This is a genomic window from Microbacterium oleivorans, assembly GCF_013389665.1.
Lineage (GTDB): Bacteria > Actinomycetota > Actinomycetes > Actinomycetales > Microbacteriaceae > Microbacterium > Microbacterium oleivorans_C.
Genome location: NZ_CP058316.1, coordinates 906,145 through 961,779, shown reverse-complemented (window position 1 = coordinate 961,779; position 55,635 = coordinate 906,145). Strand labels below are relative to the sequence as shown.

Below are 55,635 nucleotides of genomic sequence, written 5' to 3'. Positions count from 1 at the left end.
ACGCGCGGGCGTCCGCGCGTCGTCCGCAGTTCCTTCTCGGCGACGATGAAACCGTCCGAGATCAGGCGCCCGAGGTGCTCGCGGATCGTGTTCGGGTGCAGGTCCGTCGCCTCCTGCAGCTCGAGGATCGTCCGGCGCGGCTGCTCCTGGATCAGGTGCAGGATCTCCACGCGGGAATAGCTCGAGATGGCGCTGTATCCGACGGTCGCGGTGCTCATGGAACCCATTAAACACGGAAATCCCGCTGTGGTCATACCACACGGGATATTTTGTGGGATCGGCCCTGCGCGGGGCCTCGGAGCACGCTCGGAATCGGAGGAAGCGACGAACCTCGGAGCCGGCGGCCGCCGGCTCCGAGGTTCGCGTCATCGTCCGAGAACGGGCTGAGGGGAACGGATGCCGCGGCGCCCGACCCCCTCGCCTCATCTCACCGTCACGACGAGCGGCTTGCTGGTGGTCACCCCCGCCGCGTTGCGGAACTCCACGACGTAGCGGTACTGCCCGGGCTCCTTGCCCGTCACCGGCACGCCGACGGCCTGCGCTGCGGGGCTGGATGCGACGAGGTCGCCCGCGGCGATCTCGGCATCGTTCTCGAGCATCCGGTACGACGTCGCGTTCGTGCCCCACCACAGGTCGGCACGCACCGTGAACGAGCCGTCGCCGTCCCCGTTGTCGTGAGAGAGCATGGGCGCCGCGGGAGCGGCATCCGTCACCCGCACGGTGAGGGGCTGGGTCTCGGTCGTGCCCCGAGCGTTGACGAGCTCGCCGGTGAAACGGTACGTGCCGTCGGGCAGGCCCGAGACATCGACCACCGCCTTCTGGGCGCCGGGCCCCGCGGCCACCGTCAGCGGAACCGACCCGACCAGCTCACCGTCTCGGAAGAGCTTGAACAGCGAGCCGGTCTGCCCCCACCACAGGTTCATGGTCACGCGGAACGTGCCGTCCTTCAGGCCGGTGTCCCACCCGTCGTCCGAGCTGAGCACTCCCACACCGGGAACGGTGCGCGAGCCGTCCTCGGGCACCTCCGGCAGTCGGAGCTGCGCCACGGCGCGCTCGCCCTCGCGGCCGAGGCCGGCGGCCCGGACCGACACCTCGTACTCTCCGCCGGCGGTGAGGCCGACGAGCTCGCACGACGTGACGTCCGAGGCGACCGTGCACGCCGGTTCGGCGGCATCGCCCATGAACACCTCGAACGCGTCGTACCGCGTTCCTGCGCCGCTCGGAGCCGTCCACGTCGCCGTGGCCGACGTCGTCGAGGCCGCCTCGACCGAGAACGACCCGGGCGCCGCGGGGGAGGTGACGTCGGCGACGGCGATCCAGCTGAGGACGGGGTCGGCCGAGCCGGCGCCCCGCGCCGCGCGGAACTCCACGACCGTCTCGCGATCGAGCGAGACCCCGATCGTCGAGGTGCCCTGTGGTGACGAGCTCGACAGGTTCACCGGGTCGCCCGTGGTGAGCTCGCCGTCGATCTCGACGCTGGGCGAGACCTGCCGGGTGACGCCCCACCACTCCTGGTATCCGCTGGTGAGCTCGTAGTCTCCCGCGGGGAGGGTGAACGCGTAGTCCACCGAGCCGCCGGAGCTCGCCCACCATCCGGTCGTGCGGGACTTGTCGTAGCCCCCGGCGCCGCGCGCCCGCACGCCGACGTAGCCGTCGCCCGAGCCGATCGGATTGCGCAGACCCCAGCCGGTCTCGTCGCCGAACGCCCCGTCGGGGGTGTCGTTGCGCAGGAGATCGCCGCGGAGCGTGTCGACAGCGTCGAAGGTCGGCGACAGTCCCGCCGCCGCCGGATCCGCGGAGCCCTGCGTCGCAGCCGCATCGACGAAGTACACGATCCCCGTCGGGACCACCTCGAGCTGCAGCGTGACCGGGGTCTGACCCGCGCGACCGGTCACCGACGCGGTCGCGTACGGGGTGTCCGTCGCCGGGGCGGCCTGCCACTGAACGGCGACGTCCTCGGTCGCGCCGCTCCGCGTGGCGAGCCGCACCGTGTCAGGCAGCTCGAGCTCCTCGCCCGCGACGACCGCGACGCGATAGTCGGGCAGTGCGAGGTAGGCGACCTCGACGAGCGCGTCCAGCGCGGCCCGCAGGGCGGCGGATGCGGCATCCACCCGCTCCTGCGACGCGGTCGGGTCATCGTGCACGGCCTTCGCCGCGAGACCCTCCTCGCGCAGCGCCTGCCACGTCTCGGGCGTGTAGGCCTGACGCGGTGCCGTCGTGGCGTCGGCCAGGAGGGCCGCGAGCTCGGCGCGGTCGGCGGTCTCGGCGTGGTCGGCGATGCCGATCCAGCTGAGGGCGGGCGCCTCGGTACCACCGGTCCCGGCGATGCGCACCGTGACCTCGGTCGTCGCGTCGAGGGCGAACCCGCCGCGGAGCACCGCGGAGGTCCCGATGCTGCCGTTGGCGAAGGTGTGGGAGCCGATCGCGACCCGTCGCGCCTCGCCGCCCGCGGTGAACTCGACCGTCCCGGTGACGTTCCTGCTCCGGCCGGTGCCCGGGTTCCACCACTCGGTGTGGCCGGTGGCGATGTCGTACTCGCCGGCATCCAGCGTGAAGCGGTAGACGAGCGGAGTCGCGGCGTTCGCGCTGTACCAGCCGGTCTCGCGTGTCTTGTCGTACGGGGACTGGTTCAGCCGTCCCTTCGCCGTCGCCGTCCCGACGCGGCCCCAGCCCGCAGCCGCGGAGTAGGCGGCATCCGGTGTCGGGTTGCGCAGCGTGTCGCCGGAAGCGGCGATCGCGGGGTGCACCGGCGCGCCGGTGGGAGCGTTGGCGTCGACGAAGTAGCGGATGCCGCGGGGCACCACCTCGACGTAGGCGCTCACCGGCAGCGAGGGGTTGTCGCGGAACACCCCGTCGACCTTCACCATCGCGTAGGCGGTGGCGAACTGCGCCGGCGTCGTCGTCCACGACACCGGCGCATCGATCTCGCCGCCGGCTTCGCTGCGTGCCCGAACCGTCGCGGGGAGCTCCGGCGACGAGGCCGGTGCCGTGGTCAGCCGGGGCAGCGTGTCGAGCACCTCGACCGGTCTGACCTCGGGGTCCGCCGTGCCGCCGCTCGACCCGCCCACGAGCAGGTCGACGCTGTCGAGGCTGAAGGTTCCCGAGACGACTTGCACCCGGACGGCGTGCGGTGCGTCCTCGAGGCCGCGGATCCAGGCCGAGGTCTGACGGTTGCCGACCGCGGCGACGTTCACCGTGCGCGCGGGCTGATCGTCGACGGTGATGGAGAGGACCGCGGTTCCGGTGGCGCCGTTGAGGTTGAACCCGGTGCCGTCGAGGTCGAAGGCGAAGGAGCGCCCCGCAGCGACGACGTGCTGGGTCCGGTTGAAGTGGGCGTACCCGGCCTGGGTGAACGAGAAGCCCTGCGGGTAGGAGATGCGCGCATCGGCGTCGTCGACCTTCACGGCGTGCCACGACAGATCGTCGATGGGAGTGACCGCCAGATCGTCGAACTGCGTGTTGTAGTACCCGCTGACGATCGAGACGCGCCCCGCCATCGTCGGATTAGCCGTCGTGTCGGCGTAGGCGCCGAGCTGCTGCCCGTCCAGCCGCACCGCGATGACGTTCTCGCGTGCCTCGACCTCGAGGGTGTGCCACGCGTCGGCATCGAACATGAAGACCGTCCCCGAGGCGACGCTCTGACCGAGCTTGCGGAGTTCCCACGTGCCGTCGTCGTGCACGCGGGCGGTGTAGGTGGCGAGGTCTGCTCCCGTCCCCTCGGTCGTCGTCTGACGCACGCCGAGCCCGGCGAAGTTCTCGAGCGCGCCGTCGCGGACGACACCGTCGAGGCGGAAGTCGACCTTCGCGGTGTAGTTCGTCCAGGTGTGGTCGCCGAGCACGGTGGCCGGCGTCGAGGTCGACGGGTTCTTCTGCGACCCGTCGCCCCAGACGTTCCAGGTGTAGCCGCGGTTGTCGGCGTGGATGGCCTGGTGCATGACGTTGCCGTCGTCGGTGGCGATCACCTCGAACGCGCCGTTCTGGTCGGCGGTGTACCGGGGCGAGCCGCCGCGGCGGGTGACGTAGTCCATGGACACGCCGTTGATCTCCTGCGCCGCGTAGTCGGCGTACTCGAAGTCGTCGGTGTAGGGCAGGGGCAGCACGTCGTCGGTCGCCGTGGCGGCGTACTGGCCGCTCTCGTAGTCGGTGGCGGCGTCGTGGATGCCGTGGTGCTGCGTCGACAGCGTCAGGATCGAGTAGGGCTGCACCTGCACCCGGTAGACGTCGTACTCGACGCCGTCCTTCGTCTCGGTGCGGACGGGGACGACCTTGCCGGTGTTCTGGAACCAGTCGGCATCGAACGCGTCGCCGGCATCCGGTCCGGTCGTCTCCCACACGTACAGCGGGGTGTCGTCGTCGGTGTCGAGGTTCGCCACCTTCACCTCGAAGTTGCGCACCGTGCGCGTGTTGTTGGCGTGGACCTGGCTGAACTCCAGCTCCTCGCCGGCGGCGACATCCGCCGCCGGGGTGCGGAGGGTGAGCGCGGTGCGGGTGGAGGTGTCGACGACGGTTCCGCCGTCGCCCTTCTGGCCGTCGCCGCCCGAGGCGCCTTCGACGTACTCCCAGCCCTCGTCGATGAACTGGGTGAAGTGGCGGACGAGCGCGATGCCCACACCGCCCTCGTAGTAGCCCGACCAGGGGTCGGACGCGCGGACCAGGTGCTTGGGCGAGTACTGCGCACCTTCGTACAGCGCGCTGACGGCGGGTTGGAAGAGGAAGGTCGTCATGTGACCCGGGTCGGCGTTCGAGCCGCTCCAGCGGTAGGCGTTGATGAACCGGTCGGCGATGTCGACCGCTCCCACCGTTCCGCCGATGCCGCCTCGGGCGGGGTCGGCCTGCACGCGATACTCCGGGTCGATCATCGGGGCGACGCCCTCGGAGTACAGCACCTCCATGCCGAACTCCTTGTTCAGACGCGTGAGGGCGGGGTCCCCGGCGATGTCGTAGTGGTAGCCGACCGCATCCACCTGCTCGAGCGCGGCGGGGCTGGCGAGGATCGCCCGCGAGACCTGACCGACGTTGCGGTAGGAGTCCAGCGCCACGATCTTGATCTTCGAGTAGTCGTAGCGCGCGTCGCCGGACTGCGCGTCGGCCTCGAGCCGTTCGGCGAAGTCGACGGTCCACGCGAGCTCGGCGTTGATGTAGTTCGCGTGCACCTCGTTCTGCGAGGGGCTGAGGTAGTCGAACTCGACGCCGTAGGTGTCGTAGGCCGCGTCGATCGTCTCCTTGTACCACTGGTAGCGCAGGTCGGGCTGGGCCTGCGTCCACGACGGCTCGCCCCAGCGGAGCGCCTCGACCTCGATGTCCGGGTTGATGGACTTCGCGTCGGCGATGAAATGGAAGCCGGCCCCGCGCAGCACGTTGGCGGGCTCGTCGGCCGAGCGCTTGGTCGCGGGCTCGGTGCCCGACGAGGTGTTGTTGTCGGCGCCGAGCTCGACCTTGATGTGCTTCAGACCCGCGCCCTCCACCGGGTCGAACAGCATGCGGAGGATGCGCCAGTAGACCTCGGGATGCTCCTCCTTGTAGTCCAGCAGCAGGTTCGAGGTGTTGTTGCACGAGACCGAGCCGAACCCGCCGAAGGTGTTGAAGGGTGAGCCGTCGGCGGCCCGCTCGACGTCCTCGCCGTCGACGAGCAGCTCGGCCCATCCGGCCACATCGTCGTAGGTGAGGGTGGGCAGCTCGTCGGACGCGGACGCCGCCGCGGCAGCGGGGGCGAGCGGGGACGCGGCGTTCGCCGCGGTTGCCGGGACGACCAGGCCGGTGGTCGCGATCAGGGCGGCGGCGACGGGCGCGAACGCCCGGGCCCATGACATCTTTGCCATTCGGTGGATTCCTCGTCGGTGAAGGTCCAGTAGGGGGTGCTCCGAGGGAACCACTGAGCCGGCTGCGGAGCGAGGTATCCGAACGCGATCGAACACACTCGAACACCACCGATCAGTACTCTGACAGGGTGGATGAGCCAACGACGGCCGGATTCGCGGTGTCGCGCCGCGAACGCATCCTCGACGAGCTGCGCCACGCGGGCTCGGTGCGGGTGGCCGATCTGGCGCGCCGCCTCGGGGTGGCCGAGCTCACCATCCGCCGCGACATCGGCTATCTCGCCGACCGCGGACTGCTCACGCGCGTCCACGGCGGCGCGACCCTGCGCAGCCGACTCGACACCTCCGTGCCGCTCGGCGTCGGCGGCATCCGGCCACCGCTCTTCCGCGTCGGAATGGTGGTCCCGTCGCTGACCTATTACTGGCCGCAGATCGTGATCGGGGCCCGCGCGGCGGCGACGGACGGCGGCGTCCAGCTGGTGCTCCGCGGGGCGAGCTACTCGGTCGAGGACCAGCGCCGCCAGATCTCCTCGCTGCTGGACGCGGGCAATCTGCACGGTCTCATCGTCGCGCCCGAGACGCTCGGGGCCGACGGATCGGCGCTCCTGCACTGGCTCGACGGGCTCCCGCTGCCGGTCGTGCTGGCTGAGCGCAGCGCGCCGTCGCACCTCACGCTGACACGGCTCGAGTGGGTCACGACGGACCACGTCTTCGGCGGCTCGCTCGCCGCGGCGCACCTGTCGGCACGCGGGCACGTGCGCGTCGGCTTCGTCACCTCCGCGGGGTCGCCGACCTCGCCGCAGCTGCGGCAGGGGTGGCGGCGCGCGGTCGAGGACGACGGTCTGGTGGCCACGATCGACCGCGACATCTCACTCGACGAGCTCGACGCCGAAGCCCGCGAACGCGCCGTGGCCGACCTGCTGGGGGAGTGTCGCGCCACCGGCACCACCGCGCTGCTCGTCCACTCCGACCCGCAGGCCGTGCTCGTGCAGCAGCAGGCGCGCGATCTCGGGTGGTCCATCCCCGACGACCTCGCGATCATCGCCTATGACGACGAGGTGGCTGCCAGCGCCGAGCCGGCGATCACGGCCCTGCGTCCGCCGAAGCAGCACATCGGCCGGCTCGCGGTCGAGGCTCTCATCGCGCGCCTCGTCGACGGCCCGAAGCGCCCGGTGCAGCGAACGCACGTGCTGCCGTCGCTGCACGCACGCGAGTCGACGGCCTTCGACCTCCGCCGCTGACGGACGGCGCGGCATCCGGCATGCGAGATCCGGGATCGGAGAATCGCGCGTGGCTCGGACGAGAACCGCGGAATCGTCCGAGCCACGCGCGGCGATCCGACGTCGCGGCTCAGGCCTCCGGTGACCAGGTCGAGACGCGGGTGAGCTCGGCCACCTCGTCGGCCGTGAGCTCGACGCGGCCGCCGTCGAGCAGACCCTGCACCTGCTCGAGGCGCGAGGCGCTCGCGATCGGCGCGACGACGGTCGGCTGCGCACGCAGCCAGGCCAGCGCGGTCGACGCGATCGAGACGTCGTGCGCGGCGCCGATGCGCTCGAGGGTGCCGATGATCTGCAAGCCCTGCGGGGTCGCGTAGACGGCCGCTCCCTCGGCCCGGGGCGAGTCGTGACCGGTGGCGTCCGTCGAGCGGTACTTGCCGGTGAGGAACCCCTTGGCCAGGGCGAAGTAGGGGACGAGGCTCAGGTTCTCGCGCTCGGCGAGCGGCACGATCGTCTCTTCGACCTCGTTGCGGTGCACGAGGTTGTAGTGCGGCTGGATGGCGACGGGACGGGCGACGCCGGTCTCGTCGGCGATGCGAAGCCACTCGGCGACGCGATCGGCGGTGTAGTTCGACACCGCGACGTGACGCACGAGGCCATCGGAGACGAGCTGCCCGAAGGCCGAGACGGTCTCTTCGAGCGGGGTCGCCTCATCGTCGAAGTGCGCGTAGTAGAGGTCGATGGTCTCGACGCCCAGTCGCCCCAGCGACGCCTCGGCGGCCGCGCGGACATTGGCGGCCGACAGGCCCGGGAAGTCGGGATGCTGGCTGACCTTCGTGGCCACGACGACCTCGGGACGGCTGCGTGCGGCGAGCCACTCGCCGATGATCGTCTCGCTCTCGCCGCCGCTGTGGCCGGGAACCCAGGCGCTGTAGGCGTCGGCGGTGTCGACGAAGTTGCCGCCGCCTTCGACGAACGCGTCGAGGATCGCGAACGACGCGTCGCGGTCGGCGGTCCAGCCGAACACGTTGCCGCCGAGGGCGAGGGGGAAGACGGACAGGTCGCTGTTTCCGATCGTGCTCATGTTCGGTCCAAGGCACGGTCGGCCGTGGGTATTCCGGTCGTTCACGGGTAGGAGAGGTAGCCGGTCTCGGGATCGATGCCCGAGAGGAAGTCGCGGATGGCGGTCTCGTGCTCGTGCGGGCGCACGGGTCCCGGGCCGCGGAACGCGCTGAAGCCGTAGCCCGGGTTCGGACCCGACGTCCAGGCGTAGTGGATGGACCCGTCGCCGTCGCGCCTGCGGGCGGTGAAGGTCTCACCGTCGACGGCGATGGGCCCGAGATCGGTATAGCTGTCGGGGTCGGGGAGCGCCGCGCTCGGCACGTAGACCCAGCCCTCGCCGGTGGGGTCGCGGTCGCTGGACATGGACATGGGCAGGAGCCTACTGACGACTCCGCGGTGGAGCCTCGCGCCGCCGCGGAGTCGACTCGGTCTCAGCTCCTGCGCGCGGAGCCGCGGCGCGAGACCGCCACGTAGATGCCGAGGACGATGATGGCGCCGATGATCGAGCCGATGATGCCGGCGGGCTGGAGGAATCCGCCTTCCGGGCTGCTGTTGAAGATCAGGAAGCCGAGGAAGCCGCCGACGAACGAGCCGACGATGCCGAGCAGGATGGTCATGAGGATGCTCATGCTCTGCTTTCCGGGGATGACGGCGCGGGCGATGAAGCCGGCGATGAGGCCGACGAGGATGAGGCCGAGGATCGTCCACAGCATGGTGCTTCTCTTCTCTGTATGAAACAGCGCGGTGCGGCGCCGGGTGAGGTACCGAGCCGAGAGTAGGTGAGCCGGCGTCGGTGTTTCGACGACCTTGAGCGCGCCGCGGCTGGCCTGTACTGTTCTGGCGTCCGATCAGCGGGGATCGTCGGTGGATGCCGCGTCGAGCGCACTGCGCAGAACGTCGACCCAGGCGTCGAAGGCGTCGAGGTGGGCGTCGTGGCTCCCGCCGAGGATGTCGCGGCGGGAGGTGCCCGGGCGGCGCGCGGTGAGTTCGTCCTGCTGTTCGGCCGTGAACATCCCGTGCTCGGCGAACACGACCGTCGTCGGCACCGGCAGCGTCTCCCATTCGTGCCACCGCGACTCGTGCACTGCGACGATCACCTGCTCCATGACGTCGGCTTCGAACCGGGGCCGCAGGCCCGACGCCGTCGCCGCCAGATCGGCGACCCAGGCCTCGGTGAGCGGTGAGTCGCCGAAGAAGGAACGAGCCTGCGCCACGTCGGCGAACGGGACGGGCCACGACGCGAAGAATGCGCCGAGCTCCCGTGCGTCCGCGGCGCGGTCGCTGCCCGCGACGTGTCCCTCGAGCATCACGAGCCGGTCGACGAGGTCGGGTCGCCGGGCGGCCGTGAGGAACGCCGTATGGGCGCCCATCGACTGCCCCACGAGCGAGACGCGCTCGCCGGGAGCGCAGCGCTCGATCACCGCGACGACGTCGTCGACGAACGCATCGCGCGACAGATCGTCGGGACGGCGGGTGCTGTGCCCGTGACCGCGCTGATCGAGCAGCAGCACGTGGAAGCGGTCGGTGAGTGCGCCGGCCGTCGGCAGCAGTTTGCGCGAGCTGCCGGCGAGCCCGTGGAGCAGCAGCACCGTGGGGCCGGAACCCCCGGCGTCGGTCACGGCCAGGACGACACCCTCGCGCTCCACCGTCGTGCGCCGCTCAACCGCCATGACGTCATTCTCGCGGGCATCGACCCTCAGAACGCGAGAACGAGCTACGACCAGCGCAGCGGAGTGACCTCGCCCGTCTCCCAGTCGCGGCGCAGGATGCTGTACGCCACCGACCCCAGCGGCTCACCGGCGGCGACGGGCCAGCCCTCGCGGTAGTAGGCCTCCTGCACCCAGCCGCTCGTCTCGAATACCCGACGCATCGCGCGGTTGTCCTCACGGGTCTGCCCCTCGAACCGCTGAACCTCCGGCATCGTCGAGAAGACGCGATCGGCGGCGGCGCGCACGACCTCCCTCGCGAGACCGCGACCGCGCCAGGCCGATGCCAGTCGGAGATCGAAGAGGGGAGCGCCGTCGCTGAGGTCCTCGAGGCGGAAGAAGCCGATGCGACCGTGCTCACTGTGGTCGATCCAGAACGAGTCGTTGTCCTCGTCTCGGTACCGCCCGGCGGCGATGCCCTCCTCGACGTGCTCGCGCGTGGGCCGAGCGCCGACGTGAAAAGGGAACACCTCGCCGGTCATGAACGCGATCAGTTGCTCGCGGTCGGCTCCCGTCGGGTCGAGGCGGACGAGCTGGATGGAGCCCCTTCGACGGGCGGTCCCGGATGCCGCAGGGCTGGGTTCGTCTTCGTCGTGCACCCGGTCCACGCTAACGGAACGGGGCTTGACCGCTCGCAGTCAGAGGATCTGCTGTTCCGCTCGCAGGAGCCAGTCGCGGACGAGCGGTGCCACGGCGTCCGGGCGTTCCAGATGCACGTTGTGCCCGGCCCCGTCGAGGACGACGAATGTGCCGCGGACGTAGTGGTCGGCGGTGCCGAGCCCGTCCTCGAAACCGACGACATTGTCCTGCCGCCCGAAGACGTGCAGGCTCGGCGCGGTGAACGCGGCCTCCGTGTGCTCAGGCGCGTATCCGGCGGAGTACGACGAGCTGATCCGGTCGAGGACATCCGCGTCAGCGCCCCGGAGCCCCGGCAACACGAACTCCTCGAATGCGGCGAGAGCGTCGGCGGTCTGCACCACGGCCATCTCGGCGAAGTCGTCGCGGAAGGACCCGGCCCGATCGAGCACGGACTGGTCCGTCACGACGACCTCGCGAGGCGGCAGTCGCCGCTTGTCGTGGTCGAGCTCGAACACACCGGCGAGGGTCGCCAGCCCCCGGCATCGAGGCCGGAGCGCATGCGCCACATGGCGTGCGACCATCGCGCCGAACGAGTTGCCGATGATGGCGAAGGGCCCGCCCGCGGTGATCGTCTCGACCTCTTCGCGGACAGCGTCGGCGACCTCCCGGGGTGTGCCGAGGCCCCGGTCGATCGCGCGCTCCGCCCAGGGGAGGTCGAGATACACGCGCCGCCACGGCCGATCGGCCACCCAGTCCTCCAGGGGAAGGAGGATGCGATGGTCGACGCCGAACCCGTGTATGGCGATCAGCGGGACGCCGGAGCCGTGCTCCGCCGCTATCATCGCGGCTGCAGCGCTTCGCTCTCCCAGCCGAGCGAGGGGGCTACATACTTCGCGAACGACTCGACGATGCGCAGGTTGAACTCGACGCCCAGCTGGCTGGGGATGGTCAGCATCAGGGTGTCGGCGGTCTGTACCGCGGCATCCTGCAGCAGCTGCTCGACGAGCACGTCGGGCGCCGCGGCGTAGGTCTTGCCGAAGGTCGAGCGCATCCCGTCGATGTAGCCGATGCCGTCCTGCTCGTTGCCGCCGCCGAAGTACAGCTCGTCCTCGGCGGTCGTGATCGGGAAGATCGAGCGGCTGACGGAGGTGCGGGGCTCGCCGGCGTGACCGGCCTCGCGCCACGCCGTGCGGAACGCGTCGATCTGCTGGGCCTGCAGGATGTCGAAGGGGGTGCCGTCCGCCTGGGTGAGCAGCGTCGACGACATCAGGTTGACACCCATCCGGCCCGCCCACTCGGCGGAGTCGCTGTTGCCGGCGCCCCACCAGATGCGCGAGCGCAGTCCCGGGGAGTGCGGCTCGATGCGCTGCATCCCGCTCCCGCCGCCGAACGGGCTGTTCGGGTCGCGCTCGGCGATTCCCTCGCCCTCGATGGCGCGGAGGAACGTGTCGAAGTGCTCGCGTGCGAGGTCAGCCCCGCGAGGGTCCTGCGAACCGGTGTACCCGAAGGCCTCGTAGCCGCGCACGACGGTCTCGGGTGAACCACGGCTGACGCCGAGCGCGAGACGGCCGTCCGAGATCAGGTCGACGGCGGCGGCCTCCTCGGCCAGGTACAGGGGGTTCTCGTACCGCATGTCGATGACGCCGGTGCCGATCTCGACGTTCTTCGTCGTCGCGGCGATCGCCGCGAGCAGCGGCATGGGCGAGGCCTGCTGGCGGGCGAAGTGGTGGACGCGGAAGTAGACGCCGACGGCTCCGAGGTCGTCCATGCCCTGCGCGAGGTCGATCGCCTGGCGCATCGAATCGCCGGCGGTGAGTTCGCGACCGCCGCCGAGCGGACCGTAGTGACCGAACGAGAGAGTGCCGAAACGCTGCATGTCAAGCGGCAACGACGACGGCCCCTCCCGCATTCCCCCGTGCGTAGGCTGGGCGAAACCGACCCGGGAGGTGTCATGGTCCAGGTCCGCGTTCTCGGGGTCGCCCTCGATCCCGCCCAGCGCACGTGATCCTCCTCAAGCCCGTCGACGCGCTGTCGGACCGCGTGCTTCCGGTCTGGATCGGTGCGCAGGAGGCGACGTCGATCCTCGTCGCCGTCGAGGGTGTGGCTCCTCCCCGCCCGCTCGCGCACGACCTGATGATCCGCCTGCTCGACGCGACCGATGCGCGCGTGGACCGGGTCGAGGTCACCCGCATCGACGACGGCACCTTCTATGCCGAGGTCACGGTCGCGGCGCTCACCGGGTCGCGTGTCATCGACGCACGGCCGTCCGACGCGATCGCGCTGGCCTCCCGTGCCGGCGCGCCGATCTTTGTCGCCGACGACGTGCTCGCCGAGGCCGGCATCCCCGACACCGTCAGCGAGGCGCCCGAGGGCGCCGAGACGCCCGAGGCCGCAGAGCAGCGGGTCGCGGAGTTCCGCGAGTTCCTCGACGACATCGACCCCGACGACTTCCGCGGCTGAGCCTCAGCCGCTTTCCCTCCCCCCCGAAGAAAGGAACCCCCATGTCCCGCATCCTGATCATCGGAGGCCACGGCAAGGTCGCACTGCGGCTCGAGCCCCTCCTCGCCGAGCGGGGGGACGACGTCACCGCCGTCATCCGCAACCCCGAGCACGAGTCCGAGGTCTCCGCGACCGGGGCCACGCCGCTGGTCGCCGACCTGGAGTCGTTCGACCTCGAGCAGCTGACCGACCTGCTCAGCGGCAACGACGCGGTGGTGTGGTCCGCGGGCGCCGGCGGGGGAGACGCCGCCCGCACCTGGGCTGTCGACCGCGACGCCGCCATCCGTTCGATCGACGCCGCCCGCGCCGCCGGCGTCGGTCGGTACGTGATGGTCTCGTACTTCGGAGCAGGCCCCGATCACGGAGTGCCCGAGGACGACTCGTTCTACGCGTACGCCGAGGCGAAGGCCGAAGCCGACGCGCATCTGCGCGAGAGCGGGCTGGACTGGACGATCGTGGCTCCCAGCGGCCTCACCCTCGATGAGCCGACCGGCAAGATCACGGTCGGCGGCTCGGGCGAGGCCAGCGTCTCGCGCGGCGATGTCGCGGCCGTCATCGCGGCCGTCCTCGCCGAACCCGCGACGATCGGACGCACACTCGAGTTCACCGGCGGCGACACTCCGATCGCGGAGGCGATCACGACCGTCTGAGAGATCTTGTTAGGGTTGCCTTGCCTCAATCGCGGTCAGCCGCGAGATCGACCCCGGGAAGGCCCCTCATGATCACTCGTCTTCTTCGGCGCGCCCTCGGCGCCGCCGCAGTCTCGACCGTCGCCGTGCTGGTCGTCGCCGGATGCGCCGCAGAGCCCACCTCCGCGGATGCGGCGCCGCAGGCCAGCGCGGCGCCGCGGTCGGTCGAACACGCCCGCGGCAGCACCGAGATCCCCGACGACCCGCAGCGCATCGTCACGCTCGAGCCGCTCGAGCTCGACACGGCCGTGGCCGTAGGGATCACCCCCGTGGGGGCGGCGGTCGCGAGCAACGTCGCGGGTATCCCGGCCTACCTGGACGCGGAGGGTGTCGCGCCGGTCGGGACGGTGCCCGAGCCCGACCTCGAAGCGATCGCAGCACTGCGGCCCGACCTGATCCTCGGAACCGAGGCCCGCCACTCGAAGCTCTACGAGCAGCTGTCGGCGATCGCCCCCACGGTCTTCATCGCGTCGCAGGCCGACCCCTGGCGCGAGAACGCCGAGCTCATCGGCGAGGCGCTCGGTCGCCAGGACGAGGTGGCCGCGAAGATCGCGTCCGTCGACGATCGCTGCGCCGAGATCGCCGCGGAGTACGACCTCGCCGGTCAGACGGCGCAGGTCATCCGACCGCGCGACGAGACCACCCTCAGCCTCTACGGGCCGGTGTCGTTCGCGGGCAGCCTCCTCGAATGCGTCGGCTTCACGACGCCCGAGCACGACTGGGCCGACGGCCTGCAGGCCGACATCTCGCCCGAGAACATCCTCGACGCCCGTGCCGATGCCGTCTTCGTCACCGCCTCGGACGTGACGGATGCCGCGGCCGTGCCGGCCGCGATCGCGCAGAACGCGGATGCCTTCCCCGCGGTGACCCTCGTCGACACCAGCACGTGGGTGGCCGGTGTCGGACCCCATGGCGCGCAGAGCGTGCTGGACGACATCGAGCGGTATCTCGCGCAGCGGTGACCCGCACCTTCCGGCGCACCGGCGCCGCACTCGCGGTGGCCGGCGCGCTCCTCACCGTCGTCGCGCTCTCACTGGCGATCGGCGCGAACCCGGTCCCGCTCGGGACCGTCGCGGCGGTGTTCCGCGGCGAGGGCTCGACCGAGGCGAGCTTCGTGGTGTGGGAGCTGCGCGTTCCTCGCACGGCGGTCGGTCTGCTCGCGGGAGTCGCCCTGGGCGTCGCGGGCGCTCTCATGCAGGCCTTCACGCGCAACCCGCTCGCCGATCCCGGCATCCTCGGGGTCAACGCCGGAGCGGCCCTCGCGGTCGCCCTCGGCGTGACGGTGCTCGGGATCCGTGCGGTGTCGGGCGCCGTCTGGTTCGCGTTCGCCGGAGCCCTCGTGGTCACGGTGGCGGTGTACCTCATCGGCTCCGGCGGCCGCGGCGCGACGGGGCCGATCCGACTCACGCTGGCCGGGGTGGCCCTGGGGGCGGTGCTCTCGGGCATCACGACCGGCATCGTGCTGAGCGACCCGGATGCCTTCGACGCGATGCGCAGTTGGAACGCGGGATCGTTGCTCGGGCGCGGGTGGGACGTGATCGCCCCGGTCGCCCCCTTCGTCGCGGCCGGTCTCGTGCTGGCCGCCGTGGTCGCGCCCGGCCTGAACTCCGTCGCGCTCGGCGACGACGTCGCGCGGGCGCAGGGAGCGAACCTGGGCGGCATCCGGATCGGGGTGATCGCCGCGGTGACGCTGCTCGCCGGTGCGGCGACGGCCCTCGCCGGACCGATCTCGTTCGTGGGACTGATGGTGCCCCACATCGCACGGTGGATCTTCGGCGCCGATCAGCGGGTCATCCTGCTGGTCAGCGGCGTCGTGGCCCCGGTGGTCGTCCTCGCCGCCGACGTGATGGGGCGTGTCCTCATCGCTCCGGCCGAGGTGCCGGTCGGGATCGTCACCGCGTTCGTCGGCGCGCCCGTCCTCATCGCGCTCGCGCGCCGACGTCGGGCGAGCGCGCTGTGAGGGGCGCACCGACGGCGCTGCGTCTGAGGCTGGGGCCGCTGCGCGCACAGGTGCGCCGTCGGAGCCTCGCGGTGGGAGGCCTGGCTGCGGGGGCGTCGGCCGTCCTGCTCGTCGTCGCCCTCGGCTCGGGCACCTTCCCGGTCGCGCCGGCGGAGGTCGTCGGCGTGCTCGCCGGGTGGAACGACGACCCGCTGCTGCAGACCGTCGTGCGGGAATGGCGGCTGCCGCGCGCTCTCGGGGCGCTGGGGGTCGGGGCTCTCCTCGGCATCGCCGGCGCGCTGTTCCAGACCGTCACCCGCAACCCGCTCGCGAGCCCCGACATCCTCGGCCTGTCCAGCGGAGCGTTCACGGGCATGCTCGCATCCCTCGTGCTGTTCTCGGCCAGCTGGCCGGCGCTGGTCGCCGGTTCGCTGCTCGGCGCGTCGGCGACGGCTGCCGCCATCTGGCTGTTGGCCTGGCAGGACGGGCTGCAGGGCTTCCGTCTCATCGTCGTGGGGATCGGTGTGTCGGCGATGCTGTCGTCGCTGAACACCTGGATGCTGCTGCAGATCGAACTCGAGACGGCGATGTTCGCCTCGGCGTGGGGCGCGGGCAGCTTGAACGGCGTCACCGCCGAGGCGGTCGCGGGGGCCCTCGTATGCGCGGTGCCGTTCGCGGCCGTCGCCTTCTCGCTCGCGCCCCGGCTGCGACAGCTCGAGCTGGGCGACGACCTCGCCGCCGCGACCGGGGCTCGACCGCACCTCGTGCGCAGTCTCGCCCTTCTGGTGGGCGTCGTGCTGGTCGCCGCCGCGACGACCGTCGGCGGTCCCATCGCGTTCGTCGCCCTCGCCGCCCCCCAGATCGGGCGGCTGCTCGCGCGGACGCCGCACCTCTCTCTCGGGGTCTCGGCGCTCGTGGGCGCGACGGTGCTGGTGGCCTCCGACCTGATCGCCCAGCATCTGCTGCCCGCCCCGCTCCCCGTCGGCGTCGTGACCGTGTCGGTCGGCGGCGCCTATCTCGTCCTCATGATCGTGCTGGAGGTCCGTCGCCGTGTCTGATGTCCCCACCGCCGCGGCCACCCTCGCTGCCGAATCCGTGACCCTCGCGTACGACGGGGTCGACATCGTCCGCGATCTCTCGGTTCGGATCGAGCCCGGCTCGTTCACCGTCATCATCGGTCCCAACGCCTGCGGAAAGTCGACCCTGCTGCGGGGTCTGTCGCGGCTGCTGGCGCCCGCTCGGGGCCGTGTCGTGCTCGACGGGCGAGCCATCGCGGGGATGCCCGCCAAAGAGGTCGCGCGTCGCCTCGGGCTGCTCCCGCAGACGGCGGTCGCCCCCGAGGGGATCACGGTGCGCGAGCTCGTCTCGCGCGGTCGCTACCCGCACCAGAACCTGTTGCGACAGTGGTCGGCCGCCGACGACGAGGCCGTCGCCGACGCTCTCGCGGCGACCGGCACGACCGCGCTCGCGACGCGGGCCGTCGACGCGCTCTCGGGTGGCCAGCGCCAGCGGGTCTGGGTCGCGATGGTGCTGGCACAGCAGACCGATCTGCTGTTGCTCGACGAGCCGACGACGTTCCTGGACGTCGCCCACCAGGTCGAGCTGATGGAGCTCTTCGCCGAGCTCAACGAGCGCGGTCGCACCGTCGTGGCGGTGCTGCACGATCTGAACCACGCGGCCCGGTACGCCTCCCGGATCGTGGCGATGCGAGAGGGGCGCGTGCTCGCGGAGGGCCCACCCGCCGAGGTGATCACCCGAGAACGCGTGCTCGAGGTCTTCGGGCTCGCGAACGTCGTGATCGAGGACCCGGTCACCGGTGGGCCGCTCGTGGTTCCGCTGCGGGCGCCGCGTTCCGGGGGCGACCGCATCGATACGCTGGGCGGGTGACTCCCCGCGACCTTCCCGGCGGCGCCGTGCTGCGCGCCGCCCGCCCCGGTGACGAGCCGGGCATCCTCGCCTGCATCCGCGCCCTGGCGATCTACGAGCGCGAGCCCGACGCGGTGGTCAATACGACGGAGGCGATCGGCGAGACCCTCTTCGGGGGTGAACCCCGCGCGTTCTGCCACGTCGTGGAGCGCGACGGCGCGATCGTCGGCATCGCCATCTGGTTCCTGACCTATTCGACCTGGACCGGGCGACACGGCATCTGGCTCGAGGACCTCTACGTCGACGAGGCCCAGCGCGGTCGCGGCTACGGAAAGCAGTTGATCGCATCGCTCGCGTCGGTCTGCGTCGAGCGCGGCTACTCCCGACTGGAGTGGACGGTGCTCGACTGGAACGCCCCCTCGATCGCGTTCTACCGTTCGATCGGTGCGACGCCGATGGACGAGTGGACCACTCAGCGCCTCACCGGTGAGGCGCTGGAAGCCCTCGCCGGCTGAGGCGCCGTCACCCTCGCAGCGTGCGGCGTCAAGCCCGAGGCGTCCACGGGTGAGCGCTCGTAGGCTGGACGCATGGCAGATCAGATCCACGTCCCGTCCGTCACGCTCAACTCCGGCTTCGAGATCCCGCAGCTCGGGTACGGGGTGTTCAAGGTCGACCCCGCCGAGACCGAGCGGCTCGTCTCCGAGGCGTTCGAGGCCGGCTACCGCCACATCGACACCGCCGCGATCTACGGCAACGAAGAGGGCGTCGGTCGCGCCATCGCCGCCAGCGGCATCCCCCGCGACGAGCTGTTCATCACGACCAAGCTGTGGAACGACCGCCAGGGCGGCGACGAGCCCCGCAAGGCCCTGTCGGAGAGCCTCGAGAAGCTCGGCCTCGACTACGTCGACCTCTACCTCGTGCACTGGCCGGCCCCCGCCAACGGCAACCACGTCAACGCGTGGCAGAAGCTCGTCGAGCTGCGCGACGCCGGCCACGCCCGCTCCATCGGCGTCTCGAACCACCTCGTCGAGCACCTCGAGCAGATCCACGCTGAAACCGGTGTGCTCCCCGCCGTCAACCAGATCGAGCTGCACCCGGCCTACCAGCAGAAGGAGGTCGTCGACTGGGCGACCGACAAGGGTGTGCGCATCGAGTCGTGGGGCCCGCTCGGCCAGGGCAAGTACGACCTGTTCGGCGCAGAGCCGGTCGCCGAAGCCGCCGCCGCACACGGCAAGAGCCCGGCTCAGGTCGTGCTGCGCTGGCACCTGCAGCGCGGGTTCATCGTCTTCCCCAAGACCGTCAGCCGCGAGCGCATGGTCGAGAACGCGTCGCTGTTCGACTTCGAGCTCACCACGGCTCAGGTCGAGGCGATCTCGGCCCTCGACCCGGGCGACGGCTCGGGCCGCGTGAGCGCGCACCCCTCCGAGGTCAACTGACCTCGCGCCAGGTCGTACACGGCTCGCGCCCCTTCCTGTTCCGGGTGGGGGCGCGAGCCGTTCCCGCGGATGCCGACGGGTCGATGCGACGCGCCCGTTTCGTAGGCTGGAGGGGTGGCATCCGTTCTCAACGTCTCGGCGTACCTCTTCACGCACATCGCCGAACCTGTGCTGCTGCGCGACGCCCTGCGCGAGCGGGCCGAGGCCGCCGGGCTGCGAGGCACGATCCTCCTCGCGGAGGAGGGCATCAACCTCTTCGTCGCCGGGGCCGCTCCGGTCGTGCGTGCGTTCGTGGACGGCATCCGTGCCGATGAGCGGTTCGCCGAGCTGACCACGAAGGAGAGCTGGTCGGACGAACAGCCGTTCGGACGCATGCGGGTCAAGGTCAAGCGCGAGATCATCCGCATGGACCGCCCTGCCATCCGCCCCGCATCGGGCCGCGCGCCGGCGGTGACCCCCGGCCAGCTGCGCCGCTGGCTCGACCGCGGTCACGATGACGCGGGCCGCGAGGTCGTGCTGCTCGACACCCGGAACGCGTTCGAGGTCGACTACGGCACCTTCGCGGGGGCCGTGGACTGGCGCATCGAGCGCTTCACGCAGTTTCCCGCCGCAGCCGCTGCGAACCGCTCCGAGCTCGAGGGCAAGACCGTCGTGAGCTTCTGCACCGGTGGCATCCGCTGCGAGAAGGCGGCGATCGTGCTGCGGGACGAAGGGGTCGACGCCTACCAGCTCGAGGGAGGCATCCTCGGCTACTTCGAGCAGGAGGGCGGGGCGCACTGGAACGGCGACTGCTTCGTCTTCGACGGGCGCGAAGCCCTCGCGCCCGATCTCACCGCCCGCCCGTGACACCGATGCGCATCGTCGTCCTGACCGGCGCGGGCATCTCCGCCGAGTCCGGCATCCGCACCTTCCGCGCCGCCGACGGGCTGTGGGAGGACCACCGGATCGAGGATGTCGCCACCCCGGAGGGCTTCGCGGCCGACCCGGCCCTGGTGCACGCCTTCTACGATGAGCGCCGACGCGTCGCCCGCGCGGCCGAGCCGAACGCGGCCCACCTCGCGCTCGCGGCGCTCGAGGCGCGGCATCCGGGCGGCGTCGTGGTGGTGACGCAGAACATCGACGCCCTGCACGAGCGCGCGGGCTCGTCGCGCGTCGTCCACATCCACGGCGAGCTCGATCTCGCGCGATGCGAGGTCTGCGACGAGCGGACGCGGTGGGCCGGCGACCTCGCGGGCGAGCCGTCGTGTCCGGCCTGCGGTGCGCGGGCGCTGCGCCCCGACGTCGTGTGGTTCGGCGAACCGGTCTATCGGCTCGATGAGATCGTCGACGCCGTCTCGCGCTGCGAGGAGTTCTGCGTCGTCGGCACCTCGGGAGCGGTGACCCCGGCGGCATCGCTGGTCACCCTGGCGGCGGAGGCGGGCGCTCGCACCACGCTGCTCAACCTCGATGCCCACGAGGACACGAGCTCGTTCGACGAGGTCGTGCTCGGACGTGCGACCGAGACGGTGCCCGCCTGGGCGGCGCGGTTCTGACGCATCGTGCCGCGGGCGGTCGCCCCGGAGCGCTCACGAGCGCCAGGCGGATCTCAGCCGTGGGGGTGTTCGGCGTCGCCGTGCTCGTCTTCCCAGAGCATCCCGACCGATGTCGCGCAGGCGTCGCCGCGCCAGGCCTCGACTCCCTCGCGGAGCGCGAAGGCGGCGATGACGAGCCCGGCGACCGCGTCGGCCCACCACCAGCCGAAGAGGCTGTTGACGACCAGACCGATGAGCACCGCCGCCGAGAGGTACGTGCAGATCAGGGTCTGCCGCGAGTCGGCGACGGCGGTCGCCGAGCCGAGCTCGCGCCCGGCCCGGCGCTCGGCGAACGAGAGGAACGGCATGACGGCCACGCTGACGGCGGTGATCACGATGCCCAGGGGGGAGTTGTCGACCTCGACCCGGGCGACGAGGGCCAGCACCGACGACACCGCGACGTAGGCGGCCAGGGCGAAGAAGGCCACCGCGATCACCCGCAGGGTGCCCTTCTCCCAGCGCTCCGGGTCGCGTCGGGTGAACTGCCACGCCACAGCCGCTGCCGACAGGACCTCGATGGTGGAATCCAGCCCGAACCCGATGAGCGCGGCGGATGACGCGAGGGCGCCAGCGGTGATCGCGACGACGGCTTCGATCAGGTTGTAGGCGATGGTGGCGGCGACGATCCAGCGGATGCGCCGCTGGAGCACCTGCTTCCGGTCGGCTTGCGAGCGGGCGGATGCGGTCGTCATGCGCAGGTGCAGTCCGGGCCGGTGCAGCAGTCGGGCTCGACGCGCAGCACGACCTGCAGCAGATGGTCGAGGGCCGGAGTCAGGTGCGCATCAGCCAGTCGGTACCAGGTGCGGCGGCCGTCGGGGACGGCCTCGACGAGCCCACACCCGCGGAGGCACGCGAGCTGGTTCGACATCACCTGGCGGGAGACGCCCAGGGCGTCGGCGAGGTCGGAGGGGCGGGCCGGCGCCTCGCGCAGCGCGAGGAGGATGCCGGCGCGTGTTGCGTCCGACAAGGCGTGACCGAGACGCGCGAGTGCGGCGGTGTGCGTGGCGGTCGCGGTGGCTGTGACGGTCGGCATGGGTCGACGGTACAGCAGATCATGAATAAAGCAAAGCGTGTACCGAGTGTTCTCGACCGGTGTCGAAGGCGGGGGATAGCGTCGTGGCATGGAACCGCACCGGCTCACGCGCGAGCAGGCCCGCCGCATCATCGTGCGTGCGCAGCTGCTCGAGGCCGATCGCCCCGGCGACGTCGTGGAGGTGGCCGAGCAGATCGGCACCATCAAAATCGACCCCACCGCGGTCATCGTGCCCAGCGAGCAGACGATCCCGTGGACCCGCATCGGGTGGGGCTACGAACCGGGCCAACTCACGAAGGCGGTCGAGAACGACCGGCAGCTGTTCGAGTACGCCGGTGGCTTCTATCCGGCGAGCATGCTGTCGTTGATGCGCGTGCGCATGCGTGAGCGGCCCGTCCGCGAGAGCACCGCCGCGTGGCTCGAGGCTAATGCGGCCTTCCGGAGCGACCTCCTCGCCCGGCTCCGGGCGGACGGCCCGCTGTTGGCGGCCGACATCCCCGACACGGCGGCTGTGCCGGCGGGCAACGACAGCGGCTGGTACAGCGACAATCAGGTGCCACGCATGCTCGACCTGCTCGAGCGGCTCGGCGAGGTCGCCGTCGTCGGCCGGGCCGGCCGGCTGCGGCGGTGGGACATCGCCGAACGGGCGCGCGGCCCCGAGCCGAAGGGGCCGGGCTACGACGAGGCCGGTTCCCTGCTCGACGAGCGGCGGCTCCAGGGCGCGGGCCTGGCCCGTCAGAAGTCGTCGTGGTCAGGCGTGGGCATGGCGGGGGAGCCGGCTGTCGTCGAGGGCAGCGCCTGGAAGTGGCGCGTCGACCCGCGTGCGTTGGAGACGCTCGACGACGATCCGGGAGGCCGCGTGGCGATCCTGAGTCCCTACGACGGGATGCTCGTCGACCGGCCCCGCCTCGTCGAGGCGTTCGACTTCACCTACAAGCTCGAGCAGTTCGTCCCCAAGCCACAGCGTGTGTACGGGTACTTCGCGCACCCGATCCTCTGCGGCGACCGCTTCATCGGACTGCTCGACGCCGCGCTCGACAAGCCGAAGGAACACCTCGTCGTGACCGCGGTGCACGAGCTCGTGCCGTGGGAGGCCGAGGAACACGAGATGGTCGCGGCCGAGATCCGCGACCTCGGCGAGTGGCTCGGGGCGACCGTGCGCGGGCTCGACTGATCCGGCGGTCTATCAGCCGCGAGGTGCGGGTGCAAGGCGGTCGCCGAGGTGCGGAACTCGGCGAAGCATGGGATCAGCCCCGAAATCGAAACGAAAGGAGCCGCCCATGGCTCGCATCATCGAGACCATCGACGTCGACGTGCCCGTGTCGGTCGCGTACAACCAGTGGACGCAGTTCGAGTCGTTCCCGCACTTCCTGAGCTTCGTCGAGTCGGTCACGCAGCAGGCGGACGATCTCACGCACTGGAAGGTGAAGATCGGCGGGGCCGAACGCGAGTTCACCGCCAAGATCACCGAGCAGCACCCCGACGAGCGTGTCGCCTGGAACAGCGTCAGCGGCAAGGACGAGCACGCCGGCGTCGTGACGTTCCACAAGCTCGGTGACACCGAGACCCGCGTCACCGTCCAGCTCGACTGGACCCCCGAGGGCTTCGTCGAGTCGGTCGGCGCCGCGATCGGCATCGACGACCACGCGGTGAAGAAGGACCTCACCCGCTTCAAGGAGTTCATCGAGTCGCGCGGTCACGAGACCGGTGAGTGGCGCGGCGACATCGAGAACTGACCTCGAACCGAACCACCACGACGGGCCCCTCCGATGATCGGAGGGGCCCGTCGTGGTGGCCGGGGGATCAGCTCGCGAGCTTGCGCAGCGCCGATCCCTTGTGCGCCGCCCGGCTGCCGCTCTTCTCCGATTCGACGATGAAAGCCGGGTCGTCCGAGGACGCAGTGAACTTCTGACCGTCGAACTGGAAGTCCTTCTCCTTCTTCTCGACGATCGTGCCCTGCGTGCGTCCCTGCGAGGTGCCCCAGCTGACGCGGTCGCCCTTCGACAGTTCCTGAGCCATGGCGGCTCCTTCCGTTGTCTGGTGGATGTCGCGATCCTGACGCCCGGTGCCGATCGGGAAGAAGCCGTTGACACAGACGCCCGCGATGCGCCAGTGCTCCCGTCCACGGTCCGGCGCCTGCGAGACTGCGAACATGCGCACGATCGTCATCACGGGAGCCAGCGACGGAATCGGGGCGGCCGCAGCGCGTCGTCTCACCAGCGAGGGGAACCGGGTCGTGCTCGTCGGCCGATCACCGGAGAAGACCCGTGCGCTTGCGCGCGAGCTCGAGGCACCGTTCCACGTCGCCGACTACGCCGAGTTCGCCCAGGTGCGGCGCCTGGCGGACGAGCTGCGCGAGGCCTACCCCCGCATCGACGTGCTCGCCAACAACGCCGGTGGTATCTTCGGCGCACGCAAGCTCACCGTCGACGGCTTCGAGCAGACCTTCCAGGTCAATCACCTCGCGGGATTCCTGCTGACGAACCTGCTCCGCGACCGTCTCGCCGACAGCGGCGCCTCGGTCGTCCAGACCGCGAGTGCCGCGGCGCGGATCTTCTCCCGTTTCGACATCGCCGACCTCAATGCGGCGGGGCGGTACTCGGGGCGGGTGGCGTACGGCAACGCGAAGCTCGCGAACATCCTCTTCACCCGCGAGCTGCAGAACCGGTTCGGGGACCGCGGCATCTCCGCCGTCGCCTTCCACCCGGGCGTCGTCGCAACGCAGTTCGCTGCGAACGTCCCCGGCCCGTTCCGGTGGATGTATCACAACCCGCTCTCGAAGCGGCTGCTCACGACGACCGACGAGGGCGGAGCCCGCCTGGTGTTCCTCGCCGACGGCGAGCCGAACACGGACTGGGTCCCCGGCGGGTATTACGAGAACGATCGCCTCACACGCTCCCACCGTGACTCCACCGACGCGGGCCTGGCCCGCGAACTGTGGGATCGCAGCGCCGAGATGGTCGCTCTCGCCGACGCGGCCTGACGCAGACCGGCGGGGATGCCGGTACCGCATCCGTCGGCGGCTAGACCGCCCCGGCACCCGGCGCAAGCGGGTCGGCTGTTCCGGTACCCGCGCCTAGCGTGAAGACCATGGCTAAGGCAGACGCGGGCTCGCGCCCGGAGCGGGACGATCCGCAGGCGGCACATCACCGGGTGATCGTGATCGGCGGTGGCAACGGCGGGATATCGGCGGCGGCGCGGCTGGTGCGCAAGGGTGTCACCGACATCGCGCTCATCGAGCCTCGAGACACCCACGAGTACAAGCCGCTCTTCTCGTACGTGGCCGGAGGAACGGCCCGCATCAGCGAGACCCTCCGCCCCCAGCGCTCGGTGATCCCCGACGGGGTGACCTGGATCCGGGATGCCGTGACGATCGTGGACCCCGAGCGATCCGTCGTGCACCTCGCAGGCGGCGGTGAGATCGGCTACGACCAGATCGTCCTCAGCCCGGGCATGCAGAAGGATTGGGCCAGTGTGCCGGGCTTGGCCGAATCGATCGGCACGGGCGACGTGAGCACGCACTACGAGGGCGACCTCGCCGCTCGGACGTCGTTGCGTCTGCGAGACCTGCGCGGCGGCACCGTCGTGTTCACGCAGCCCGCGGGGCCGTCCTCGTGCGCCGGTGCGGCGCAGAAGCCGATGTATCAGGCATGCGACTACTGGCAGCGGATCGGCGTTCTCGACGACATCCGGGTCGTGCTCGTGGTGCCCGAGCGCACGGTCTTCGGCATCCCCGCCTTCGACGATGAGATCCAGCGCGCGGTCGACCGCTACGGCATCGAACTGCACACCGACAGCGCCCTGATCGAGATCGATGTCGCGGCATCCGAGGCCGTCATCGCCTCGCCCGCAGGGATCGAACGCATCCCGTTCGACCTGATCAACGTCGTTCCCCCGCAGTCGGCGCCGGAATGGATCCGCGCGTCGGGGCTGGCCGCGGCCGGCGACGCCGACGGGTTCGTCGAGGTCGATCCCGAGACGCTTCGGCACCGACGGTTCGCGAACGTGTGGGCGATCGGCGACGCCGCCGCGACGGAGAACTCCAAGAGCGGGGGAGCGCTGCGCAAGCAGACCGCCGTGCTCGCCGAGAACCTCACCGCGGTGCTCTCCGGTTCCGCGGCGACGGCGCGCTACGACGGCTACGGTGTCTGCCCGATGACGGTGTCGCGTTCGAGCGTGGTGTTCGCGGAGTTCGGACCGTCGGGCGAGCTCATGCCGACGATCCCGTTCCTCCGGCGCATGTACCGCGAGAGCCGCCTGGCATGGTTCTTCGACCGTCGCGTGCTGCCCTGGGTCTACTGGAACCTCATCCTCACCGGACGCGCGTGAGTCCCACGCGCTCCGGTGTCGCGGAGGCCGCGTCGAGGGCGGTCAGTCGCACGCGTGCGACGACCAGGCCGGCGACCACGGCACCCAGACCGCCCACGACCATGTCGCCGATCGTGTCGTCGTAGGTGACGTAGACGGTGTCGACGAAGGCCTTGCCGACCCACTCGACCATCTCCCACACCGCGCTGAACGCCAGCCCCAGCATCGTCGTCACCACGACGGCGGTGCGGCGGCGGAACGACTCCGCCTCCGGGAGGGGGACGACATCCAGCCGCGCGGCCGCGATGTAGCCCAGTGCGGCGAGCACCGCGGTGCAGACGAGGTGCATGGGGATGTCCCAGGCGGGCAAGCCCCGGTACAGGTCGACGACGTTGCTCCACGCGGCGATGAGCACGGTGAGCCCGCAGACGATGTCGAACGCGGGACGCACACCCACGAATCGCGGGACGACGAGCGCGGGGAGCGCGAGAGCGAGGATGCCGGCGTCGGTGAGGTCGAACCAGACCGCCGCGACCACCACGCTCAGCAGGCCCGCGACGCGCACAGCGTCCGCGGCGACGGCGCTCGGCGAGCGGGCCGGGCGTAGGAAGTTCTCGACCATCGCGGGGCGGCGGCTCATGATGTCTCCTCGTCGAGGGCGAGCAGCACGTGCAGCCCGAGGTGGTCCGAGGGGGCGGCGCCGCCGACCGTGCGCGCGTCGACGGCCGCGCGCCGCACCCGCACGTCACGCGTGACGGCGAGCCAGTCGATCGGGCCTCGGCGGACCCGCGGCTCGTGGTATCCGGCGTATGTGTCCCACAGCGGCGTGGTGCGCTCGTCGGCGGCCTGCCACGCATCGACGAGATCGCCGCTCAGCAGTGCCGCCAGCGGAGCCGACCCCGGGCCCGCGTTCATATCGCCCATCACGACCACCGGCCCGCTCGCCTCGGCGACCAGATCGTGGATCAGCCAGGCGGATCGCAGCCGCGACCGCGCGGAGAACACGTCCAGGTGCGTGTTGAACACCGTCAACGATGCCCCGGTGACCCGGTCGCGGAACTCCGCCCGCACCACGATCCTCGGCACCGGGTTGCCCCACGAGGTCGAGCCGGGCACCGCGGGCGTCTCCGAGAGCGCCAGCTGGGCGTGCCCGGTAAGCCGCAGCCGTGCGGCGTCGAAGAAGATCGGGCAGCCCTCGCCCCGTCCGTCCGCGTTGCGCCCGTGCCCGGCGAAACGGTAGGAGTCGCCGAGCGCCCGGCGCACGAGGTCCGCCTGGTCGGGCATGGCCTCCTGCGTGCCGAGGATGGCCGGCGGGTCCGCCCGCAGCACGGCCGCCACGCGGGGTGCCCGAACTCTCCACCGGTCGTTCGGCGGCCAGGTCGGACCATCGATGCGGCGACGGATGTTCCAGCTCGCCACGTGCAGATCGGTCGCGGTCGTCGCGGTCGACGTGGACGCCGGGAAGAGCGGCCGGACCGCGGCATCCGGGTCCATCGTGGCGGATCGCGCGCTCATGCTTCGTCTCCCGTCCTCGTCGACGCGCGTCGTCGCCGCCGCGCGTGCCGCAGCCATCGTCGCACGAGCCGGATCGGCGGCAGGTCGACGGGCCAGTGAGACACGACGCTGCGGAATCCGCCCGCGACGCGGCGGATGAACGCGCGGGGGTCGTCGAACGGCCGCATCGACATCCCCATCGGCGCGGCCGTGTGTCTGATGACGTCGTACTCGCCGAGATGGAAGGCCAGGTCGAAGTCGTCGTGCAGCCGAGGGTCCTCGCGGTGGACGCGCGAGCTCACCCGTCGCCACGACGAGCGCCGGAACGCGAGGTTTGACCCGAACAGCGGCAGGTGGCCGAGGGCCAGATAGCCGAAGGCCGCGTAGCAGCCGAGGTAGACCGCCGCGAGCGGAGTGCGCAGCGCCCGCGATCCGTCGACGAAGCGCGCCCCGCCGGTGAGCACGGCCACGCCCGGGCGCCGGGCGAAGTCGGATCGGAGGTCGCCGACCCAGGTGATCGCGGGGATGCAGTCGGCATCCAGGCGCAGGATGAGGTCGCATCGCGCGCTGTCGTACCCGGCCGCCGCGGCGGCCGGAATGCCCGGTTGAGGGCAGGTGACGATGCGCGCTCCGGCGGCACGGGCGACGCCGGCGGAGTCGTCGGTCGAGGCGTTGTCGACGACGACGACCTCATCGGGCGGGTCGAGCTGCAACGAGAGTGCGCGCAGACAGCGGCGCAGCGCGACGGCGTCGTCCTTCACGGGAATCACCACCGAGACCGTCGGTCGTTCGCGTGCCGTGGCGTGGTGAGGACTCATCCCGGCCGACGATATGTCGGCGATCGGGCGGGGGCGAACGGCTTGACACCGTCATGCGGGGTCGGCAGTGACATGCTGGAGACATGTCTCAGCAGAGCGATCTCCTCGCCGTCCTCGTCGACGCCGACAATGTCTCCCCGTCGCGCATCGGCGGCGTCCTCGCCGAGATCGCCACCTACGGCACGGCATCGGTCAAACGCGTCTACGGCGACTGGACCAAGTCGCAGCTGCGCGGATGGAAGGACGCCGCCAGTGCCCACGTCATCCAGCCCATGCAGCAGTTCGACAACACCACGGGCAAGAACGCCACCGACAGTGCGCTCATCATCGACGCCATGGACCTGCTCTACACCCGACGCTTCCAGGGGTTCTGCATCGTCTCGAGCGACAGCGACTTCACCCGCCTCGCCTCGCGCATCCGCGAAGAGGGCGTCACGGTCTACGGATTCGGGGAGCGCAAGACCCCGGAGGCCTTCCGCAACGCGTGCGACCAGTTCACCTACCTCGAGGTGCTCGGCGTCGTCGACGAACCGGATGCCGCGCCCTCCACGACATCCGCTCGGTGGTCCTCGGCCGCGCTCCGAGCAGACGCGAAGCTCGTGTCACTCCTGCGCGGCAGCGTCGAGAACGCCTCGGCCGACGACGGCTGGGCCGATCTCGGCACCGTCGGTCAGCTGATGCGCAAGCAGCAGCCCGACTTCGACCCCCGCAACTGGGGGTACGCGAAGCTGTCCGACCTGCTGAAGGCCGTCGGGCTCTTCACGATCGAGTCCAAGCCGGGCGGCATGTCGCTGCGCCCGAAAGCCTCGAAGACCACCAAGGCCGCCACCGGGGGCACCGACGGCGAGGACGACGCGGCCCCGGATGCCGCGGCGCCCGAGCGCGCGTCCAAGCGCGCGCCGAAGAAGCGCGCGACCCCTCGCGGCTCCGGTGACGAGGGCGCGGACGCCGCCCGCCAGGACGCGACCGGGACGGCGGCGGCATCCGCTCCGGCCGATCCGACGGGTTCGTCCGACGGCGCCGTGGTCGAGGCCGAGGCGAGCGCGGGCACGGCCGGCACGGGTGATGCCACCGCGAGCGACGCGGGTGCGACGAGCCGTCCGCGCAAGAAGTCCACGCGCCCCACGGCCGCGGAGCGCGCTTCGGTCCGGGGCGCGGCTCCCTCGGCCGCGGACGCGGAGAGCGGGGGCGCAGCCCCGGCATCCGATGCCACCCCGAGCGATGCCGAGGTGACGGCGGACTCGTCCGCTCCGCGGGCGTCGAGCGGCACGGTGTCCGGCTCGCGCGGCGGCCGCGCCGGGCGCCCGATCGAGCAGCTCACGCTCGGCGCGGCGCTGGATGCCGCCCTCGACGCCGTCTCGAACGCCGCCCGAGGGAACGCCGCGAGCGTCTCCGCCGATGGTGCGGAGTCCGCGCCGGACGCCGAGTCGGGGGCAGGCGAACCGGGTGCAGCGGCGCCCGGTGCCGACGAGACCGGGGCCACCGCATCGGCGGCGACCCGTCCGAAGCGCGCATCGCGGGGACGGGCCAAGAAGCCCACCGCGGCACCGGCATCCGACGCGTCCACCGCGCCGGATGCCCCCGCCGGCGCGGCCTCGACCGTCACCGCGTCCACGGCTCCCGCAGACAGCGGTTCGCCGGGCTCGGCTTCGGCTTCGGCTTCGGCCGGTTCCGCTGACGCCGGTGCCGCTGACGCCGGTTCCGCTCCCGTGGACGGCGACGGTTCGGCACCCGTCGCACGCAAGCGCGCGCCGCGCCGGGCCTCGCGCCCGGGCACCGCCGCGAGCTGACCGTCGCATCCGCTCTCGACGAGGCGCCCGGCCTCGCGCGTGGTCGCGCCTCGGGGCGCCGCGCGTTTCGAGGAGACCTCGGTTTCTGAGGACGGATGCCGCGCCGCGGCCCTCGGATCGCGTCATGTCCTCGGATCCGTGACGGTGCAGCCTCGGGCTCAGCGGATCGAGGAGCGGGTGCGGCGCAGGATGCGGCGCCGCTGCACGATGGGCACGGGCTGGGTGACGACCGCGTCCACGACCATCGAGCCGCTCGTGGGGCCGACGAGCGGGATCGGAGTGGTGGCGGTGGAGATGTGGTCCTCGCGGGCGATCGGCATCGCGGCGAGCTCGCGGCGCGCGCGCAGGTAGGCGGGGATGAGGATGACCACCGCTCCGAGCCACGCGAGCGGGTTGCTCCACGCGACGCCCGCGAACCCGATCAGCGCTCCGAGCACGACGGCGGCGCCCATGCGCATGAACAGCTCGACGATGCCGGTGACCGTCGGCACGAGCGTGTGGCCGAGCCCTTGGAGGGCCCCGCGCAGCACGAAGAGCACACCGAGCGCGGTGTAGGTGGCGCCGTTGATCACGAGCATGAGCGCGGCCAGCGCCACGACGTCGTCGGCGCCGTCACCCACGAACAGGCGCACCAGCGGCGCGCCGAAGGCGATGAGCACCACGCCGAGCCCGACGGCCCCGATCACCGCCATCCCCGTGGCCTGCGCGACACCCTGACGAATGCGGTCGGGGCGACCGCCGCCGTAGTTCTGGGCCACGAACATCGACACCGCGAGGCCCAGCGACTGCAGCAGCGCGACGGCGAGTCCGTCGACGCGCGATGCGGTCGTGTAGGCCGCGACGGCGTCGGCACCGAGCTCGTTCAGGCGCACCTGCACCGCGAGGGTGCCGATCGCGATGATCGAGGCCTGGAAGCCCATCGGCAGGCCGAGCCGCAGGTGCACGGCGAGGTCGGCGCGCGTCGCGCGCCAGTCGCTGCGTCGCATCTGCAGCACCGGGATGCGCCGCCGGATGTAGTCCAGGCAGAGCAGCACCGAGAGGGCCTGCGACACCACGGTCGCCAGCGCCGCGCCGCCGACGCCCCAGCCGAGCGGCCCGACCATCGCGATGACCAGCACGACGTTGAACACGCACGCGACGGTGAGGAAGATCAGCGGCGTGCGCGAATCGCCGATCGCCCGGATGATGGCGGCGAGGTAGTTGAAGAACATCGTCGCCCCGGCGCCGAGGAAGCTCACGACCGCGAAGGTCGTCGCCTCGTCGAGCAGCTCCGGCGGGGTCTGCAGCAGCTCCAGCAGCGGTCGCGACACGAACGGCGCGACGACCGTGAGCACCACGCTCGTGATCGCGGTCAGCACGGTGCCGGCGGCGACCGACCGCCGCACCGCCGCGTGGTCGCCCGCGCCGAAGGCCTGGGCGGTCGGGATCGCGAATCCCGACGTCAGACCCCAGGCGAACCCGATGAGCAGGAACAGCATCGAGCCGGTCGCCCCGACCGCGGCGAGCGAATCGACGCCCAGCCAGCGTCCCACCACGATCGCGTCGACGAAGTGATACATCTGCTGCACCACGTTGCCGATGAGGAGGGGCACCGAGAAGGCGAGAATGACGCGCCAGGGGCTGCCGGTGGTGAGGGTGCGGGACATCGCGGGGTGCTTTCGAAACGGGGGCGGGCACGACAACGGCGGTGCCGTGACACCGCCGTTGAGAAGTGTATCGAATCGATTCGGGCTCCGCCAGACGAGGCGGCTCCCCACGATGCCCCGGCAAAGCGCCCTCAGCCCTGCGCCTACGATCGAAGCGAACCCGCGAACCGAGGAGTCACCGTGTCTGCCGTCACCGCCGCCGCCCGCGCCCATGCCGAGGACCTGGCTGATTTCGTCGCCGCGTCGCCGTCGAGCTTCCACGCGGCGGCCGAGGTCGCCCGCCGCCTCACCGAGGCCGGCTTCACGGCGCTGAGCGAGACCGAGCAGTGGCCGGACCAACCGGGCGGTCGCTACCTCGTCGTCCGTGACGGTGCGGTGCTGGCCTGGGTGGTGCCGCCGACGGCATCCGCGATGACCCCGGTGCGGGTCTTCGGCGCTCACAGCGACTCGCCCGCCCTCAAGCTCAAGCCCCGTCCGACCACCGGGCGGCTCGGGTGGCTGCAGGCGGGCGTGGAGATCTACGGCGGGCCGTTGCTGAACTCCTGGCTCGACCGCGAGCTGCGCCTCGCCGGCCGGCTCGTGCTCGAGGACGGCACCTCGGTGCTGACGGCCACCGGACCGCTGCTGCGGCTGCCGCAGCTGGCGATCCACCTCGACCGCGAGGCGAACGACCATCTGGCGCTCGACAAGCAGAGCCAGACGCAGCCGGTGTGGGGGCTCGGTTCCGCCGAATCGGCCGACCTCCTCGGCGAGCTCGCGCGGGAGGCGGACGTGGATGCCGCCCGCATCCGCGGCTACGACATCGTCACCGCCGACGCGGCGCGCGGCGCGGTCTTCGGCGCCGGCGACGTCTTCTTCGCCGCGGGCCGCCTGGACGACCTGGCCTCGGTGCACGCCGGGGTCGCGGCCATCGAGCGCGTCGCCGACGGCTTCGACGCCGAGCACATCGCCATGCTCGCGGTGTTCGACCACGAGGAGGTCGGGTCGGCGACGCGTTCGGGCGCGGCCGGACCGTTCCTGGCCGACGTGCTCGAGCGCATCCAGCGGGGGCTCGGCGCCGATCGCGACCAGCAGCTGCGGGCGCTGGCCGATTCGTGGTGCGTCTCGAGCGATGTCGGTCACTCGGTGCACCCGAACTACCCGCACAAGCACGACCCGGTGGTCCAGCCGGTCCTCGGCTCGGGTCCGATCCTCAAGATCAACGCGAACCAGCGATACGCGACGGATGCCGTCGGCGCGGCGGCCTGGAACGGCTGGTGCAGCGCGGCCGGAGTGGCCGGCCAGGAGTTCGTCTCGAACAACGGCGTGCCGTGCGGTTCGACGATCGGGCCCATCACCGCGACGCGACTGGGAATCCGCACCGTCGACGTCGGGATCCCCATCCTGTCGATGCACTCCGCGCGGGAGCTGGCCGGCGTCGCCGACCTGCACGACCTCTCCCTCGTGGCCGAGCAGTTCTTCCGGCGGTAGACTGGGGCGGTCCGCGTACAGGCGCGGACGGCTCGGGCGGCGGCCCGGGTCGAGCGATGCAACTACCTGCTGACGGAGCAAGGCGGCACGTGATCACGAGCTGACCTCCCGGAGGCGCGCATGACCGCAGACGATCGTTCCCTCATCCGACACACCGGTCGGGCGTTCTTCCCGATCGCCTTCGTGGCCCGGCTGCCGTTCGCCATGATGGTCGTGGGCGTGCTGACGCTGGTGGTCTCGGTGACCGGTTCCGTCGGACTCGGCGGACTCACCTCGGCGGCCGTCGGCGTCGGCGTCGTCATCGCCGGCCCCGTGATCGGCGACGCCGTCGACCGGTTCGGCCAGCGGCGCGTGCTCGTGCCGCTCGGCATCGCCAACGGCCTCCTGCTGGGGCTGTTCCCCCTGGTGGTGACGGTGTCGGACTCGCCGGGCCCCGTCCTCGCCGTCGCGGCCGCGATCGGCTTGAGCGCACCGCAGGCGGCCGCGATGTCGCGGAGCCGCCTCATGGGCATCATCCGGTTGCGGCTGCGCGTCGAGCAGCAGCCGCGCACCCTCTCGCGGGTGATGTCGTACGAGTCGGCTGCCGACGAGACGGCTTTCGTGATCGGCCCGTTCCTCGTCGGCATCCTGGCGGCGGCGTTCGCGCCCTGGGCGCCCATCGCCATCGCAGCGGCGCTCAGCCTCGTGTTCGTCACGGCGTTCGCGCTGCACCCCAGCGGTCGCATCGCAGCCGCAGCCCGGGCGAGCGGCCAGAGCGAGGAACGCGCGCCGATGTCGCAGCTGCTGCGCGCGCGCGTCCTCGTGCTGGTGGCGGCCACGTTCGGGGTCGGGCTCTTCTTCGGCGCCACACTGACCTCGCTCACCGCCTTCGCCCAGACCGCCGGCGACGGGGTCGAGGCGGGACTGCTGTACGGCCTGATGGGCATCGGATCTGCCGTGCTCGCGCTGGCCGTCGCCCTGTTGCCGACGCGGTTCGCGCTGCGCCATCGCTGGCTGGTCTTCGCGGTGGTCCTCGCGGTCTCGGCGGCGGGCTACGCCGCGTCGACCTCGCTCAGCGCGGTCGTCGTGATGCTGCTGCTCATGGGGCTCGGGGTGGGACCGACGCTGGTCACCCTGTTCAGCATCGCGGGGTATCGCAGCCCGATCGGCCGCTCGGCCACGACGATGACGCTGCTCGGCTCGGCGTTGACTCTGGCGCAGGCGCTCGCATCGGCCGTGACCGGCGCGATCGCCGAGTCCGGCGACGTGCGACTGGCGATGATGCTGCCGACCGCGGCCGGTGTGCTGGTACTGGTTCTGGGCCTGGTGAACCTGCGCCTCGAGCGGCGCGAGCGTTCTGCGCCGCGTCCGGCCCGAAGCGACGGCGCGGAGGTCGACATCACCGGTGCCGAGCGGGAGATCCCGGCTCCGTCCCGGCGGTGAGGTCCTCCGCGGATCGTGATGCGAGCGCGGACGCGGTCTCGGATGCGACCGACGCCCGGGAGCCGACCGGCGGGATCGAGCCGGGCGGTGGCGTCATGACACCAGCGCCCCGGACGCCGCACCCGCAGCGGCACCGAGCAGGACGATGACCCAGGCGGGACACCGCCAGAGCGCGAGCAGCCCGAAGCAGACCAGCGCGAGCGCGAACTGGTCGAGGCGCACGATCGCCGTCGTGAAGACCGGGTCGTACAGGGCCGCCCCCAGGATGCCGACGACCGCGGCGCTCGCGCCGCCCACGGCTGCCGTCGCGCGCGGTCGCCGCCGCACCGCGGCCCAGACGGGAAGGACGGCGAGGAGCAGCAGGAACCCGGGCAGGAAGATCGCCAGGAGCGCGATGACCGCCCCCGCGACCCCGCCCGGGCCCACATCGGCGAGTGCGCCGAGGTAGCCGGCGAAGGCGAACAGGGGGCCGGGGAGCGCCTGCGCGGCACCGTAGCCGGCGAGGAAGGTCTCGGCGTCGACCCATCCCGGTTCGACGACGGCGCTTTCGAGCAGCGGCAGCACGACGTGGCCGCCTCCGAAGACGAGGGCGCCCGCTCGGAAGAAAGCGTCGAACAGCGCGACCGCCCCGTTCCCCGTCACCCGCGCGAGCACGGGTGCCGCAGCCGCGACGACGACGAGGACGACGAGCGCGGTGATGCCGACGCGTCGACCTGCCGAGGGCGGGGGAGCCGTGTCGACGGTGACGCGGGCCGCTGCCGGGACGGAAGCCGCGGGGTCGGGCTCACGCAGCCAGAGCGCGCCGGCGATTCCGGCGATCGCGATCGCGACCACCGGGGCCCACGGACCGCCCACGAGGAGCACCCCCACCGCCGCAGCCAGGGCGATCGTGCCGCGGGGACGGTCCGGGGCCAGCGATCGCGCCATGCCCCACACGGCGTGCGCCACCACGGCGACGGCGACGATCTTCAGGCCGTCGATCACGCCCGCGGACACGGGGCCCGAGACGGTATCCACGCTCGCGGCGGCCGCGACCATCAGCGCGGCCGAGGGGAGGGTGAATGCGGCGAACGCGGCGAGTCCGCCCGCCAGGCCGGCGCGGCGGAGCCCGACCGCGAAGCCCACCTGGCTCGAGGCGGGACCCGGGAGGAACTGGCACAGCGCGACGAGCTCGCCGTAGGCGCTGTCGCTCTCCCATCGGCGGCGGGCGACGAACTCGTCGCGGAAGTAGGCGAGATGGGCGATCGGACCGCCGAACGAGGTGACCCCCAGACGCAGGAAGACCGCGAACACGGCGGCGAGGCTCGACACGGTGCCACCTCATCACCGGGCGGTGAACATCTCGTGAACGCTCGGCCGGGGCGGTCAGCCTGCGTCGGCCCGGCCGTCGTCGACCCCGACGGCCAGGTTCCACGCGGGCAGCGGGTCGGGGAGGTCCCGCCAGGCGTCGGGGCCCGCCGCCAGCTCGGAGTCGTCGAGCACGGCGTCATCGAGTGTCCGGCGGATGAGCCCTCTGTCGAGGTCGACACCCGTGAGCGCGAGATCCTGCCCGACGTCGTCGAGACCGTGACCGGCCTCGAGCGGATCGATCCACATCGCCGATCCCGCCTGCTCCCACCGGGCGGGCAGCGTGGCGCGCGTCGCGACGCGGCAGACGCCGACGGAGCGCAGCAGGATCCCGCACGCGCCCGAGTCGAGGATCTCCAGGGCCCGCACCAGCCGTTCCGGATGCAGCGGACGCAACTGCTCGTATCGCATCGAGCTGACGCGGCGGTCGGTCAGGAACGGTGCATGGGTGCCATTGAGCACGTGGGTCCATCCCGCCCGCTCACCGGGCGGAGAGGCCGGGAGCGTCGAGCCGAAACCGAGGGCCGCGAGGTCGTCGGCGACGCCGCGGCTCAGGCGCACCCGCGCCGTCGGAGCCAGATGCGACGCGACCGCCATGAGAACCGACAGGTCGGGCGTGGGGAGGCGCTCCCAGTTGACCAGCACGACGGCGCTCGCCGCCTCGATGAGCTGAGCCGCGAGCCGGGCGCGCGCGCCGACATCGGCGCGTGCGTCGCCGGCGGGGACCGAGCGGCGCAGCGGCGCCACGTCGCGCAGATCGTCGAGCGCATGCCGCGCGTCGACCACGCACAGGGACTCCATCCCGTGCAGCGTCCCGTGGACGAGCAGCGGATCGGCGTCCGAGGCGAGGTCGACGATCCGCAGCGGTCGGTGCCGCCCGATGATCTCGCTCCGTCGTGCGTAGCGTCGGCGCTCGGCGCCGCAGACTCCGGTGATGGCGAGGTGTGTGGTCACGGTGTTCTTCCCGCTCGGTTTGTGGTGATCAGGTATCCACCGTACCGTGTTACTGATAAGTATTCTCAATAGGAGGTCGTCATGAAGGTACGCGCGTCCATCAAGTCGCTCAAGAACCAGCCCGGGGCGCAGGTTGTCCGCCGGCGCGGCCGCGTCTACGTCATCAACAAGCTCAACCCCCGGTTCAAGGGTCGCCAGGGCTGAAACGCTCCGGGTCGCCTGCCACGGCGGCGTGATCCTCGCAACGGGTAAGTCGACCCGCCGATCCGCCGTTACCGTGAGCGTCATGACCACTCCCGCTGAGCGCGCCCAGACCCTGTCCGACCTCCACGCCGCCCCCGAGATCCTGCGGGTGGTGAACGTGTGGGACGTCGTCTCGGCCGAGGCCGTCCTGGCGCTGCCCGAGACGCGCGCCATCGCGACGGCCGGCCACTCCATCGCCGCGACGTTCGGCTACGAGGACGGCACAAACATCCCGCTGGAGCTCGTCCTCGACATGGTGGGACGCATCGTGTCGGTCGCGGGCGACGTTCCGGTCACGGCGGACCTCGACGCCGGGTTCGGCGACGCGGGCGAGACGGCCCGTCGCGCGATCGGAGTCGGCATCGTCGGAGCCAACGTCGAGGACCGGCTGCAGCCACTGGCCGACTCCGTCCGCGCCGTGGAGGCCATCGTCCGCGCCGGCGAGGCCGAGGGCGTGCCCTTCGCGCTGAACGCCCGCACCGATGCGTTCGTCCGGGCGGGTGACCGCTCGACCGAGGAGTCCATCGCCGACGCGATCGAACGCGGTCGCGCCTACCTCGGCGCCGGGGCGGATCTCGTCTTCGTGCCCGGCATCCTCGACGCCGACATCACCCGGCGACTCGTCGACGGGCTCGGCGAGCGCAAGCTCAGCGTCATCGGTCTGCCCGGGGCGCTCTCGGCGAGCGAGTACGAGGATCTCGGAGTCGCTCGCATCTCGTACGGCCCCATGACGCAGCGTGTGGCTCTCACCGCGCTGCAGGACGTCGCCCAGCAGCTCTACGCCAACGGGGTCATCCCGCCCTCGACGCGCCCGCTGAACTGACCGTCACCGGCCGGCCCCCGAATGCGGGCGGCCGGCCGGTGAGAGTCGAGGCGTGGTCAGGCGAGCGCCGCGCGCAGTCCGTCCACGAAAGGCGTGGTGGGGCGACCGATGAGGCGCGACAGGGTGTCGTCGGAGACGTCCAGGACGCCGTCGCGGATGCCGGTGTCGAGTCCCGCGACGAACGCGGCGGTGCCCGCGTCCAGTCCCGCGCCCTCGAGGGCGGCGATGTGCTCTTCGGTGGTGAGCCGCACGTAGTCGACGTCGCGCCCGAGCACCTGCGCTGCGGCGGCTGCGATGTCGTCGTAGCCGATCCGGGTGTCGCCGGCGAACTCGTATACCGCGCCGATGTGGCCGTCTTCGAGCAGCACGACCGCCGCGCCCTCGGCGAGATCGGCGCGCGTCGCGGGAGCCAGGCGTGCATCGCCCACCGACGCCGCGATGACGCCGGAATCGGCGGCGCGCTGAACGTCGGGGATGTAGTTCTCGACGTACCAGTTGTTGCGCACGATCACCGCGGGGATGCCGCTGGCGGCGATGGCCTCCTCGGTGGCCTTGTGCTCGGCGCCCAGCGCCCAGTCGAAGGTGGTGGCCTTCGGCGCGCTCGTGTACACGAGCTTGGTCACGCCTGCGGTGGCGGCCGCAGCGATGACGTTCTGGTGGCCGGCGAGCCGCCTGCCCGGCTCGGAGCCCGACACGAGCAGCACGGAGTCGACGTCCGCTAGCGCCGCGCGGAGCGAGTCGGGGTCGTCGTAGTCGACCCGCGCGGTGCGCACGCCGCGCTCGGCGAGGTCGGCGATCTTCGCCACGTCGCGCGCGCCGGCGACGATCGTGTCGGCGGCCGCGCCGCGGGCCAACAGAGCGTCGACGACGAGGTGGCCGAGGTGTCCGCTCGTGCCGGTGATGAGGATGGTCATCGGTGATCCTTTCGATCGGGTGATGACCGGGTCAACCGTCGTAACGGCATCTGACATTCCGATCGGAGGGTACCCACTTTCAGGTAAGCTACCCACATGTCCGTCAGTTTCGCTCAAATGCAGGCGCGGTCCGATCAGGTCTTCACCGAGAACTGCCCGACGCGCGTCGTCCTGGACCACGTCATGAGCAAGTGGGGCGTGCTCGTGCTGCTCGCCCTGACCGACGGAACCGCGCGCTGGGGCGAGCTGCGCCGCTCGGTGGTAGGGATCAGCGAGAAGATGCTGGCCTCGACGCTGCGCACGCTCGAGGCCGACGGCATCGTGCGACGCACCGCCTACCCCGAGGTGCCGCCTCGGGTGGAGTACCGCTTGACCCCTCTCGGCGACGACCTCATGGAACGGATGATGCCGTTGATGGAGTGGATCGCTCAGCGCGCCGACGACATCGTCGCCGAGCGTCGGTGACCCTCTCGGGTCGCTGGGTATTGCCTGCGAAACCGGCCGAGCGCGCCGATACCGATATATCGTTCGAGTATCGCTAACGCATCGACGACCCGGGAGGTCAGCATGAGCGGAACATTCCCCACCGGCGGTTTCGGCGGCCGAGACAACATCTTCGGCGGCCGTGGCGGCTTCAACGTCACCGACCTCGGAAACAACGTCTTCGAGGCCTTCGACCAGCTGCGCTCGAACTTCGAGCAGAAGGTCAACACCCGTGTCGGTCGCGGCGACGTCCGCGCCGCCGTGCTCGCCCTGCTGGCCGAGCAGCCGATGCACGGCTACCAGATCATCCACGAGATCGACGAGCGCAGCGGTGGCTCGTGGAAGCCCAGTGCGGGCTCGGTGTACCCGACGCTCCAGCTGCTGTCGGACGAGGGTCTCATCAGCGCCGAGGAGTCGAACGGGCGCAAGACCTACTCCCTGACAGAGGCCGGTCGGGCCGCCGCCGCCGAGTCCGGCGAGAAGCCCGCCCCGTGGGAGAGCACGACGCGCGACCACGGTCGGATGACGGCCCTGCCCAAGGCCGGCGTCGAGCTGGCGCAGGCCGCCGCCCAGGTCGGCCGCAGCGGTTCGCCCGAGCAGGTCCAGCAGGCCGTCGAGATCCTCGACGACGCACGGCGCAAGCTGTACGCCCTGCTCGCGCAGGCCTGACGCGGGTGGCCTCGGCCGACCCGTATCCGCACGCATCACCCGGCGCTGGACAGGCGCCGGGTGATGCGCGTGCGCGCGCCCGCTACCGTCGGATCCTGCGCTTCGCAGCCCGCGCGCTCGTGCAGACGTGGTGGTTCGAGATGGTGCTGCCGCGGTTCGGTCTCGACCGGCTCGCCGAACGGGGTCGCTCGCGACGCATGCAGCGCCTCGCCCGCCGCTTCCACGCCCTGGCCGTCGAGCTGGGCGGCCTGATGATCAAGGTCGGCCAGTTCATGTCGTCGCGCCTCGACGTGCTCCCGCCGGAGATCACCGCCGAGCTGGCGGGCCTGCAGGACGAGGTGCCTCCGGTGCCGTTCGCGCAGATCCGCGCCTCGGCAGAGGCCGAGCTCGGGATGCCGCTCGAGCTGGCCTATGCGGCCTTCGACCCCGAACCGGTGGCGGCCGCCTCCCTCGGGCAGGCTCATCGGGCCCGCCTCGCCCCCGACCAGGCCGCCGACGCGGGCTTCGCCGACGTCATCGTGAAGGTGCAGCGGCCGGGGATCGAGACGATCGTCGACGTCGATCTGGCCGCCCTCCGACGCATCGCCAGATGGCTGCGCCGCATCCGCATCGTCTCGGAGCGGGCCGATATGCCTGCGCTCGTCGAGGAGTTCGCCGTCACGAGCCTCGAGGAGGTCGACTACCGCCACGAGGCGGCGAACGCCGAGCGCTTCCGCGAGAAGTTCGCCGACAACGCACGGGTGGCGGTGCCCGAGATCGCCTGGGAACGCTCGACGTCGCGCGTGCTGACCCTCGCCGACGTGACGGCGATCAAGGTGACCGATGTCGACGCGCTGCGCGCGGCCGGCATCGACCCCAGCGAGGTCGCCTCGGTGTTCGCCTCGGTGATGTTCGACCAGTTCTTCGGGTTCGGCTTCTTCCACGCCGACCCTCACCCGGGGAACGTGTTCGTGACCCCCGTCCCGGAGGCCGAGCGCAGCGTTGACCAGCCCGCGTGGCTGCTCACCTTCATCGACTTCGGGATGATGGGCGACATCTCACCGTCCACGCGGGATGCCCTGCGCACCGTGCTGGTGGCCGCTGCCGCCCGCGATGGCCGCGGCCTCGTGGACGGTATCTCCCGCGTCGGCGCGCTGCTGCCCTCGGCCGACGTGCGCGAGCTCGAACGGGCGATGACCCAGCTGTTCGCCCGCTTCGGGGGCATGGGCTTCGCCGAGCTCAAGCAGGTCGACCCGCGTGAGTTCCGGGACTTCGCCGGCGAGTTCGGCGAGCTGGCGCGCGCGCTCCCGTTCCAGCTGCCCGAGAACTTCCTGCTCGTGGTGCGGGCCGCCTCCCTCACCTCCGGCGTCTGCACCTCGATCGACCCGGCGTTCAACCTGTGGGACGCCGTCGAACCGTACGCGGCGCGGCTGCTGCGGGAGGAGCGCGGCGACCTGATGCGCGAGGTGACGCGCCGGGCCATGGGGTTCGCCGACGTCACGATGCGGCTGCCGCAGCGACTCGACGGTCTCATCACCCATCTCGAAGACGGCAACCTCGATTTCGACAGCCGCCGGTTGGAGCGTCGGATGTCGCGCCTCGAACGCCTCGGCCGGCGAGCGGTGTCGGGCATCGTCTTCGCCGGGTTGCTGGTCGCGGGCGTGCTGTTGCGTCCGGACGACGAGACGTTCGGCACGGTGCTGATGGGGCTCTCGGCGCTCCCGCTGCTGCATGTGCTGCTCGGCGGCGTCCTCGGCCGCCGGGACTGACTGGCTAGCCTGGGTCCATGCCCCTCGACAGTCCGGGCCCCGGTGCCCGCGATCAGCTCGCGGCCGTCGTCGCCAGGGCCGGACAGCCCGGGTCCCTGCCGGGACCGCTCGCGGATACCGTCTCGAGCCCGGCCCCCGGTGTCCGCGCAGCGGCGGTGCTGGTGCTCTTCGGCGTCCTCGACGACGATCCGAGCGATCACACCGCCGCGCCCGTCCCGCGGGACCTCGACGTGCTGCTGCTCGCGCGAGCGGCGACCCTGCGGTCGCACCCGGGGCAGGTCGCGCTCCCCGGCGGCCGGGTCGACCCCGGCGACGCCGACGAGACGGCCGCAGCTCTGCGCGAGGCGCGCGAGGAGACGGGCCTCGACACCTCGGGGGTCGAGGTGCTGGGCACCCTGCCGCCCCTGCCGTTGGAGTACTCGCGGCACCTCGTGACGCCGGTCATCGCGTGGTGGCGGCATCCCTCGCCGATCCGTGCCGTCGACCTCGCCGAGTCGGCTGCCGTCTTCCGCGTCCCGGTCGCCGACCTGCTGGCGCCCCGGAACCGCGGTACCACGGTCCTCCGTCGCGATGACCAGGAGTGGCGCGGGCCCGGCTTCGTCGTGCGGCACGCCGCGGGGGAGTACCTCGTGTGGGGCTTCACGGCCATGCTGCTCGACGGGCTCTTCACCGAGCTCGGCTGGACCGTGCCCTGGGACGCCGACCGGGTGCTGCCCCTCCCTCCGCCGTGACCCGCATCTGCCGCGTGATCTCCTCCCTCGGGGGGAGGCGGGGCGCACGATGGGCAGGCAGGGTGGAGGAGTGACCGCCTCATCCGACACGCCCCCCGCCCGCCCCTCGGAGACCTCGCGAGCGCGCCGCTCCGCCGCCCTCGCTCTCGCCGCGATCACCACCGTGGCACTCGCCGCCTGCTCGCCGGCCGATCCCGGCACCGGCAGCGCGGCGAGCGGCTCCGCATCCGCGGCCGAGATCCCCGACACCGCCGTCGGAGCGCACGCGCAGTGGGTGCTCGACGAGATCAACGCCGACGAGCCCACGGCGATCGAGGAGATCGAGACCCGTTTCGCGCCCGCCTCGGTCGCGGAGCTGACGGCCGCGGGCCTGCAGGACGTCTTCACGCAGATGCAGGCCGCTGCGCCCTGGACGCCCATCGCCTACGAAGGCGCCGACACGCAGGCCCGCGTGACGATCGAGTCGGAACAGGTGACCTACGACATGTCGATCTCGGTCACGCCGGACGATCAGATCGGGATGCTGCTGTTCGCACCGCCCGAGCCCGAGCGCACGCCCGCAGCGTCGTGGGACGAGCTGCGCGAGCAGGTCGAGGCGGCCTCCTTCGAGGTGAGCGTGCAGGTGACCGAGGCCGGTGGCGACGTTCTGCAGTCGATCGGCGATCCCGGTGCCGCACCGATCGGCTCCATCTTCAAGCTGTGGGTCCTCGGCGCCGTCGTCGCCGCTGTCGCGGACGGGACGATGACGTGGGAGGACGAGCTCACCATCGACGCACAGGTGCGGAGCCTGCCGAGCGGGGAGTTGCAGGACCTGCCCGACGGCGCGACGGTCACCGTCCGCGAGGCTGCCGAGAAGATGATCGCGATCAGCGACAACACGGGCACCGACGCGCTCATCCGCGCCGTCGGCCGTGAGTCCGTCGAGGCGGCGATGGCCGCGATGGGGCACGCAGAGCCCGAACGGAACACGCCGTTCCCGACGACGCGCGAGCTGTTCTGGCTGCTGTTCGGAGACGACGATCTGCGGGCGCTCTGGGGCGGCGCCGCCGGGGACGTCGACGCCCGTCGTGCCCTGCTCGAACGCATTCCGGCGGGGGTCCCCGACCTGACATCGGCCGCGACGACCCAGCCGGGGTGGCGCGACGGCGCCGACTGGTTCGCCACCTCCGACGACCTCGTCGCTGCGCAGGAGGCGCTGCAGGAGTACGCGGGCACCGAGGCCGGCGCGCCGGTGCGCGACATCCTCGCGGCCAATCCCGGTCTCGAGTTCGGCGATGAGTGGTCCTACGTCGGGTTCAAGGGCGGGAGCTCGGTCGGTGTGCTCGCCGGATCGTGGTATCTCGAGCGAGAGGGCGCGGCGCCCGTGGTGGTGACCGTGCTCGCTCGCAGCGACGATCCCCAGGACCTCACGAGTCCGGGCGCGGTGCTGGGCTGGGCGCAAGACGCTGCGGCGATCCTCGCGGCGCCGTAGCCTGAAGCGATGAAGCCTTCCCGTCGTGACGGCGTCCGATCTCGTCCGGCGACGAGGCCGTCGCTCGCGGCGGCGTCGCTGCTGATGTCGTCCCTGCTGCTGGTCGCCGGGTGCACGGGCACGGCCGGGCCGGACCCGACCCCCAGCTCCGCTGCGACGGCGACGCCTCCGGCCGAGACCGCGCCGCCGGCCGTCGCCACGACGTGGCGCCCGACCGGCGATCCGATCGATGCGGCGACGCAGTTCGAGGTGCCGTGGTCGGTCGTCGTGCTCGGTGACGGCACTCAGCTGGTGAGTCAGCGCGACACCGGGACGGTGCTCGAGGTCGACGAGGAGGGGGCGTTCCGCCCCGTCGGCGACGTCGATCTCACCGCCGCGGTCGGCGAAGGCGGGCTCCTCGGCCTGGCTGTGATCGAGGCCGACGACGAGATGGACCTGTACGCCTACCTCACGACGGCCGACGACAACCGGATCGTCCGGATGAGGCTCGAAGGCGAGGCCGGCGACCGGCGGCTCGGCGACCAAGAGGTCGTTCTCGAGGGCATCCCGCGCGACCGCGTGCACAACGGCGGCCGGATCGCCGTCGGTCCCGACGGGCTGCTGTACGTCGCCACGGGCGATGCGGGATCCCCGGATGCGGCGCAGGACGCGTCCTCGCTGGCGGGCAAGATCCTGCGACTCACGCCCGAGGGCGAGCCCGCACCGGGAAACCCGTTCGGATCGGAGGTGTACTCCCTCGGGCACCGAAACGTCCAGGGGTTGGCCTGGACCGAGGACGGCACGCTCTGGGCGAGTGAGTTCGGTCAGGACACGTTCGACGAGCTCAACCGCATCGAGGCGGGTGGCAACTACGGGTGGCCCGACGTGGAGGGGGCATCCGACGACGACCGGTACGTCGCGCCGGCCATCGCCTGGACGCCGGACGAGGCGAGCCCGAGTGGGATCGCGGCCCGCGGCGACACGATCTTCGTCGCCGCGCTGCGGGGTGAGCGCGTGTGGGTGATCGACGTCGAGGCGGGTGAGGTGGTGGGCGAGCCGGTGGCGCTCTGGCAGGGCGAGCTCGGGCGCGTCCGCGACGCCGTCGTCAGCGGCGACGAGCTGTGGTTACTGACGAACAACACCGACGGGCGCGGCAACGCCGCGGCCGGCGACGACCGCCTGATGCGGGTGCCGTTGGCGCCGCAGCAGTGAGCGGGCTTGATAGCGTTCGAGGTGAACCACCACAGACAGGGGATCCGGTGACCGAACGCGTGACGTGGCTGCTCATCGACGGCGAGAACATCGATGCGACGCTCGGTCAGTCGATCCTCGGCCGTCGGCCGCTGCCCGACGAACGTCCCCGCTGGGACCGCCTGCTGCAGTTCGTGGACGACCAGTGGAAGCAGCCCGCACGCGGACTCTTCTTCCTCAACGCCAGCAACCACCTGCCGATGTCGTTCGTCCAGGCCCTGCTGGCGCTCGGGTACAAGCCGGTGCCGCTGTCGGGGGAGGCCGACGAGAAGGTCGTCGACATCGCCATCCAGCGCACGCTGGCGGCGCTGCGCGAGCGATCCGATGACGTCGTCCTGGTCAGCCACGACCGCGACTTCGTGTCCGAGGTGGCCGCCCTCACCGGCCCCGAGCGCCGCGTCGGCGTCCTGGCGTTCTCGGAGTTCCGCAGCAGCGAGCTCACGGCCCTTCCCGGCGTGGAGTTCTTCGACCTGGAGTACGACGCGCACGCATTCGACGCCCCGCTGCCGCGCGTGCGGGTCATCCCGATCGAGGCGTTCGACCCCTGGGAGTTCCTGGCCTGAGACCTTCCGCGGGCGCGGCTCAGAGACTGCGCAGGTGCTTGATGTTCGACCGCGCGGTCTCGAGCACGGCCCCGATGCCGCCGGAGTCCTTGGCACCCAGCACCATCTTCGCCATCGACATCCCGAACCCGGCGACCTGCTCGCCGGTGATCGCAGCGGGCATCGACAGGGCATCGGGGTCGGTGACGATGTCGACCAGCGACGGACCGTCGTGGGCGAGGGCCGCGGCCACGGCGGCATCCAGCTCGCCCGGGTCGGTCACCCGCTGCGAGCGGAAGCCCAGCGCACTGCCGACGGCGGCGAAGTCGACCATGGGGACGTCCACCCCGAAGTCCGGGAAGCCGGCGACGAGCATCTCGGCCTTGACCATGCCGAGGGTGGAGTTGTTGAACACGAACACGGTGAGTGGCAGACGGTACGCCGCCACGGTGATGAGCTCGCCGAGGAGCATCGACAGGCCGCCGTCACCGGCGATCGCGATGACCTGGCGGTCGGGGTAGGCCAGCTGAGCGCCGAACGCGTGGGGGAGCGCATTGGCCATCGATCCGTGGCGCCACGAGGCGAGCAGCCGGCGTCCGGGCGAGGGTGTGACGTAGCGCGCCTGCCAGACGTTTCCCATGCCGGTGTCGGCGGTGAAGACGGCATCCGGCGCCGCGGCGCGGTCGATCACCGTCATGGCCCGCTCCGGGTGGATGGGCTGCGCATCGGAGTCGGTGTAGGTCGCCACGGCGTCGGTCATCGCCGCGCGGTAGCGCTTCTGCGTGTGCTCGAGGAAGGACCCGTCGGTCTTGGCCGTCGTCTTCTCGCGCAGCGCGGCGAGCGTCAGGCCGACGTCGCCGTGGATGGGGTGGGTCACCCCGGCACGCCGTCCCAGTCGCTGCGCATCGACGTCGACCTGGGCGATCGTCGTCTTCGCACCGTCCGGCAGGAATTGGTCGTACGGGAAGTCGGTGCCCAGGAGCAGCAGCAGGTCGGCCTCGTGCATCGCGTGATCGATCGCGCCGTAGCCGAGGAGACCCGACATGCCGACGTCGTAGGGGTTGTCGTACTGGATCCACTGCTTGCCGCGCAGCGAGTGACCCATCGGAGCCCGGAGGTGCTCGGCGAACGCGATGACCTGGTCGCGCGCGTCCCGCGCGCCCTCGCCGACGAAGAGGGCGACCTTGTGCGCCCGATCGATCGCAGCGGCGAGGTCGTCGACGCTCTCCGCGTCGGGGGCGAGCCGCCCGGGCCGCGCGGGGACGAAGGGCGGGAAGGGGCCGCTCGCGTGCTTCTCGGCGAGGTCGCCCGGTAGCACGAGCACCGATACCGATCCACCCGCGGTCGCATGGCGGATGGCGGAGTTCACCACGCGTGGCGACTGCTCGGGCGTGAGGATCATCTCGCAGTAGTCGCTGCACTCGGTGAACAGCCGCTCGGGATGGGTCTCCTGGAAGTAGCCCGACCCGATCTGCACGCTCGGGATGTGGCTCGCGATCGCGAGCACCGGCACCCCGGAGCGCTGCGCGTCGTAGAGCCCGTTGATGAGGTGCAGGTTGCCCGGACCGCAGCTGCCGGCGCAGACCGCGAGCTGACCCGTCAGCTCGGCATCGGCGGCGGCGGCGAAGGCCGCAGCCTCCTCGTGGCGGACGTGGATCCAATCGATTCCGCCCTCCGCTGATCCGCCGGAGCGCCGCACGGCGTCGACGATCGGGTTGAGGGAATCGCCGACGATGCCGTAGATGCGCCTCACCCCGGCATCGATCAGCTGGGCGACGATCTGTTCGGCGACGTTCTGCGGCACGGGAGCTCCTTCGACTGCGGCGGGGATGCGCCCAGTCTCGTCCCCCTCGCCGTGTCGGCGACAGGGGTTGCGTACGAGACCGCTGCGAATCCCGGCGCTCAGGCCTTCAGGTCGGGGAAGTCGGCCTCGCGCCACTCGCCCTCGAGTCGACGGCCGGCATCGGCGGCGGCGACCTCGCGATCGCGCAGCTCGACGCGACGGATCTTGCCCGAGATCGTCTTGGGCAGCTCGAAGAACTCCACGCGTCGCACCCGCATGTACGGGGGCATGTGCTCGCGTGCGTGCGCGAGGATCGATCGAGCGGTCTCGGACGACGCCTCCCACGACGCGCCGAGCGAGACGTAGGCCTTCACGACGTTGAGCCGCACCGCGTCGGGGGCGCCGACCACGCCCGCCTCGACGACCGCCGGGTGGGTCAGCAGGATCGATTCGACCTCGAACGGCGAGACCTTGAAGTCGCTGGCCTTGAAGACGTCGTCGGTGCGCCCGACGAACGTGAGTCGACCCTCGGCGTCTCGGGTGGCGACATCGCTCGTGTGGTAGTAGCCGTCGTGGTCGACCGCGGCGGTCCGCTCCGGCTCGCCGAGGTACCCCGGCATCAGATTCAGCGGGCGCACGGGGGCGGTGGGCAGGCAGATCTCTCCTTCGTCGCCGACGCGTCCTGTCACCGGGTCGATCAGCACCACGTCGTTGCCGGGAAGGGGACGTCCCATCGCTCCCGGCTTCACCGCGACGCCCGGGGTGTTGCCGACCACGGCGGTGAGTTCGGTCTGACCGTAGCCGTCTCGGATCTGCAGTCCCCAGCGTCGCTGGATCGTCGCGATGACCTCGGGGTTCAGCGGCTCACCCGCCGACAGCACCTCGCGAAGCGCACGGGGCCGGGTGTCGAGATCGGCCTGGATCAGCATGCGCCAGACCGTCGGGGGTGCGCAGAAGGTGTCGACGGCGTTGCGGTCGAGCTGTTCGACGAGGGCTGCGGCGTCGAAGCGGGGGGAGGTGTGGACGAAGATGGTCGCCTCGGCGATCCAGGGGGCGAAGAACAGGCTCCAGGCGTGCTTGCCCCAGCCCGGTGCGCTGATGGTCAGATGCACATCGCCCGGGCGCACCCCGATCCAGTACATCGTCGACAGATGTCCGACCGGATAGCTCACGTGCGTGTGCACGACCATTTTGGGCCGCGACGTCGTCCCCGAGGTGAAGTACACGATCGCAGGATCGTCCGACGCGACCGCCACGCCGGGAGCGGCGTCGGACGCTGTCGCGGCGGCATCGAAGGGATACCAGCCCGGGCGCTGGCCGCCGACCACGATCCGCGCGAAGTCGCCGTCGATGGCGTCGAACTTCGCAGCATCCGCCGGGTCCGCCAGCACCGCCCGGATGTCGGCACGTTCGACGCGCTCGACGAGGTCCTGGGTGCCGAGCACGACGGAGGTCGGCAGGATGACGGCGCCGACCTTCATGATGGCCAGCATCGCCTCCCACAGCTCGACACGGTTGCCGAGCATGAGCATCACGGCGTCGCCATGCCCGATGCCGAGGTCGGCGAGCCAGTTCGCGACGCGGTTGGATCGACGACGCATCTGCTCGTACGTGACCTGCGCCTCGGTGCCGTCCTCGTCGACGACGTGCAGCGCGACGCGGTCGTTGTCCACGGCGACCGCGTCGAACCAGTCGACCGCCCAGTTGAAATGCTCCCCGACATCCGGCCACGCGAACCCGTCATGGGCGGCCTGGGGCGCGTGGGCGTTGTCGAGCAGGAAGTCGCGCGCGGCGCGGAATGCGGCGGTGGCCGCGGTCGCATCGGGAGAAGACATGGGCCTCGGATCCGTTCTCTCGTCCGGCGCAGGTGCGGGGGACGCCCCTCCGAGTCTAGAAAGGCGCGGATGCGAGGTGCAGCATGTTCAGGTCGATCCGACCACCGTCGCCGTCTCGCCGTCGACGAGGAACGCCTGGTCGTCGCGCAGCGGGAGCAGGGCGAAGTCGGAGCCGTACGCGTCGATCGTGCGGTCGATCAGTTCCGTCGGGTAGGGCGGGAGGGCTCCGTCCGCATGCGGGATCACCGTGACATCGACGAGCCCGAGACCGGCGCGGCTCACGAGGGCGGGGCCGTCGGCGGGGTCGTCCATGAGCGACGCCGGCGTCACGTCGGGTCCCGCGACGATGGATCCCGCGCTGAGGCCGATGTAGGGCAGGCCTTCACGCACGCGATCGACCAGGACGGCGTCGTTGCCCGAGAGGCGCAGCGCCTCGAGCAGCGCGAACGTGCTCCCGCCGGCGACGTAGACCGCGCCCGCATCGGCGAGCAGGGCCGCGGCATCCTGCGGAGAGGTGTCGCGGAGCGTCACCTCGACGACCTCACGGCCGAAGGAGCGCACCGTCTCGCGCTCCGCGGCGACGAACGGAGCGTCGGGGAAGGCCGCCTGCGCATCGGCGACGTAGACGATGGGACCGGACGCGGCGGCGTCCCCGTCGTCCGGATCGTCGAGGAATGCGCGCACCGCGCCGGCGTGGAGGGAGAGGAGGAGCAATCGCACCCGACGACGCTATCGGGGGCGCCGGACACCGCCGCCGTTCGACGAGGATGGACGTATGAGTCGCGCCCCGGTCCTCGCCCTCGTCCTCGACGCCGTCCTCGTGGTGGCGTTCGCGGCGACCGGCCGCGCGAGCCACGACTCCGACGTCCTCGCGGGCCTGTGGCAGACGTCCTGGCCCTTCCTCGCCGGTCTGGCCGCCGCCTGGACGGTCGTGCGCGCGTGGCGCTCGCCGACGGCGATCGTGCCGACGGGTCTGATCGTCTGGGGCGTGACCGTCGTGGGTGGGATGCTGCTGCGCGCGGTGTCGGGTCAGGGCACGGCGCTGCCGTTCGTGATCGTGGCGACGCTCACGTTGCTGGTGCTGCTCGTCGGGTGGCGGGCGATCGCCCGCGGCATCCGTTCGGTCCGGCCGCGCGGCGGTGGGCGTTCTCGCAGCCGGGATGTCGTCCCCCGCGCGTAGCGTGGGGTCATGCGTCGCCCCACTCCCGACCCCGTCGGTCCCGGCCAGGAATCCGTCTGGGACTACCCCCGCCCGCCGCGTCTCGAGCACATCCAGGCGCGCGTCACGATCGATCTGGCCGCCGTCACCGTCGTCGACACCGATGATGTCGTGCGCGTGCTCGAGACGAGCCACCCACCGGTCTACTACCTGCCGGCGGCGTCGTTCGAGCCCGGCACCCTCGTTCCGGCGTCCGGGTCGTCCTTCTGCGAGTTCAAGGGCGCCGCGGTCTATTTCGACGTCGTGCGCGGCGGACTCGTGCGCGAGCGCGCGGCGTGGGGGTACCCCGACCCCGCGCCCGGGTACGAGGATCTCGTCGGACGGGTCGCGGTGTACGCCGGCGGCATGGACCGCTGCACCGTCGACGGCGAGATCGTCGTGCCCCAGCCGGGTGGCTTCTACGGCGGCTGGGTGACGTCGAACCTCGTGGGACCGTTCAAGGGCATCCCCGGTTCGATGGGCTGGTGACGCCCTCCCGCCGACGGGAGCGGGCCGGGAGGGCGCCCTCGGGCGGCCGGGACCTCAGCGCTCGGCGCGAGCCAGGTTCGCGCGGAGCTCGTCGGCGTTCTGCCGCACCACGTACGCGGGTCGGTCGCGTTCGACGCGCCAGCTCTCCGCGAGCGAGCCGATGTCGACGGTGTCGAAGCCGAAATCGTCGTAGAGCGCCGTGACGTGGGCGACCGCGTCCGGGTGGTCGCTCGCGGTGGCCAGGGCCCGTCGGTCGGGGCTTCCGGCGGGAGCGCCGTCGGTGTTGATGTCGGCGGCGGGGATGTGGTTGAACGCCTTCACGACTCTCGAGTCGGCGAAGTGGCGCTGAGCCATCTCGACGGTGGTGGTGCGCTTGTCCTCGAGCTCGGCGATCCTGCCGTCCCGCTCCCAGTAGTAGTTGTTCGTGTCGAGCACGATCTTGCCCGCCAGCGGCTCCGCGGGGATCTCTTCGAGCGCCTTGAGCGGAACCGTGACGACGGCCCAGTCCGCCGCCTCCGCCGCCTCACGCGCGGTCGCGGCCCGTGCGCGCTCCCCGAGTCGGGCGACGAGGTCGCCCAGTGTCTCGGGCCCGCGCGAGTTCGCGATCACGACGTCGTAGCCGCGTGCGACCAGTCCCTCGGCGAGAGCGCTTCCGATGTGTCCTGCTCCGATGATTCCCACAGTGGTCATGGAGACAGCAACCCTCGGACGCATCCGCCGCATTCCCCGCCGCGCCGATCCCGAGCCCCCGCGTCGGCTCAGAGGATCTGACCGATGGGCTCACGCTTCTCGGCCTGGAAGCGGTCCTCGGTGCGGCCGCGCGCCCAGTATCCCGAGAGCGACACCCGCGCCCGGTCGAGACCGCGCTCGTCGAACAGCACGCGACGCAGCGCCTTCATCGACTCGCGCTCACCGTGCGCGAACACCTGCACATCACCCGTGCGCCAATCGCACTGGCGCACCACGGCGGCGAGGGCCTCGGCATCGTGGGTCGGGTCGACGACCCACTCCACCTCGACGCCCGCGGGCGACTCCAGGGGCAGGATGGCGTCGTCCGAATCGACCTCGATGAAGGCGCGTCCCACCGCGTCGGCGGGCAGCGCCTCGAGCGCCGCCGCGATCGCCGGGACGGCGGACAGGTCGCCGGCGAACAGGTGCCAGTCAGCCGCGTGATCGGGCGAGTAGCCACCTCCCGGACCCATCAGCTGCAGCGGGGCGCCGACACGCGCGCTCGCCGCCCAGGGCCCGGCGAGGCCCTCGTCGCCGTGCACCACGAAATCGATGTCGAGGGTGCCGGCTACGGCATCCACCCGGCGCACCGTGTAGGTGCGGGTGACGGGGGCCGACTCGGGCGGCGGCGTCGTGAACATGATCTTGACGTATTTGTCGGTCTCGGGGCGGTTCTCGAACGCAGCGAAACCGGCCCCGCCCAGGGTCACCCTCACGAGGTGCGCGGACAACCGTTCGGTCGAGACCACCTCGAGCTCGATGCTGGGTCGGGGCGTGCGGGGAGCGGTACGAGAAGAGAGAGCCACCTCATCCACGCTACTCCGCCGTCACCGGCGATCCCGTCAGACGAAGCGCACCCAGTTCGCGCCGGCCCCGGTCTCGATCTGCTGCAGCAGGGTCAGCTCCGCGCCGTCGACGGCGTAGAGCGAGATCGTGTGCGACCTCTCGCCGGCGGCGATCAACCGGTCGCCGCTCGGCGAGACGGCGAAGCCGCGAGGCTGCGGCTCGGTCGGGATGAACCTCGTCACCGCTCGGACGGTTCCGTCTTCCGACACGGGCGCCGCGCCGAGCGTGCTCGTGGAGCGTTCGGACGTCCACAGGAACCGCTCGCCCGCACCGAAATGGATGTCCGCGCCCCATACCGCGTGTTTCGACACCGGGTCGCCGCCGATCTCGCCCACCACGAGACCGGCCTCCGGGTCGTAGGCGGGGGCCTGCGAACGCAGCTCGAGCGCTCCCGAGACGAGGTCGCGCGCGTAGTGGAGCACGTCACCCGAGTACTCGGTCATCACGTAGACGGCATCCTGGTCGTGATTGAGCACGAGGTGCCGCGGACCGCTGCCGGCCGGTGCCGCCGCGGTGCCGCCGCCGATCGGGGCGAGCGACAGATCGTCGCCGAGGGCGAACTGGCCGAGGAGGTCGTCGCCGAGCGAGACGAAGTAGACGAACCGGCCGTCGGCCGACGCGAGCACCGAGTGCAGCTTCGAGAACTCGACGCGGCCGGTGGGCTCGCCGATCTCGCCGTCGGTGATCGGGGCGACGAAGCCGTAGCCGCCGCCGTACGACGCCGCCAGCAGCGCCGTGCCGTCGCGGGTGAGAGCGAGGTAGCTCACCGAGCCGCCCGGCAGCGAGAAGCGCGAGCGCGGGGTCAGACGGCCCGATGCGGTGTCGAGCTCGAGGGTGACGATGGCGGCGGGGTCGCCCTTGACGCCGGCGTAGACGAGGTTGCGCCCCGGGTCGACGGCGAAGGTGCCCGTCCCGTTCAGCTCGCCGGTCACGGCGAGACGTTCGAGGGAGTCGGCTGCGAGTCGGAAGACGCTGATGCTGCTGTCACCCGCGTTGGCGACCAGGACGAGAGAGGAATCAGTCACACGTCGAGCCTAGCCGCGGCGTCCGGGCGGGATGCGGCGGGGGAGGGGCGATCGGGCTGGTAAACTCGCGGACGGAAGTGTGTCCGAGCGGCCTAAGGAGCATGGCTGGAATCCATGTAGGCGGGGTAACTCGCCTCGCAGGTTCAAATCCTGTCACTTCCGCCACAGCGAAGAGCGTCTCCCCTCCGGGGTGGCGCTCTTCGTCATGACGGGGCTCAGTGCACAGCGTGCCCGCGGGCGTCCTCGTCGAGGATCCCCGCCCACACCCGTCCGCCCGCCGCGATCCGCTCGGACGCGTCCAGTCGCGCCGCCGCGGTCTGCGGCTTGCGCCGCGCCTGAGCACGGATGCATCCGGCGAACTCGTCGGTGAAATCCAGGCGCGGATGCCGGGCCGTGACGGCGCGAAGCGCGGCTGCATCCCACAGTTCGGGAGCCACGCCCGAGACGTCGAGACTCGTGGCGACCTCGAGCAGATGCCCCTCGGGGTCGAGGGCGGGCTCGACGCTGCGCCACATGTGGCGCTCGATGACCTCGCGAACCCGCTCGCGGCGCTGCGGAGGCCAGCCCGCTCCGGCCGCGAAGGCCCATCCCGCGGCGCCGCCCGCCGATTCGAACGCGATCTCGTGCGCGTCGAAGGCGTCGGTCACACCGAGGTCGTGGAGCATCGCCGCGACGAAGAGCAGCTCGGGGTCGTGGTGCAGTCCGAGCGTCTCGGCGCGCAGCCGCGCCCAGGCCCAGGAGCGGATGCCGTGATTGACGAGCGCCGGCGACGACCAGCGCTCGAGGGTCTCGAGGGCGAGGGCGGCCGTGGCGGTCGGCGGAGCGAGGAGAGCGGCGAGATCGAGCGTCACGCGCTCATTCTGACGGGGGCGGCGGGACACCGAATCGGTGACGACGCTGGTGCGGCAGGGATCAGCGCACGGCTGTCGGGAATGCGACGTCGTGGTCGCCGCGACCCGGTCATCGTCGGTCACATGGCCCCCGGTGCCCCGCAAGGGGTCTAGCGTCGGTGGGTCGCCATCGCGACGCCGTCCCCCTCAGGAGCATCACCATGAGTTCTGCCACGTCGAAGAATCCGCCCGACGCGAAGCGGAAGAAACCGCTCTACCGCTCGTTCGGCTTCCAGATCACCGTCGCTCTCGTCGCCGGTGTCCTGCTCGGCCTGCTCGCCCGCCAGCTCGGCACGGACGCCGAAGGCAACCCGAACGGGTTGGCCGCGACCCTGTCGACCATCGGGAGCGGCTACGTGACGCTGCTGCGCACGGCCGTGGTGCCGCTGATCTTCCTGGCGATCGTGGCCTCCATCACGCAGCTGCGCAATGTCACGAACGCCGCACGACTGGCCGGGCAGACCCTGCTGTGGTTCGGGATCACCGCGCTCATCGCCGTGACCATCGGCATCGTGCTGGGCGTGACGATCCAGCCCGGCGCGCGGGTGGACGCCGGTCAGCTCACCCCCGACGACCCTTCGAGCGTCGGGTCGTGGTGGGCGTTCCTCACGGGACTCATCCCGCAGAACTTCCTGGGCCTGTCGGTGTCGACGTCCGTCGACCCCGAGACCGGTGCGGCGAGCTCGAGCATCGGGTACAACGTGCTGCAGATCATCGTGATCTCGGTGGCGATCGGGATCGCCGCCCTCAAGCTCGGCAAGCGCGCCGAGGCGTTCGTGTCGTTCACCGAGTCGGCGCTGAAGGTCGTGCAGCGTGTGCTGTGGTGGATCATCCGCATCGCCCCCGTCGGAACGCTGGGCCTCATCGGCTCCGCCGTCGTGACGTACGGATGGGAGAAGCTGACGACGCTGCTGTGGTTCGCGGTGGCGGTGTACATCGGCCTCGCGCTCGTGCTGTTCGTCGTGTATCCCGTGCTGCTGAAGACCCACGGTCTGTCGATCCGGCAGTACTTCTCGGGCGTGTGGCCGGCGGTGCAGCTGGCGTTCGTGTCGCGGTCGTCGATCGGGACGCTGCCGCTCACGCAGCGCGTGACCGAGCGCAACCTCGGCGTGCCCCGCGAGTACGCCTCGTTCGCGGTGCCGTTCGGCGCGACGACGAAGATGGACGGCTGCGCCGCGATCTATCCGGCGATCGCCGCGATCTTCGTCGCGCAGTTCTTCGGTCTCGAGCTCACCGTCGTGCAGTACCTCCTGATCGTCGTCGTCTCCGTCGTCGGTTCGGCCGCGACGGCCGGGACGACCGGAGCGACGGTGATGCTGACCCT

General features: G+C 71.5%; 56 protein-coding genes and 1 tRNA gene (2 of these 57 cut by a window edge). 31 read left to right on the top strand and 26 right to left on the bottom strand.

The annotated features are described in order from the left end of the window. Both HW566_RS04725 and HW566_RS04720 read right to left on the bottom strand, forming a co-directional pair. A protein-coding gene (locus tag HW566_RS04725) for a helix-turn-helix transcriptional regulator (protein ID WP_178010843.1) crosses the window boundary here: on the bottom strand, positions 1-218 show its 5' end (the start). It extends 409 nt beyond the left edge of the window; the window shows 218 of its 627 coding nt (coding positions 1-218); its start codon is at positions 216-218; its stop codon lies beyond the left edge, outside the window. A 204-nt stretch (positions 219-422) separates the two neighbouring features. Then, entirely contained in the window at positions 423-5,819 is a 5,397-nt protein-coding gene (locus tag HW566_RS04720) for a fibronectin type III domain-containing protein (protein WP_178010841.1), read from the bottom strand. A gap of 128 nt (positions 5,820-5,947) precedes the next feature. Here HW566_RS04720 and HW566_RS04715 point away from each other — a divergent pair, with 128 nt between their 5' ends. Then, positions 5,948-7,057, top strand: coding sequence for a substrate-binding domain-containing protein (locus HW566_RS04715; protein ID WP_256728869.1), 1,110 nt, complete (start codon positions 5,948-5,950; stop codon positions 7,055-7,057). A 109-nt stretch (positions 7,058-7,166) separates the two neighbouring features. On the opposite strand, the gene HW566_RS04710 is transcribed toward HW566_RS04715, so the two are convergent. From HW566_RS04710 to HW566_RS04680, 7 genes are all read right to left on the bottom strand, one after another. After that, positions 7,167-8,117 carry an aldo/keto reductase gene (locus HW566_RS04710; RefSeq protein WP_178010837.1) on the bottom strand — a complete coding sequence of 317 codons (951 nt, stop codon included), beginning with the start codon at positions 8,115-8,117 and terminating at the stop codon, positions 7,167-7,169. Positions 8,118-8,158: 41 nt separating this feature from the next. Beyond that, on the bottom strand, positions 8,159-8,464 hold the full coding sequence (locus HW566_RS04705; protein WP_218621648.1) for a hypothetical protein: 306 nt from the start codon (positions 8,462-8,464) through the stop codon (positions 8,159-8,161). 62 nt (positions 8,465-8,526) lie between these two features. Next, on the bottom strand, positions 8,527-8,808 hold the full coding sequence (locus tag HW566_RS04700; RefSeq protein WP_178010835.1) for a GlsB/YeaQ/YmgE family stress response membrane protein: 282 nt from the start codon (positions 8,806-8,808) through the stop codon (positions 8,527-8,529). A gap of 135 nt (positions 8,809-8,943) precedes the next feature. Then, on the bottom strand, positions 8,944-9,765 hold the full coding sequence (locus HW566_RS04695; protein WP_178010833.1) for an alpha/beta fold hydrolase: 822 nt from the start codon (positions 9,763-9,765) through the stop codon (positions 8,944-8,946). A 44-nt stretch (positions 9,766-9,809) separates the two neighbouring features. Continuing rightward, positions 9,810-10,283 (bottom strand): GNAT family N-acetyltransferase, encoded by a 474-nt coding sequence (locus HW566_RS04690; RefSeq protein ID WP_178014678.1) that lies wholly within the window; start codon positions 10,281-10,283, stop codon positions 9,810-9,812. A gap of 156 nt (positions 10,284-10,439) precedes the next feature. Further along, the gene (locus HW566_RS04685) at positions 10,440-11,222 is read right to left on the bottom strand and encodes an alpha/beta fold hydrolase (RefSeq protein ID WP_178010831.1); all 783 of its coding nucleotides are present in this window, start codon (positions 11,220-11,222) and stop codon (positions 10,440-10,442) included. Next, positions 11,219-12,256, bottom strand: coding sequence for an LLM class flavin-dependent oxidoreductase (locus HW566_RS04680; RefSeq protein WP_178010830.1), 1,038 nt, complete (start codon positions 12,254-12,256; stop codon positions 11,219-11,221). Before HW566_RS04680 ends, HW566_RS04685 begins: the two co-directional genes overlap by 4 nt. A 125-nt stretch (positions 12,257-12,381) precedes the next feature. Between HW566_RS04680 and HW566_RS04675 the strand changes: the two genes are divergently transcribed. The 10 genes from HW566_RS04675 (at position 12,382) to HW566_RS04630 (ending at position 20,341) form a co-directional block, all read left to right on the top strand. Next, a complete protein-coding gene (locus tag HW566_RS04675; protein ID WP_256728867.1) occupies positions 12,382-12,840 on the top strand; it encodes a bifunctional nuclease family protein in 459 nt (152 codons plus the stop codon). A gap of 41 nt (positions 12,841-12,881) precedes the next feature. After that, positions 12,882-13,529, top strand: a complete 648-nt coding sequence (locus tag HW566_RS04670; RefSeq protein ID WP_178010828.1) for an SDR family oxidoreductase — start codon at positions 12,882-12,884, stop codon at positions 13,527-13,529. Between the two features lie 68 nt (positions 13,530-13,597). After that, positions 13,598-14,530, top strand: a complete 933-nt coding sequence (locus HW566_RS16010) for an ABC transporter substrate-binding protein (RefSeq protein WP_178010826.1) — start codon at positions 13,598-13,600, stop codon at positions 14,528-14,530. After that, a complete protein-coding gene (locus HW566_RS04660; RefSeq protein WP_178010824.1) occupies positions 14,527-15,528 on the top strand; it encodes a FecCD family ABC transporter permease in 1,002 nt (333 codons plus the stop codon). The genes HW566_RS16010 and HW566_RS04660 overlap by 4 nt, the downstream gene beginning before the upstream one ends. Continuing rightward, positions 15,525-16,565: a FecCD family ABC transporter permease gene (locus HW566_RS04655; RefSeq protein ID WP_178010823.1), complete on the top strand. Its 1,041-nt coding sequence runs from the start codon at positions 15,525-15,527 to the stop codon at positions 16,563-16,565. The genes HW566_RS04660 and HW566_RS04655 overlap by 4 nt, the downstream gene beginning before the upstream one ends. Continuing rightward, positions 16,558-17,394: an ABC transporter ATP-binding protein gene (locus HW566_RS04650; protein ID WP_178010821.1), complete on the top strand. Its 837-nt coding sequence runs from the start codon at positions 16,558-16,560 to the stop codon at positions 17,392-17,394. The genes HW566_RS04655 and HW566_RS04650 overlap by 8 nt, the downstream gene beginning before the upstream one ends. Next, positions 17,391-17,888: a GNAT family N-acetyltransferase gene (locus HW566_RS04645; protein ID WP_256728866.1), complete on the top strand. Its 498-nt coding sequence runs from the start codon at positions 17,391-17,393 to the stop codon at positions 17,886-17,888. Before HW566_RS04650 ends, HW566_RS04645 begins: the two co-directional genes overlap by 4 nt. 72 nt (positions 17,889-17,960) lie before the next feature. Then, positions 17,961-18,809 (top strand): aldo/keto reductase, encoded by an 849-nt coding sequence (locus HW566_RS04640; protein WP_178010819.1) that lies wholly within the window; start codon positions 17,961-17,963, stop codon positions 18,807-18,809. A gap of 114 nt (positions 18,810-18,923) precedes the next feature. Further along, positions 18,924-19,655 carry a sulfurtransferase gene (locus HW566_RS04635; RefSeq protein WP_178010818.1) on the top strand — a complete coding sequence of 244 codons (732 nt, stop codon included), beginning with the start codon at positions 18,924-18,926 and terminating at the stop codon, positions 19,653-19,655. A gap of 5 nt (positions 19,656-19,660) precedes the next feature. Further along, the gene (locus HW566_RS04630) at positions 19,661-20,341 is read left to right on the top strand and encodes an NAD-dependent deacylase (protein WP_178014675.1); all 681 of its coding nucleotides are present in this window, start codon (positions 19,661-19,663) and stop codon (positions 20,339-20,341) included. Positions 20,342-20,394: 53 nt separating this feature from the next. Here the strand turns inward: HW566_RS04630 and HW566_RS04625 are convergent, their stop codons facing one another. Both HW566_RS04625 and HW566_RS04620 read right to left on the bottom strand, forming a co-directional pair. Then, positions 20,395-21,072 carry a cation diffusion facilitator family transporter gene (locus HW566_RS04625; protein WP_178010816.1) on the bottom strand — a complete coding sequence of 226 codons (678 nt, stop codon included), beginning with the start codon at positions 21,070-21,072 and terminating at the stop codon, positions 20,395-20,397. Continuing rightward, complete coding sequence (locus tag HW566_RS04620; protein WP_178010814.1) at positions 21,069-21,413, bottom strand: ArsR/SmtB family transcription factor; 345 nt, start codon at positions 21,411-21,413, stop codon at positions 21,069-21,071. The genes HW566_RS04625 and HW566_RS04620 overlap by 4 nt, the downstream gene beginning before the upstream one ends. An 88-nt stretch (positions 21,414-21,501) precedes the next feature. Between HW566_RS04620 and HW566_RS04615 the strand changes: the two genes are divergently transcribed. Both HW566_RS04615 and HW566_RS04610 read left to right on the top strand, forming a co-directional pair. Next, positions 21,502-22,587, top strand: a complete 1,086-nt coding sequence (locus HW566_RS04615; protein ID WP_178010812.1) for a DNA glycosylase AlkZ-like family protein — start codon at positions 21,502-21,504, stop codon at positions 22,585-22,587. Positions 22,588-22,693: 106 nt separating this feature from the next. After that, on the top strand, positions 22,694-23,149 hold the full coding sequence (locus tag HW566_RS04610) for an SRPBCC family protein (protein WP_091499959.1): 456 nt from the start codon (positions 22,694-22,696) through the stop codon (positions 23,147-23,149). A 67-nt stretch (positions 23,150-23,216) separates the two neighbouring features. Here HW566_RS04610 and HW566_RS16220 read toward each other — a convergent pair whose 3' ends face one another. After that, positions 23,217-23,567 carry a DUF2945 domain-containing protein gene (locus tag HW566_RS16220; protein ID WP_372955789.1) on the bottom strand — a complete coding sequence of 117 codons (351 nt, stop codon included), beginning with the start codon at positions 23,565-23,567 and terminating at the stop codon, positions 23,217-23,219. Between HW566_RS16220 and HW566_RS04600 the strand changes: the two genes are divergently transcribed. Then, positions 23,566-24,396 (top strand): SDR family NAD(P)-dependent oxidoreductase, encoded by an 831-nt coding sequence (locus HW566_RS04600; protein WP_178010810.1) that lies wholly within the window; start codon positions 23,566-23,568, stop codon positions 24,394-24,396. The genes HW566_RS16220 and HW566_RS04600 overlap by 2 nt on opposite strands. 107 nt (positions 24,397-24,503) lie before the next feature. Further along, entirely contained in the window at positions 24,504-25,742 is a 1,239-nt protein-coding gene (locus HW566_RS04595; protein WP_178010808.1) for an NAD(P)/FAD-dependent oxidoreductase, read from the top strand. Here HW566_RS04595 and HW566_RS04590 read toward each other — a convergent pair. From HW566_RS04590 to HW566_RS04580, 3 genes are read right to left on the bottom strand one after another with little or no spacing between them, the layout of a single operon-like run. Continuing rightward, positions 25,726-26,361 (bottom strand): hypothetical protein, encoded by a 636-nt coding sequence (locus HW566_RS04590; protein WP_256728865.1) that lies wholly within the window; start codon positions 26,359-26,361, stop codon positions 25,726-25,728. The two genes, HW566_RS04595 and HW566_RS04590, sit on opposite strands and share 17 nt — an antisense overlap. Continuing rightward, on the bottom strand, positions 26,358-27,236 hold the full coding sequence (locus HW566_RS04585) for an endonuclease/exonuclease/phosphatase family protein (protein ID WP_256728864.1): 879 nt from the start codon (positions 27,234-27,236) through the stop codon (positions 26,358-26,360). The genes HW566_RS04590 and HW566_RS04585 overlap by 4 nt, the downstream gene beginning before the upstream one ends. Then, positions 27,233-28,033 (bottom strand): glycosyltransferase family A protein, encoded by an 801-nt coding sequence (locus tag HW566_RS04580; protein ID WP_178010806.1) that lies wholly within the window; start codon positions 28,031-28,033, stop codon positions 27,233-27,235. Before HW566_RS04580 ends, HW566_RS04585 begins: the two co-directional genes overlap by 4 nt. A gap of 83 nt (positions 28,034-28,116) precedes the next feature. Here HW566_RS04580 and HW566_RS04575 point away from each other — a divergent pair, with 83 nt between their 5' ends. Continuing rightward, entirely contained in the window at positions 28,117-29,823 is a 1,707-nt protein-coding gene (locus tag HW566_RS04575) for an NYN domain-containing protein (protein ID WP_178010804.1), read from the top strand. 158 nt (positions 29,824-29,981) lie between these two features. Here HW566_RS04575 and HW566_RS04570 read toward each other — a convergent pair whose 3' ends face one another. Continuing rightward, a complete protein-coding gene (locus HW566_RS04570) occupies positions 29,982-31,469 on the bottom strand; it encodes an MATE family efflux transporter (protein ID WP_178010802.1) in 1,488 nt (495 codons plus the stop codon). A 180-nt stretch (positions 31,470-31,649) separates the two neighbouring features. Here HW566_RS04570 and HW566_RS04565 point away from each other — a divergent pair, with 180 nt between their 5' ends. Together HW566_RS04565 and HW566_RS04560 are read left to right on the top strand one after the other, a co-directional pair. Continuing rightward, positions 31,650-32,939 carry a M18 family aminopeptidase gene (locus tag HW566_RS04565; RefSeq protein ID WP_178010800.1) on the top strand — a complete coding sequence of 430 codons (1,290 nt, stop codon included), beginning with the start codon at positions 31,650-31,652 and terminating at the stop codon, positions 32,937-32,939. 120 nt (positions 32,940-33,059) lie between these two features. Next, complete coding sequence (locus tag HW566_RS04560; RefSeq protein WP_178010798.1) at positions 33,060-34,361, top strand: MFS transporter; 1,302 nt, start codon at positions 33,060-33,062, stop codon at positions 34,359-34,361. A gap of 93 nt (positions 34,362-34,454) precedes the next feature. Here the strand turns inward: HW566_RS04560 and chrA are convergent, their stop codons facing one another. Together chrA and HW566_RS04550 are read right to left on the bottom strand one after the other, a co-directional pair. Then, positions 34,455-35,672 carry a chromate efflux transporter gene (chrA, locus tag HW566_RS04555; RefSeq protein WP_178010796.1) on the bottom strand — a complete coding sequence of 406 codons (1,218 nt, stop codon included), beginning with the start codon at positions 35,670-35,672 and terminating at the stop codon, positions 34,455-34,457. Positions 35,673-35,726: 54 nt separating this feature from the next. Beyond that, a complete protein-coding gene (locus HW566_RS04550; protein ID WP_178010794.1) occupies positions 35,727-36,662 on the bottom strand; it encodes a GTP-binding protein in 936 nt (311 codons plus the stop codon). 81 nt (positions 36,663-36,743) lie between these two features. Here HW566_RS04550 and ykgO point away from each other — a divergent pair, with 81 nt between their 5' ends. Next, positions 36,744-36,866 carry a type B 50S ribosomal protein L36 gene (gene ykgO, locus HW566_RS04545; RefSeq protein ID WP_023951906.1) on the top strand — a complete coding sequence of 41 codons (123 nt, stop codon included), beginning with the start codon at positions 36,744-36,746 and terminating at the stop codon, positions 36,864-36,866. Positions 36,867-36,948: 82 nt separating this feature from the next. Continuing rightward, positions 36,949-37,728: an isocitrate lyase/PEP mutase family protein gene (locus HW566_RS04540; RefSeq protein WP_178010792.1), complete on the top strand. Its 780-nt coding sequence runs from the start codon at positions 36,949-36,951 to the stop codon at positions 37,726-37,728. 56 nt (positions 37,729-37,784) lie between these two features. Here HW566_RS04540 and HW566_RS04535 read toward each other — a convergent pair whose 3' ends face one another. Further along, positions 37,785-38,642 (bottom strand): SDR family oxidoreductase, encoded by an 858-nt coding sequence (locus HW566_RS04535; RefSeq protein WP_178010791.1) that lies wholly within the window; start codon positions 38,640-38,642, stop codon positions 37,785-37,787. A 96-nt stretch (positions 38,643-38,738) separates the two neighbouring features. Here HW566_RS04535 and HW566_RS04530 point away from each other — a divergent pair, with 96 nt between their 5' ends. The 7 genes from HW566_RS04530 to HW566_RS04500 all read left to right on the top strand — a co-directional run bounded on the left by HW566_RS04530 (position 38,739) and on the right by HW566_RS04500 (position 45,537). Further along, complete coding sequence (locus HW566_RS04530) at positions 38,739-39,107, top strand: winged helix-turn-helix transcriptional regulator (protein ID WP_178010789.1); 369 nt, start codon at positions 38,739-38,741, stop codon at positions 39,105-39,107. Between the two features lie 102 nt (positions 39,108-39,209). Beyond that, positions 39,210-39,794 (top strand): PadR family transcriptional regulator, encoded by a 585-nt coding sequence (locus tag HW566_RS04525; protein WP_178010787.1) that lies wholly within the window; start codon positions 39,210-39,212, stop codon positions 39,792-39,794. 5 nt (positions 39,795-39,799) lie between these two features. After that, the gene (locus HW566_RS04520; protein WP_372955788.1) at positions 39,800-41,542 is read left to right on the top strand and encodes an ABC1 kinase family protein; all 1,743 of its coding nucleotides are present in this window, start codon (positions 39,800-39,802) and stop codon (positions 41,540-41,542) included. A 17-nt stretch (positions 41,543-41,559) separates the two neighbouring features. After that, positions 41,560-42,273, top strand: a complete 714-nt coding sequence (locus HW566_RS04515) for an NUDIX hydrolase (protein ID WP_178010785.1) — start codon at positions 41,560-41,562, stop codon at positions 42,271-42,273. A 70-nt stretch (positions 42,274-42,343) separates the two neighbouring features. Further along, positions 42,344-43,744, top strand: a complete 1,401-nt coding sequence (locus HW566_RS04510) for a serine hydrolase (RefSeq protein WP_178010783.1) — start codon at positions 42,344-42,346, stop codon at positions 43,742-43,744. Between the two features lie 9 nt (positions 43,745-43,753). Then, positions 43,754-44,935, top strand: a complete 1,182-nt coding sequence (locus tag HW566_RS04505) for a PQQ-dependent sugar dehydrogenase (protein ID WP_178010781.1) — start codon at positions 43,754-43,756, stop codon at positions 44,933-44,935. A 47-nt stretch (positions 44,936-44,982) separates the two neighbouring features. Beyond that, positions 44,983-45,537, top strand: a complete 555-nt coding sequence (locus HW566_RS04500; protein WP_178010779.1) for an NYN domain-containing protein — start codon at positions 44,983-44,985, stop codon at positions 45,535-45,537. Between the two features lie 19 nt (positions 45,538-45,556). Here HW566_RS04500 and HW566_RS04495 read toward each other — a convergent pair whose 3' ends face one another. The 3 genes from HW566_RS04495 to HW566_RS04485 all read right to left on the bottom strand — a co-directional run bounded on the left by HW566_RS04495 (position 45,557) and on the right by HW566_RS04485 (position 49,854). Further along, the gene (locus HW566_RS04495) at positions 45,557-47,320 is read right to left on the bottom strand and encodes a thiamine pyrophosphate-dependent enzyme (RefSeq protein ID WP_178010777.1); all 1,764 of its coding nucleotides are present in this window, start codon (positions 47,318-47,320) and stop codon (positions 45,557-45,559) included. A gap of 98 nt (positions 47,321-47,418) precedes the next feature. Then, positions 47,419-49,134: an AMP-binding protein gene (locus HW566_RS04490; protein WP_178010776.1), complete on the bottom strand. Its 1,716-nt coding sequence runs from the start codon at positions 49,132-49,134 to the stop codon at positions 47,419-47,421. Positions 49,135-49,221: 87 nt separating this feature from the next. Then, positions 49,222-49,854, bottom strand: a complete 633-nt coding sequence (locus HW566_RS04485) for a Type 1 glutamine amidotransferase-like domain-containing protein (RefSeq protein WP_178010774.1) — start codon at positions 49,852-49,854, stop codon at positions 49,222-49,224. A 55-nt stretch (positions 49,855-49,909) separates the two neighbouring features. Between HW566_RS04485 and HW566_RS04480 the strand changes: the two genes are divergently transcribed. Continuing rightward, a complete protein-coding gene (locus HW566_RS04480) occupies positions 49,910-50,314 on the top strand; it encodes a DUF3054 domain-containing protein (RefSeq protein ID WP_178010772.1) in 405 nt (134 codons plus the stop codon). 9 nt (positions 50,315-50,323) lie between these two features. Beyond that, a complete protein-coding gene (locus HW566_RS04475) occupies positions 50,324-50,821 on the top strand; it encodes a DUF427 domain-containing protein (protein WP_178010770.1) in 498 nt (165 codons plus the stop codon). Between the two features lie 54 nt (positions 50,822-50,875). Here HW566_RS04475 and HW566_RS04470 read toward each other — a convergent pair whose 3' ends face one another. The 3 genes from HW566_RS04470 to HW566_RS04460 all read right to left on the bottom strand — a co-directional run bounded on the left by HW566_RS04470 (position 50,876) and on the right by HW566_RS04460 (position 53,421). Beyond that, positions 50,876-51,511 carry an NADPH-dependent F420 reductase gene (locus tag HW566_RS04470; RefSeq protein WP_178010768.1) on the bottom strand — a complete coding sequence of 212 codons (636 nt, stop codon included), beginning with the start codon at positions 51,509-51,511 and terminating at the stop codon, positions 50,876-50,878. Positions 51,512-51,579: 68 nt separating this feature from the next. Next, a complete protein-coding gene (locus HW566_RS04465; protein ID WP_178010766.1) occupies positions 51,580-52,356 on the bottom strand; it encodes a siderophore-interacting protein in 777 nt (258 codons plus the stop codon). A gap of 36 nt (positions 52,357-52,392) precedes the next feature. Further along, the gene (locus tag HW566_RS04460; RefSeq protein ID WP_178010765.1) at positions 52,393-53,421 is read right to left on the bottom strand and encodes a lactonase family protein; all 1,029 of its coding nucleotides are present in this window, start codon (positions 53,419-53,421) and stop codon (positions 52,393-52,395) included. Positions 53,422-53,494: 73 nt separating this feature from the next. Here HW566_RS04460 and HW566_RS04455 point away from each other — a divergent pair. Further along, positions 53,495-53,586 (top strand) — tRNA-Ser (locus HW566_RS04455). A gap of 50 nt (positions 53,587-53,636) precedes the next feature. On the opposite strand, the gene HW566_RS04450 is transcribed toward HW566_RS04455, so the two are convergent. Beyond that, positions 53,637-54,272 carry a cyanamide hydratase gene (locus HW566_RS04450; protein ID WP_178010763.1) on the bottom strand — a complete coding sequence of 212 codons (636 nt, stop codon included), beginning with the start codon at positions 54,270-54,272 and terminating at the stop codon, positions 53,637-53,639. Positions 54,273-54,472: 200 nt separating this feature from the next. On the opposite strand from HW566_RS04450, the gene HW566_RS04445 reads away from it, so the two are divergent. After that, a protein-coding gene (locus HW566_RS04445; protein ID WP_178010761.1) for a dicarboxylate/amino acid:cation symporter crosses the window boundary here: on the top strand, positions 54,473-55,635 show its 5' portion. Its footprint extends 232 nt past the window's final position; the window shows 1,163 of its 1,395 coding nt (coding positions 1-1,163); the start codon lies at positions 54,473-54,475; the stop codon falls past the right edge of the window.

What these genes read in the sequence shown, in the direction of transcription:
- HW566_RS04720 (WP_178010841.1), bottom strand. Translation starts at nt 5,819, where the DNA reads ATGGCAAAGATGTCATGGGCCCGGGCGTTCGCGCCCGTCGCCGCCGCC.
- HW566_RS04710 (WP_178010837.1), bottom strand. Translation starts at nt 8,117, where the DNA reads ATGAGCACGATCGGAAACAGCGACCTGTCCGTCTTCCCCCTCGCCCTC.
- HW566_RS04705 (WP_218621648.1), bottom strand. Translation starts at nt 8,464, where the DNA reads ATGTCCATGTCCAGCGACCGCGACCCCACCGGCGAGGGCTGGGTCTAC.
- HW566_RS04700 (WP_178010835.1), bottom strand. Translation starts at nt 8,808, where the DNA reads ATGCTGTGGACGATCCTCGGCCTCATCCTCGTCGGCCTCATCGCCGGC.
- HW566_RS04695 (WP_178010833.1), bottom strand. Translation starts at nt 9,765, where the DNA reads ATGGCGGTTGAGCGGCGCACGACGGTGGAGCGCGAGGGTGTCGTCCTG.
- HW566_RS04690 (WP_178014678.1), bottom strand. Translation starts at nt 10,283, where the DNA reads ATGACCGGCGAGGTGTTCCCTTTTCACGTCGGCGCTCGGCCCACGCGC.
- HW566_RS04685 (WP_178010831.1), bottom strand. Translation starts at nt 11,222, where the DNA reads ATGATAGCGGCGGAGCACGGCTCCGGCGTCCCGCTGATCGCCATACAC.
- HW566_RS04680 (WP_178010830.1), bottom strand. Translation starts at nt 12,256, where the DNA reads ATGCAGCGTTTCGGCACTCTCTCGTTCGGTCACTACGGTCCGCTCGGC.
- HW566_RS04670 (WP_178010828.1), top strand. Translation starts at nt 12,882, where the DNA reads ATGTCCCGCATCCTGATCATCGGAGGCCACGGCAAGGTCGCACTGCGG.
- HW566_RS16010 (WP_178010826.1), top strand. Translation starts at nt 13,598, where the DNA reads ATGATCACTCGTCTTCTTCGGCGCGCCCTCGGCGCCGCCGCAGTCTCG.
- HW566_RS04640 (WP_178010819.1), top strand. Translation starts at nt 17,961, where the DNA reads ATGGCAGATCAGATCCACGTCCCGTCCGTCACGCTCAACTCCGGCTTC.
- HW566_RS04630 (WP_178014675.1), top strand. Translation starts at nt 19,661, where the DNA reads ATGCGCATCGTCGTCCTGACCGGCGCGGGCATCTCCGCCGAGTCCGGC.
- HW566_RS04625 (WP_178010816.1), bottom strand. Translation starts at nt 21,072, where the DNA reads ATGACGACCGCATCCGCCCGCTCGCAAGCCGACCGGAAGCAGGTGCTC.
- HW566_RS04620 (WP_178010814.1), bottom strand. Translation starts at nt 21,413, where the DNA reads ATGCCGACCGTCACAGCCACCGCGACCGCCACGCACACCGCCGCACTC.
- HW566_RS04615 (WP_178010812.1), top strand. Translation starts at nt 21,502, where the DNA reads ATGGAACCGCACCGGCTCACGCGCGAGCAGGCCCGCCGCATCATCGTG.
- HW566_RS04610 (WP_091499959.1), top strand. Translation starts at nt 22,694, where the DNA reads ATGGCTCGCATCATCGAGACCATCGACGTCGACGTGCCCGTGTCGGTC.
- HW566_RS04600 (WP_178010810.1), top strand. Translation starts at nt 23,566, where the DNA reads ATGCGCACGATCGTCATCACGGGAGCCAGCGACGGAATCGGGGCGGCC.
- HW566_RS16220 (WP_372955789.1), bottom strand. Translation starts at nt 23,567, where the DNA reads ATGTTCGCAGTCTCGCAGGCGCCGGACCGTGGACGGGAGCACTGGCGC.
- HW566_RS04595 (WP_178010808.1), top strand. Translation starts at nt 24,504, where the DNA reads ATGGCTAAGGCAGACGCGGGCTCGCGCCCGGAGCGGGACGATCCGCAG.
- HW566_RS04590 (WP_256728865.1), bottom strand. Translation starts at nt 26,361, where the DNA reads ATGAGCCGCCGCCCCGCGATGGTCGAGAACTTCCTACGCCCGGCCCGC.
- HW566_RS04585 (WP_256728864.1), bottom strand. Translation starts at nt 27,236, where the DNA reads ATGAGCGCGCGATCCGCCACGATGGACCCGGATGCCGCGGTCCGGCCG.
- HW566_RS04580 (WP_178010806.1), bottom strand. Translation starts at nt 28,033, where the DNA reads ATGAGTCCTCACCACGCCACGGCACGCGAACGACCGACGGTCTCGGTG.
- HW566_RS04575 (WP_178010804.1), top strand. Translation starts at nt 28,117, where the DNA reads ATGTCTCAGCAGAGCGATCTCCTCGCCGTCCTCGTCGACGCCGACAAT.
- HW566_RS04570 (WP_178010802.1), bottom strand. Translation starts at nt 31,469, where the DNA reads ATGTCCCGCACCCTCACCACCGGCAGCCCCTGGCGCGTCATTCTCGCC.
- HW566_RS04560 (WP_178010798.1), top strand. Translation starts at nt 33,060, where the DNA reads ATGACCGCAGACGATCGTTCCCTCATCCGACACACCGGTCGGGCGTTC.
- ykgO (WP_023951906.1), top strand. Translation starts at nt 36,744, where the DNA reads ATGAAGGTACGCGCGTCCATCAAGTCGCTCAAGAACCAGCCCGGGGCG.
- HW566_RS04540 (WP_178010792.1), top strand. Translation starts at nt 36,949, where the DNA reads ATGACCACTCCCGCTGAGCGCGCCCAGACCCTGTCCGACCTCCACGCC.
- HW566_RS04535 (WP_178010791.1), bottom strand. Translation starts at nt 38,642, where the DNA reads ATGACCATCCTCATCACCGGCACGAGCGGACACCTCGGCCACCTCGTC.
- HW566_RS04530 (WP_178010789.1), top strand. Translation starts at nt 38,739, where the DNA reads ATGTCCGTCAGTTTCGCTCAAATGCAGGCGCGGTCCGATCAGGTCTTC.
- HW566_RS04525 (WP_178010787.1), top strand. Translation starts at nt 39,210, where the DNA reads ATGAGCGGAACATTCCCCACCGGCGGTTTCGGCGGCCGAGACAACATC.
- HW566_RS04515 (WP_178010785.1), top strand. Translation starts at nt 41,560, where the DNA reads ATGCCCCTCGACAGTCCGGGCCCCGGTGCCCGCGATCAGCTCGCGGCC.
- HW566_RS04505 (WP_178010781.1), top strand. Translation starts at nt 43,754, where the DNA reads ATGAAGCCTTCCCGTCGTGACGGCGTCCGATCTCGTCCGGCGACGAGG.
- HW566_RS04490 (WP_178010776.1), bottom strand. Translation starts at nt 49,134, where the DNA reads ATGTCTTCTCCCGATGCGACCGCGGCCACCGCCGCATTCCGCGCCGCG.
- HW566_RS04480 (WP_178010772.1), top strand. Translation starts at nt 49,910, where the DNA reads ATGAGTCGCGCCCCGGTCCTCGCCCTCGTCCTCGACGCCGTCCTCGTG.
- HW566_RS04475 (WP_178010770.1), top strand. Translation starts at nt 50,324, where the DNA reads ATGCGTCGCCCCACTCCCGACCCCGTCGGTCCCGGCCAGGAATCCGTC.
- HW566_RS04470 (WP_178010768.1), bottom strand. Translation starts at nt 51,511, where the DNA reads ATGACCACTGTGGGAATCATCGGAGCAGGACACATCGGAAGCGCTCTC.